The following is a 47,173-nucleotide window of genomic DNA, read 5'->3' as shown; positions in this document are numbered from 1 at the left end:
TTTACAGATATTGCCAATGAAACAGATTCAAGTTTGATAGTGAGCAATGCGACTTTAAGCGAGGACGGTTATCTTTACAGAGCGGTTGTTATGAATGATGGAGAATGTGCAATAAACAGCGATTCAGCGCTCTTAACCGTTTGCGATTTTTCAACAAATATAGATACTGTTTCGGCTTGTGATAGCTATGTTTGGACAGTTAACGGAGAAACCTACTCCCAATCAGGCACTTTTACGGAAGTTGTGGGCTGTGTAACCGAAGTTTTAGAACTGACTATCATAGAATCCTCTGCAGATACCACTGTAGTTACTGCCTGTGACAGCTATGTATGGAGTATTAACGGAGAAACTTATACAGAATCCGGTGAATTTACAGAAGAAATAAATTGCGTAACCCATGTTTTGCAACTTAGTATTTCAGAGTCAACTTTTGATACAGTAACTGTATCTAATTGTGGAAGTTTTATGTGGGAAGTTAACCAGCAAACATATACAGAATCCGGATTGTATACCGACACAATGAATTGTGATATTACCTTTTTGGATTTAACTATAGTGGAAATAGATACGTCTATAACCCTCACTTGGTTAACACTCATTAGTAACCAATCTGAGGCAACCTATCAGTGGCTGAACTGTGATGATAACTTTGCTCCGGTAAGTGGGGAAACTCAGCAATCATTCTTACCAATGGATAATGGAAATTATGCGGTTGAAATTACCAAAGATGGTTGTACAGAAGTATCAGAATGTATTCCATATATGCTAATCAGCACTAAGGATTTTGATATAAGTGAAAACCGCATTCTTATTTACCCAAATCCGGCAACGGCTAAGTTTTTTATTGATTTAAAGGAGATTCAATCTTCCGGAAAAATTAAAATATATAATAGTGTCGGGCAAGTAGTTTACCGTAAAAATATTACCGAACAAGCTCAGATGGAAGTTGATTTCAGTGGAAAATCAGGGGTGTTTTTTATTCAAATTGAATTGGCCGATGGGATTATTAGTCATCATAGGATAAAAATATTTTAATACCTTTTTTTAAAAGGCGCTATGGGGAAGTGAAAGAAAAACCAGTTCAGCTTTCATTACTGAACAACTAATCTTTTATGTAGCTTTTCACCGCCCATAATCAGTTGTAAAAAATAAACCCCTTTGGTGTACCCAATGTCAATTTCCTCTTTAACGACTTGATTTGCAAAAGTGAATAGGTTTTCGGAACGATAGACTTTCTGGCCTAAAGCATTGTAAACCTTTATTTGAAAATCTGTATTTTCTTCAAAATGAAGCTCAAGTATAAATTGACCTGTTGAGGGATTAGGATACAGATTTATAAACAAAGAGTCGTGCAGCACTTCTTCTATATCATAAATTATCATTGAATCAGGTATTTCAGGAATTGCACCTTCATTTATGCATTCTACATAATTTGGAAAGCTGTTTCTTAAATCCTCAACCACCGGCTTTACTTTTGCATCAAAATCAAAACAACCCCCTAAGTCTTCCTGATAGTGAGTGGTATATAACATCTTAATCTCCAGTGAGGCATTTTGAGGTAATGAAAATGGTCCGGTACTGGCAAAGCCTTTACGATCGCCCGGAGTAATATTCTCAGAGCACTCACTCCATTCTTGCGGGTTTGCCGGATTACCTGAAAACATATATTTTGTGGGTACGGTGCCGCCTATCCCGGGTGCACCTTCAGTAATAGGGGAACCATCAGTCCATAGGCCTAATAGAAAATTATAAAAATGTTCTTTTGTTGATGGTTGGGCATGTGGTGGGCTAAAAGATGAAGTATATAACCTAAAACTTGACATTGAGTGATTTAAAAAAGTGGCTGTTTGTACGGGAGGGTGCTGACCATAGCCCGGTGTTGAACAATCCGGATCTGTTTCTGTTGCGGAGTAACCATAAAAGGTATGTGTTGGAATATTTGAACCCATATAATCCGTATTAAAACACCCTATTTCAAAGTCAATAAAATTGCCAAAATAAAAGTCTTCATAATCCCGACCTGAGCGGTTGATAACTTTAAACTCTGTAATAATTGAATTGTATAATTCCGGGTCATCTGCATCGGAAAAAGCATAAGCTGAAACCTGTATGTCTGCTCCAACTTTATCTCCCGCTGACCAATTATTGTAATATAGGTACTCGTCATGCAAATAATCATTCACTACAAACCAATGCATTTGACAACCTTTAATTGCCGGATATTCGCCTAAGTGAGGCTCATAAATTCCATTGCCATTTAAATCTACAAAAGGAGCCGCTTCATTATCTACCAATAAAGGGTTTCCATTATTTCCAATTGCGTGTATATTTCCCTTACCCGGCCATTCAAAAATGAATGGATTCGGATTGTCAATTTGGCCATTTTGAAGAAAATCATTGATGTGATTGACTACATCTGTATGGCGAACCTGCCAAACTTTATCCCATAGATTAGATTCAGCGGGACTTAATATATTATTTTCGCTTCTTTGTCCGGGCCAGTATTGTCCGTTAATATTGTATACTTTTTGCGAAACATGCAGACTGTCTGTATTGGCATCTACACCGCCCATCCAAAAATTAGAAGTAAAAATTGTTGATGTTATGCTATCAGAGGGTGTAAAATAACCACCATCATAAATCGGAGAAAAAAGCAAACCATCGGTACATAAGCTTGCTTTTACATTTCCGGCATCTAAAAACATACAATTCGGTTTTCCGATATTCTCTTCTTCGCTTATTGGTTCCGGACAAGTTTGCATCCCATCCATAGACATTACAAAAAGTCCCTGAGGGCCACTAGAGTTGTTTTGACGAAAAGCAGAAATATAATACCTGCCATCATCGGTAATCTTTAAATCGTGTCTAAAAAATCTACTTTGAGCATCACCTAAAGGACCGGAAAGTGAATCATTTGGTAATGTAAGCTCATCAATCAACTGTCCATTTGCATCAAATTTCTGTAGTCCTAATCTAAATTGATTACCATGACCTGTTGAGGTTAGTCCGACAAATTGACCATTTTCAATAGCCTGTACATTTTGATAGGATGCACCCGGTCCTATTGTGAAGACAGTATCTCCGTCTAAATCAATTTTCAATAATCTGCCTAAACTTTGCAGTAAAATATGATTATCGCTTGTTTTATGAATAGAGCTAAGAAAATTAGCATTTTCATTATAATCAACTGACCACAGTGTATCTCCGTTATTATTTAATTTTAATAAATGCAAACTACCGCTTAATGTGGATTGGCGATCATAAGCAGACACTAGATAGCTTCCATCATCCAGTCCAACAATTCCAGTAAAGACAAAATCTTCATAATCATTTATAAAGACAAGATTCCCATCGCTTGTTAAGCGAATCAGACGGGTATGAGTAGCAAAACAAGAGTCCGGAAGTAAAGTGATGTCACAAATAGAAAATGCCCCTAAAATATCTCCATTGTCCAACTCTTTTACAAAAAGCTCTCCCCCTATATAGTTTTGGTTATCAAAATAAATAAACTCCCATTCATTAGAGGTAGAAATTCCCTGTTGATTATATTTCCGGAGAATAAGATTTTTATATTCAACGGTATCGCCGTTCTGTGCAACAAAATCTATCCCATTTAATTTTGTGGTTGCTGAGAAAAATGCACCATCTTCAGCAACAGATATGTTATTTCCTGTTACATTTGTTGTGTTGTTAGATATATATTTTTTAAAAACCAGATTCCCATATTCGTCAAAACTGTACAAATACCTGTTTTGATAACCATTCGAAAATGCGGAGCCCAATTCATAAACATAAAACCCGTTTGAATGCGGGAAAATCTTACTATATTTAAATGAATTAGTAAATCCGGAGATTATTGGGTAGAAATTCTGCCAACAGTTTTGAGAACATAAAGAGGTATTTGATAGTAGTATCAGTACAAATACCATTAAAAATTTGGTAAAAAGCTTAGTATAAAATAATCCCTTTCTCATTACTGAAAATTTTTCCTTTAATAAAAGCGAACAAGCCTTATAGAAACTTCTTATATTTTTTAACCTTATCTATCAGGCAACTGGCCTTAAATCCGGGATAAATGGTCTATTTTGGCAAGCTATAATCCCTATAATTAATTGAATAAATATACAAATTAAATTTTAACTTGTATGTAAAAAGTTTTTCTCTGCATAAAAATAGTTGATATTTCAGCTTTCTGCTTCTTCTGTTGATACAGTATTATATTACCGTTAAATAAATTATTCATCAGATGACTGCTCAACAACTTTACTTGTGCGACACAAAAGTTGGATATGAAAATATGGCCAAATTTTATTACTTTTGATTTATATACATATAAGAAACCCGCAAGCTTCCTTATATCAATTAGCAAACTTTATCTTATTTAACCGGATAAAATAAGGAGTAGGCCGGGTGGGAAGTGCTTGCGCAAGGCCCAAGAGCCCAAATTTCAAGAAGCCCAAGTCCCAAGGGAGAAGAATGGAAAATGGATAATGGAAAATGTGTGGGGGTATCTGACATCGGCTTTTAATCTGAATTATAAAATGATTATATTTGAATACTTAATTAAAACACAACTCATATGAAAAGTATAGTAGCCGTCTATTTAATGATAAGCCTTTTTTTTATGTGTAATGCGCAACAAATTACCTTCAGCAAAGCCATTGATGTTGGTGGTTTAGAAATTGGATGGAATGTATTTGCAACTGAAGATGGGTATTATATTTGTGGAAATACCTCTTTAGATACACCAGAATATCATATATTAACTGCTATTACCAAAACGAATCTTGAAGGAGAAGTTGAATGGGTAAATACGCATGGAAATCCGGATGTAAATTTATATCCCGGAAACAGTTCCTGGGAAATGAATGAACAGAATGAGTTTATTGTAGGTGGTAGTATTCAGTATAAAGACGGAAGTGCTAGTCAGGTATTTCTATCAAAATTTGATGCCTTAGGTGATACTGTTTTTATAAATACCATTGGAATACCGGGTTTTTGGACTATTGGTCAGGATGTTATAAAAACACATGATGGCGGATATGCTGCAATCGGAAGAACTAAGTCAGGGGGAGACAATGTTTTTCTGGTAAAAGTTGATAGTCTTGGTAACTTCATGTGGCAAAATATTTATGGAACAAATTTTACTTACAATGCCGGTGGATCTATTCAATTAGGCTCAAATGGCAATCTTTATTTAGGGTGTACTTATAATGAAGAAAAAGGTTGGCTGATAAAAATAGATTCTTTAGGGAATATCTTGTGGGACAAAATATTTGAAGATGAAAATTATTCTACAAGTTCTCTTTATAATATAATTGTCTTGGAAAATAATGATATTGTATTTAGTCAAATTGTTCGTCCGGGAAATACTGTTTTTGCCGGCCTTACCAGATTAAGAAGATTAACATCTGAAGGTGATTCTGTCTGGACAAAAATGCTTCCCTTTGACGAATATGAGGAACATGATGTGCGAAGTATAAGGGAACTGTCAAATGGGGATATCGTTATAGCCGGCACCTATAAAAACATGGATATGAGCCCGCAAATTTTAGGGGGTTGGATTGCCCGTATGGATGCAAACGGAAATATTCTCTGGACGAGGCGCTACAAATATGAAGAAAGCCCGCTGTATCCAATACATGCCTATTTTTATGATGTAAAGCCAACACCGGATAATGGATTTATCCTCACCGGTCATACTGTCTATAATGATCAGGACATCTGGTTAGTAAAACTTGACAGCATGGGTTGTCTGGAGCCGGGTTGCCATATAGATACATCAGATACAGTAGGGGTTATAGACATCTCACCGCAATATTTGCAGTCCAAAGTCTATCCGAATCCGTTTAGCGGGCAGGCTGTGATAGAAGTCGCATTAGACGGTCGTCCGGCTCATGATGCCATTTGCCGTATATATGACATACAGGGAAAAGTTGTTAAAGAACTAAAAACCAAGGCAGACAATCAGGAGACTTTAACGTATAGATTGGACAAACCCATGCTACAAGCGGGTATTTATTTTTACAAAGTAGTCAGTAAGCATGAGGTTATTGCCCGGGGGAAGTTGGTTAAGGAGTAGACAGGGTGGGAAGTGCTTGCGCAATGCCCAAGAGACCAAATTTCAAGAAGCCCAAGTCCCAAGAATTCAAAAATTCAAAGGCAGCAGTTTTATTAGCCCGCTCATAAAAAGGAAAACCTAAAAAACTTCCGTCATTATGAGCGCGACTACCGTAAATATTGGATTTTGTACATGCTCCTAAGTCGCGTGTAATAATCTCCTGAATAGAAAGAGTTAGAAATGGTTAATGGATAATTGAAAATTGATAATGTGGGGGGAGCTAACTACGGTTGTCATTTTGAATATAGAGAAAAGTCTCCCAATTAATCCGGAGATGCTTCCTGTCGTCAGCATGACAGTTAGGGTGAAGGGTTTGCTTATTTAATAAAAGGGTTAGAATGTATTTTTAATTTAAAAATTATGATGGAAAATGTTGTGAGAGCTCTCTCCGGTTGGCATCGCCGCAGCCTGAGCAACTTGTATTGAGCGGAGTCGAAACAAGTTAAAATTATAGTATCAAAAAGTATCTGTGGATAGCATCACTAAAGTGCAGGCATGTAAAACCTCTATTTGGTTTTCTGTAGCAGTCTTTTCTAATAAACGATTTTCTGCACCGGGATTAAAAATGATTCTTTTTGGCTTTAACTTTAAAATATCATCAAAATAAGCTTGCTGATTTTTGGCAGATAAATACATGCTTATCGTATGTATCTCCCTGTCAAAGGGTATTTTATCGTTAATTTCATGCTGATGAACATTCCCTTTTTTAGCTCCGACGGCCACTACCTCAATGCCGGCATTTAACAACCTTTCAATTGCCAGATAGCTATATCTGGAAGGGTTTTCTGAGGCTCCAAGTACAAGTGTCGTCTTTTTTTCTTCCAAAAGCTTTGGGGTTTATGGCATGTGAAACAAAAATATTAACATTCACCGAACAGCTTAAGACTATGTAAAGTTCGAATATACACAGAAATTCTTTTTTCGTCCTCGAAGTCTTTAATTGTTTCTAAATTTGTGGAGTACCACTACCAAAACCTTATGTTTGAAAAGCTTAAAAAAGGGGATAAAAAAACATTTGTCAAAAAAGTAAAGCCGGAAGATGTGGCTGCTTTTGAGTCAGGAAGAGTACATGATGTGTATGCCACTTTTGCACTTGCAAGAGATGCAGAATGGTGTTGCCGCTTATTTGTAATAGATTGCAAAAAGGAAGATGAGGAAGGTATAGGTACTAAATTGAATATTGAGCATTCGGCACCGGCATTTATAGGAGAAAGTGTTTCATTCACTGCCGAAGTTGATACCATAAAAGGGAATGAACTCATTTGTACATTTGAAGCTTATGTAGGAAAGCGTTTGATTGCAAAAGGTGTGCAGGGACAAAAAATTTTAAAAAAGCAAAAAATTAATCAACATTTTGAGCACTTGAAGGCGCAATAAACAATAAAATGGCTAATCAAAATATTAATATCAGGAATAAAAGGGCCGGCTTTGATTATGAACTGGTCGAAAAAATAACGGCAGGAATTATACTCACCGGCACTGAAATAAAGTCTGTAAGAGAGGGAAAGGCAACGATAAATGAAGCCTACTGCTATTTTGATAATAACGGAAACTTATGGATTAAGAACATGCATATTTCTGAATACAAGTTCGGGAACATACATAATCACGACCCCATCAGAGAGCGAAAACTTCTTTTAAAAAAGAAAGAATTGTCAAAATTTCATGATAAAGTAAAGGAAAAAGGCCTCACGGTTGTACCGGTGAAATTATTTCTTTCAGAAAGGGGGTGGGCAAAGCTTGTGGTGGCTTTAGCAAAAGGAAAAAAAGTACATGACAAGCGAAGTACTATAAAGGAAAGAGACATTAAAAAAGAAATGGATCGCGAAATGAAGCGATATTAAAATTGCTTTCCTTTTAGTAATGGAACAAAGCGAAAAGTATCAAATTCTTCTTTATCAAAATCCTCGGTATCTATTTTTGTAATTCTCAGCATTCGCTGAACATTTTCATTTTCATCTACCGGAATAACCATCATCCCGCCAATATCCAGCTGATCTAATAAGGGTTGAGGTATTTCAGGAGCTGCTGCAGTCACTAAAATTTTCTTAAAAGGGCTAAAAGCCGGCAGTCCGGCATATCCGTCTCCAAAAAATAGTTTTATATTGGAATATCCGATCTTGGGTAAAAGTTCGCGGGTATGTTCAAATAACTTTCTCTGCCTCTCAATAGTGTATACACGGGCATTCATTTCTGCTAATATACAGGCCTGATAACCGGAGCCGGTTCCTATTTCAAGTACTTTTTCATTGGGCTTAATCTGCAATAGCTGAGTTTGATATGCTACCGTAAAGGGTTGTGAAATCGTTTGTCCTTCTCCAATCGGAAATGCCTTATCCTCATAAGCACTTTCCATAAAGGCATTGTCAAAGAAATAATGTCTTGGCAAATTATTCATAGCTTCCAGCAGAGTCTCGTCGGTAATTCCTTTTTCTCTCAATTCTTTCAGCAGCCGTTTCCTCAATCCTTTATGTCTGTAACTGTCCGTATAAGCGCGCATTTCAAAAGTTTAGTGGCGTAAAGATAAGTTAACCTTTACTTAATTCAGTACCTAATTCGCTGAAAAAAAATTTAAAAAAGTAAAGAGGGTTTGCTCAAAATCAGGTTTACAAAGCATTTCGCATTTCAAATTTTAACCAAATGTAAAGCTGCATCTGCCGGGAAAAAGGCAGAAATAAATTTTAAATAAAACAGATTTGTGAGGAATAAAAAGAATATTCTAACTTTGCCCGCATAAAAATATATGATATGACAAAGATAAAGTTTGGTACAGACGGATGGCGGGCAATTATAGCAAAAGAATACACCATTGATAACCTGGCAAGAGTTGCTGAGGCAACTGCCGACTGGGTTTTGAAAAATAATAAAAAGAAGGAAATCGTACTGGGCTATGATTGCCGTTTTGGCGGAGTGATGTTTGCTGAGGCCTGTGCAAAAGTTTATTGCAGCAAGGGTATCAAAGTAAAAATGTCTGACGGCTTTGTTTCTACTCCCATGATTTCACTGGCAGCTAAAAAACTAAATACAGGATTGGGTATCATCATTACTGCCAGCCACAATCCTCCTTTGTATAACGGATATAAAATCAAATCTCCATTTGGCGGACCGGCTTTGCAGTCTGAAATTGACGAGGTAGAAGCACTGATACCCGAAAAAGCGGAAGTTCCTGATTTAAACCTTGAAGATTGTAAAAAGGACGGCCTCTTTGAATATGTTGATTTGGAGAAAATGTATATAGATGAATTAGTAGGAAATTTTGATTTTGAAATGATTAAAAAATCCGGATTAACGATTGCTTATGATGCTATGTATGGTTCAGGCCAAAATGTAATTCCGGCAGTATTACCGGATTCTGTTTTGCTAAACTGTGTGCATAATCCCTTATTTAACGGAGTTGCTCCCGAACCCTTAGCAAAAAACTTAACAGAACTTTCTGAGACAATTAAGCGCTCCGGAGATATAGATTTAGGCTTAGCTGTGGATGGAGATGCTGACAGAATTGCTTTGTTTGACAATCAGGGAAAATACGTTGATTCGCACCATGTAATTTTACTGTTGATTCATTATCTGGTAAAATACAAAAAGATGACCGGCAAAGTTGTTATTGCATTTTCTGTCAGTAATAAAGTAAAAAAACTTTGTGAGCACTACGGACTTGAGTATGAAGTGACAAAAATTGGATTTAAGCATATCTGCGAAATTATGATGAAGGAAGACACCTTAGTAGGTGGCGAAGAGTCCGGAGGAATAGCCGTAAAAGGACATATACCGGAAAGAGACGGCATCTGGGATGGAATAGTTTTATTGGAATTTATGGCTAAAACAGGGAAAACCCTGATTGACTTAATTGATGAAGTGTATAGCATTGTAGGTCCTTTCTCATATGAACGAAATGACTTAAGGCTTAAAGATTCCGAGAAACAATCAATCATTGATTTTTGCAAAAATGATAAGTATCAGGCTTTTGGAGAGTACAAAGTAGAGAAAATTGAAAAAACCGATGGCTTTAAGTTTTATCTCGGAAACGATCGCACAATTATGATTAGACCTTCCGGAACGGAGCCGGTCCTGAGAGTTTATGCAGAAGGTAAAGATGCAGAGGAAGTTCAGAAAATGCTAAAAGCGGTAAAAGCAACTATTTTAGATTAATGTTAATACGGGTATTCATACTTATTTTTACGTTAATTTCTCATGAGTTTTTTTCTTTTAAAACGCATGCCTACACTCCCGGTAATATAGAATTTGATGTTGAAATAGACTTCGCTGAAGAAGTCCCTGAATATTCCTTTTTGGAACGAGCCACAGAGTTGAACAGGGGCAGGCTTTGGGGTGTGAGTGGAGGACTTGTAGGTACCTGGGGCATTACACTTATCGGATTGAATGAATTGTGGTATAAGGACTATGAAAGAACTTCCTTTCAATTCTTTGATGATAGTCGTGAGTGGCTTCAAATGGACAAGGTAGGCCATGTTTATAATTCATATTATATGAGCAGGTTCGGTACAGGATTGTATCGCTGGACCGGATTAGAGGAGAAAAAAGCGATTTGGATTGGGGGACTGACAGGTACATTTTTGTTATCGGCAGTTGAGATTTTGGACGGATTTTCAGCTGAATGGGGTTTTTCTATTAGCGATTTTGGTGCTAATATGCTGGGCTCCGGAATTGTTATAGCTCAAGAGTTGGCCTGGCAGGAGCAAAGAATAAGCATCAAATTATCTGCTTTTCCTCAAAACTATCCGGATAAACTGACTGAGCGGGCAGAATATTTGTATGGCACGGGTTTACACGAAATGGTTTTAAAAGATTACAATGCCATTACAGGCTGGCTGTCTGTAAATCCGGCATCTTTTTTAAACGAAAAACCGGACTGGCTGCCTGCCTGGTTAAATATGGCTGTCGGGTATGGTGCAGGGGGCATGTACGGAGGTTTTGAAAATGTTTGGTGCGGACTGAATAACTCAGCAGATATTTCTGATTGCCCTCCGGAAATGATCATGGATTACAGTCATATCCCCCGGGTTCGAAAGTATTATTTATCGCCCGATATAGATTTCAGCAGAATAGAAACGAATTCAAAAGTATTGGATGTTTTGCTGGAAGTGCTTAATATCGTAAAACTACCGGCCCCGGCTTTGGAATATAACTCACAAGACAAGCTTCGCTGGCATTGGCTCTTTTTTTAAAAAAAAGTAAAGGCTATCCATTGGGAAATAAATCCAACAATGTAACCGCTTGCCAATTGAACAAGGGTGTGTTTGTTTAAAAAATATCTGGCAGTAGCGACAACAGCCCCCAAGAAAATTATCACAAAAATTAAAGCATTCAGATTATAAACGGAGAGCGGGTATACAAGTATTATCAATGCTAATAGATTTCCCATAGCAGCTGAATGGGCGCTGATTTTAAAAAATAAATTAAAGAAAAAGGTAGCAAAAACAGAGATTGTAGCTCCAAGCATTAGCTGAGAGGCTACAAAGTTGATGGGTAAACTTTTTATGGACATATAACACCAAAAATAAAACAGGCAAGCAGCTATATAGGGTAGTATTCTTTCCTCCCGGCTGTCTAATTCCGTGGAACTGACAAAACCAATTTGTTTCATTATCAGTATGGCGATAAATGGAAAAATGAAAGTATTTATCATTACTATCATAATCAATCTTGCCTGAAGTCCACCGGTATCATCTGAAAACAAAAAGGGGTTTATTGCAAACAACAACAACAATGCATATGTAGGCAAAAAGAAAGGATGAAAAACGATGCTTACAGCATTTGCTAAGTAGCGCATAAATACAATTTTATTTAAAGTTACAGACTTTTTCTCAAGCGAGCTACCGGAATATGCAGCTGCTCTCTGTATTTTGCTACGGTTCTACGCGCAATATTATACCCTTTTTCTTTCAACAATTCCATTAAGTTTTGATCTGAAAGGGGTTTTTTCTTGTTTTCCGCTTCAATCAGGTCGCTGAGGATTTTTTTCACTTCCCGGGTAGAAACTTCCTCTCCGTCATCAGTTTGTAATGATTCAGAAAAGAAGTATTTCAATTGAAAAATTCCAAATTCTGTTTGCACATATTTACTGTTTGCTACCCTTGAAACAGTAGAAATATCCATTTTGGTAATGTCAGCTATGTTTTTCAAAATCATGGGCTTTAATTTGGTTTCATCCCCGCTGATAAAGAATTCATATTGAAACTGCATAATTGCACGCATAGTAATTTCTAAAGTGTTTTTTCTTTGATTGATAGCATCTATAAACCACTTGGCTGAATCTATTTTTTGCTTTATAAACTGCACGGTATCTTTTTCAGACTTATTGCTTTTTTTCTTTACACTAAAATTCTCAAGCATTTCGCGGTAGCTTTTGTTAATCCTAAGCTCAGGCGAATTTCTTTGATTCAGTTGGAGAATAAGCTCCCCTGCCTGATTTGTAATTATAAAGTCCGGGGTTATGTATTGCTGGCTTTTCCCGGCGCTGTTAAAGGCACTTCCCGGCTTGGGATTTAGCTTGAGGATAATTTCTAAAGCATTTCTAAGCTCAGACTCAGAGATACTCATGCTTTTTTGAATTTTTTCGTAATGTTTTTTGGTAAAAGAATCAAAGTGATCTTCTATAATTCTTAGGGCAACCTCAAACTCACTGTCCTCTCTGTCAATTTTTTCAAGTTGTATTTGCAAACACTCCTGTAAATTTGTAGCGCCTACACCCGGAGGGTCCATTTGTTGAATTTTATCCAGCACTAAGCGAATTTCATTTTCTTCAACCATAACATTTTGAGAAAAAGCCAAATCGTCAGAAATCGCATCAATCTCTCTTCGTAAATAGCCGTCATCGTCTATGCTTCCAATAAGTTGTCTGGCAATTTTTTCTTCCTGCTCATTTAGGTTTAACATGCCAACCTGACTTTCCAAATGTTCATGAAAGGATTGAGAAACAGTAACGGGCATAGTTTTGTCCTCTTCATCATTGGTATAGTTGTAGTCGCGGGTTTTATAATCCGGGATATCGTCATCGATATAGTCTGAAAAATCAAACTCTTCTTTTTCATCGGTATTATTTTCTTCCTTATCACGACTCAGCTCATCAAAAGTGCTATCCTCCTCGTCATCATACTCATTTCCTTCATCAAGAGCAGGGTTTGTTTCAAGTTCCTCTTTTATACGTTGTTCAAGATGTATAGTAGGTATTTGTAACAGCTTCATCAACTGAATTTGCTGCGGGGATAATTTCTGTTGTAGCTTCTGTTGTAATTTTTGATTTAACATCTCTTTTCAATTATATTCTAACATTCCTCAATTAAGCAAAATTATAATTATTTTTGCAAACTTGAATCTAAGTAGACTTTTCATATTTAATTAATTTTAAAAAATTTTTTGTGGCACACGATTATATTAAAAGCTTAAAGGCAAAGATAGGAGAAGAAGTTGAGTTAAAAGGTTGGGTTTCAAACAAAAGAAGCAGCAAAGGCCTTGAATTTATAATTTTAAGAGACGGAAGTGGATTTGTGCAGGCGGTTGTCTCTGCTGAGGAGGTTACTGCAGAAGTTTTTGAAAATGCCAATAAGCTTACGTTGGAAAGTGCCGTATCCTTAAAGGGAAAGGTGGTAGCAGATGAACGCCAGGAAGGTGGTGTTGAATTACAGGTAAATCATTTGGAAATTTATCATATAGGGGAAGAATACCCGATTGCTAAGAAAGAGCATGGTATTGATTTTCTAATGGATAAAAGGCATTTGTGGTTGAGGTCAAGAAGGCAATGGGCAATTATGCGCATCCGGAACACCATTATACAGTCTGTACACGGTTTTTTTCAACAAAACGGATTCATTCAGATGGATGCGCCTTTATTTACCGGGAATGCCTGTGAAGGAACAAGTACATTGTTTGAAACCGATTTTTACGGAGATACGGCATACCTTTCTCAATCCGGTCAGCTGTATGGTGAAGCCATGGCGCTTGCACAAGGTAAAATTTATACTTTTGGTCCTACTTTCAGAGCCGAAAAATCGAAAACCAGACGTCATTTGTCAGAATTTTGGATGATAGAGCCCGAAATGGCATTTTATGATTTGAACATGAACATGGATTTGATTGAATCTTTTGTGAGACACGTGGTAACGGAAGTTCTTTCAAAATCAGAAGCTGAACTGGCTTTGATAGAAAGGGATACAGAAAGCCTGAAAAACGTAAAAAAAGAATTTCCCAGAATACCCTATGACGATGCCGTTAAAATTCTTCGTGGTGAGATGAAGGTTAAAGGATTAACTTCAATTGAAACGCTGGAAACGGATTTGAAAAACATCAATGAACAGATAGTGGCAATTAAAGCCGAGATTGCTGAGAGAGAAGAAAAAATAAAACAAGCCGGTATTAAAAAAGGTGAGCGCAACTTCAATTTAAACAAAATTGGAAAGCTGAAAGCAGAAGCAAAAGATTTGCAGGAGCGCTCACAAAACATTCCGCACTGGATTGAATCGGCACGTAATTTTCAGCATGGCAATGATTTCGGAGGCTCAGATGAAACGGTTTTAACCAGATTATTTGATGCGCCGGTGATGGTTTACAACTGGCCTAAAGCAATTAAAGCTTTTTACATGAAACAGGACGAAAACAATCCTGACCTGGTGAAAGGGGTTGACTTATTAGCTCCCGAAGGTTTCGGAGAAATCATTGGTGGTGGCGAAAGGGAAACGGATAAGGATTATCTCATTGAACAAATTCACAAGCATAAGCTGCCTTTAGAAGCATTTGAATGGTATCTGGATTTAAGACGTTACGGGTCGGTTCCTCATGCAGGTTTTGGTATGGGTCTTGAACGCTTTGTTGCCTGGATATGTGGATTGCATCACGTAAGAGAAACAATTCCATTTCCGAGAATGTATGGCAGACTGTTGCCTTAATTTTCAAACTTAGGATAAGCTCTTTTGCCTATTTTTTTCTCTAATTGAGTCAGGCAAGCATTAAATTGTTTTGGTAAGGGAGCATTGACACTAAAGTGCTCTCCGGTTTCCGGATGCAAAAATTCTATAGTATGAGCATGGAGTAAAAAACCATTTCCACTAATCGGTTTTTCTTCTTCGAACTTGCCTAAATTAAATTTTTTGTCATAATGCGAAAGAAAAACGGGCTTCCCGCCGTAGAGTTCATCACCTGCCAATGGATGTCCGTCATGAGCTGCGTGTATTCTAATTTGATGCCGTCTTCCTGTCAATGGTTTGCAAGCGCATAGAGTAAAATGTTGCCCAAAGGAGAATAAAGGAATAATTTCAGTATGTGCAAACTTCCCTTCTTTATCAATAAGTGTTTTCGTAGAGGTTTCTCTTAATGAAAGCTCAATTATTTTTGGTCTTTCCGGATATACTCCGGTAAGTAGAGCTTGATAGACCTTATTTACTTTGTGATTACTGAACTGGCTGTAAACTTTTTTGAAAATTTCTTTGTCTTTGGCAAAAACTAAACAGCCGGTCGTTTCTTTATCAATTCTATGGCAAAGGAATAAGTCACTTTTTTTCAGTTTCTGAAGAATGCCCAGCAAATGTGTTTCAGCGCTGTTTCCTCCGGCGACAGAAATGCCGGCCGGTTTGTTGAGAATTATGAGTGAATCATCTTCAAACAGTATTCGTTCTTTAATATCTTTCAGTGAAATCATACTGCGAAATTAAGTTTATTCTCTTAAAATTGTAGCAAATGTATGATTGCAAAAAAGATAAAAATTCATATACTTCCAAAAAATAAATAAAAATGAGCCAATTGCCAAAAGCAAGTTTAAAGCTTTTTCCCTGTACTATCGGAGGAGAAATTAATTATTCCATACCGGAGGGGGTTAAAATGGAAATCCTGGAATGCCGGAATTTTATTGTAGAAAATGAACGCACGGCACGTAGATTTCTAAAAGCACTTGACCGGAATTTTCCTTTGGAAGAAACCCAAATGAGTTTGTTAAATAAGCATAGCCGTGAACAAGAAATTCCATTGATGTTAAAAGCGCTTGAGCAGGGAAATGATGTGGGGATTTTATCTGAATCCGGTTGTCCTGCTGTTGGTGATCCGGGGGCTTTGGTGGTGGCAATGGCACATAAAAAAGGTTATCAGGTTAAGCCTTTTACAGGGCCCTCATCGTTTTTATTGGCTTTAATGGCTTCCGGTCTGAATGGTCAGCAATTTGCCTTTCACGGGTATCTGCCGGTTCAGGAAAATGAGAAAATAAAAAGCCTGAAATATTTGGAAAATGAATCAAAAGCTAAAAATCAAACGCAGTTGTTTATGGAAACGCCTTACAGGAACATTAAATTTTTAGCTTTCATTTTAAAAACATTAAACCCTTCAACTTTTTTATGTGTTGCCTCTAACTTGAGTTGTGAAGATGAGTATGTTAGAACTATGACAGTTCAAGACTGGAGAAAAACAGAATTGCCGGATATTCACAAAAAGCCAACTGTTTTTTTACTACAATCGTAAATCGAAAAAGCTAAAATGAAAAGAAAAAAATGTTGCTTATTTTGGAGTGGAGGAAAAGATAGTGCGCTTGCACTTGAATATTTGTTAAGGGATGAAAGTATTGAAGTTCAGTGTCTGGCGACAACTATAAATAGCGAAACGAACAGAGTCAGCATGCATGGAGTCAGGCTTGAGTTGATTGAAAAGCAGGCAGAACTCTGCGGAATAAAACTGGAAAAAATGATTTTGCCGGGTGAAGTCGATAATGCTATTTATGAGCAGGTTTTTTCAGACTTTTCAGAAAGTCTTTTGACTAAGGGTATTGAAGTAGTAGCATTTGGGGATATATTTTTACAGGATCTCAGAGATTATCGGGAAAAATTGTTTGAAGGTAGCGGTATGGAGATTTATTTCCCGCTTTGGAATAAACCAACCGGCGAACTATTAAAAGAATTTATAGACAAGCGTTTTGATGCTTTAGTCATCTGCACAAATAGCCAATTATTAGGAAAAGAATTTTTAGGTCAACATCTGAATGAAACTTTCAGGCAGCGTATACCTGAAAACGTGGATCCCTGCGGAGAAAATGGAGAATATCACAGTCTGGTTTTAAATGCGCCTTATTTTTCAAATGCGCTTGAGATTAAAAAAGGCAGAGCCGTTTTAAAAAAGTATAAAAACGACCCTGCCTATGCATTTTATTTCTTAGAGGTTAAACCTGCTTACTGAACGATGATTTTTTCCTGAAGAGTTTTACCGTCTTTCAACTGTATATGTAAAAAATATACTGAAGCCGGCCAGTCACGGGTTTGAATTTCAAGACTATTGCCTCCTGAAATTTCAGTATTTGAATATACATATTGCCCTTTCATGTTAATCAAATGGACAGAAGTAACATCATTTTCAATCCAGGAAATATTTAATTGATTTTGTACCGGATTAGGGTAAACATTTATGTTTGATGAAATAACTTCCTGCACGGAGATAGTGAAATAATTAAATTCATCAGAAACCAGAACACATCCGTCACTTGTAGTTATCACAACCTGATAAAGTCCAAATGCTTCTGCATCATAATCATCCTGATTTGCTCCGCTAATTGGCTCACCATCAAAATACCATTGTACGTCTGCGCCATCCGGATTATTCACGCTAAGAGTATTGCTGTTTTGGCTAATTTCCGGCTGTGGAGGCAAATTATGTATGTTGATAGTAGCCGAGGCATTATCTGTACAACCTTCTGCTGAAGTGCCGACAACTTCAAAGCCGGTAGATTGGTTTATAACAGCCTGCACTTCATTTCCGCTATCAGGAAAAACATCAGTGGTTGGTGTCCATGAATATGTAGCAGCGCCACCGGAACTTAAAACTACCGTATCGCCCGGGCAAACTACCGTTTGAGATGGTGTCAGGTTTACTTTTGGAGAAATATTTATCGTTATATCCTGCAAGCTTTCCATTCCTTCAACAGGAGGTTGGCTGCTATTTACACGAACTCTGTAAGAAGTTCCCGGAGGAATGCTTTCGGGAATTACACCCACGATAACGCCATCCGTTGTGCCTGTTTGCGTACCTAACACAAGAGGATTTGTAAAATCACCATTTGCATCTGAAAGTTCTGCCGTAAAGGTATTTCCCGGGTCTATATCGCCGGTTACTGTATAACTCACGGTAATCGTGTCTCCGGTACAATATGTTAAATTATCTGATTCTGCTTCAATAACTACAGGTGGAGCAGCCGGTACACCTGTAACCCTAACTTCATCTATACTGTGATAATGTGAAGGAGCCGGATCGCCCGCAGCGCCATCATTGAAACGAAAACCGATTCTCAGTTGCTGATGTCCGTCAAAAACTGCCAGCTGATGAGTTTCCTGTGTCCAGTTTGCCGGTGAGCCGGTTAAATCAGCGGCGACCAACCATGTTCCTCCACCGTCAGTACTATATATAAGAGAAAGTCCGTTAAGGCCACCGGTACGGTAAAAAGAAACAGTTACATCCTGATAGTTTTCAGTATTTATAGAAACCAAATTTCTGGCATCAATTGAATTTCCTCCAAGTCCGAGAAAGTAATTTGCATTGTTTATTCCGGAAGGAGCTGCTAAACTTGTATTAGCCGGATGTAAATAGTTTGTGTTTGGATTTTGAATGGTGGCAGGTTGAGAAGGAACATTGGGTATGTTTATAATTCCACTTATCTGTCCACCCTGATAAACACTGTTAATGACCCAAACATTACTGTTTGGAGTGCTTCCGGTAAGGTTCCAATTCGATGGATTATCAAACCCATCGTAAAATAAAGTGTCTGTTGATTGTGCCTGCAGGCATGTTAATGAAAAAACACTTAAAAATAAGATTGAAAAAGCTTTTCTAAGCATGGTATTTTGATTTTTAAAATTAATACCCAAATATAAACAAGAATACATAATTTAAAAGCTTAAGATTAAAATATTCTAACAGTTGCACTTTTACATTTAATTTTAGACGGTATACATAAAAAAAGATGTAAAATACTGATAAAGTTGTGTTAACTTATTATATTTATGTGTTTTTTACCTATAAATGAGTCTCTTATGATGGAGTTTAAAAATGTATTTTTTTCATTTTTGTTTGCCTCTATAGCATTGGTGATATTTAGTTTGCCATTAAATGGGCAGGTAATGATAAATGAATTTTCTTGTTCAAACTTTGACCAATACCAGGATAATTACGGCAGATATGAAGATTGGATAGAAATTTACAATGCATCTGCTACCCCTTATGATATAAGTGGGTATCATTTAAGTGACCGTATTAATAATCCAACAAAGTGGGAATTCCCACAGGGAGTTGTCGTTCCTGCAAATGGTCATTTAAGAGTTTGGGCTTCCCGAAAAGATGAATTTGCTGCCGGGCAGGTACATACAAACTTTAAGTTATCTCAGCGAAAGGCAAATCCGGAATTTATTGTTTTTGCAGACCCGTCAGGTAATATTCTTGAAAGCTATAATCTTCATAATCATATTACATTAACAAATCACTCCTACGGGCGAACTACAGATGGAGCTTCTACCTGGAGCGTATTTACCAACCCTACTTTTGGTTCTTCAAATAATAGTTCCGTAGCTTATGACCGCTATACAGAAATTCCGGAATTTGATGTGCAGGGTGGGTTTTACAATGGGCCGGTTACCGTAAACATAACTACTAATGAAACGAATGCAGTTATTCGTTATACAACAAACGGTACTGAACCGACACCAACCTCAGATATTTATAATGGTCCATTAACGATAAACTCTACAACTGTTGTTAAAGCACGTGTTTTTCATAATGACAATCAGATTTTACCGGGATTATATGAATTCAACACTTACTTTATTGATGTAAGCCATAGCGTTCCGGTAGTTTCAGTTTCAGGTACCGGGTTGTTGACTTTGTTTGGAGGCACTCAGATAAGACCACATGGAAGTGTTGAATACTTTGAAGATATGGAGTTCAAAACAAAGGTAACCGGTGAATTTAATAAGCATGGAAATGACAGCTGGTCTTATGGACAAAGAGGGGTGGATTTCATTTCAAGGGATGATTTCGGTTATGGAAATGCATTACATCACAAGATCTTTGCCGGAAAATCGAGAACAGAATTTCAGCGGGTTATGTGGAAGGCCGGAGCCAATGATAATTATCCCTTTGAATCGGGAGGGGCTCACATAAGGGATGCTTTTGTGCAAACTCTTTCACAAAGGGGAAACTTACACTTAGATGAACGAACTTATGAGCCTGCAATTTTATACGTTAACGGTCAGTATTGGGGAGTATATGAAACACGTGAAAAAATAGATGATAAAGACTTTACGGAGTATTACTACGGACAAAGAATGGAAGATGTTTATTACCTCAAAACCTGGGGAGGAACCTGGGCAAATTACGGTGGACAGGCAGCTTTTGACGACTGGAATTTAGTAAGAAACTTTGCTTTAAATAATGATTTATCAGTAGAGGCAAACTATAATTTTGTCAGGGCAAGAATAGATTTAAAAAGTTTTGCCGACCATAAAATCATCAACACCTATATAGTTGCAATGGACTGGTTAAACTGGAATACAAAATGGTGGAGAGGAACGAATCCATCGGGTGAGCAACTACGGTGGAGGTATACTTTATGGGATATGGATGCTGTTTTTGGGCATTACATAAATTATACCGGCATACCCAACACAAGCCCTACAGCTGACCCTTGTTTTGCTGAAGCATTACCAAATCCAGGCGGACAAGGACACTCCCTTATTTTGAATAAGCTTTTGGATGAAAGCGATGTTTTCAGACAGTATTATCTATCTCGATATGCAGATTTGATGAACACTATTTTTTCTTGTGATTATATGATTGACTTGCTGGATGAATTATTAGATAGAATAGAGCCGGAAATGCAAGGTCAATTTGATCGCTGGGGTGGAAACTATAATGGCTGGCAAAATAATGTAAACTCATTAAAGAGTTTTATACTGGCACGCTGTGATTATATGGCTCAGGGAATGGAAGATTGTTATGATATGGTTGGTCCATACGATGTTGTAGTAGACATTGAGCCTGCCGGAGCCGGGATTGTTAAATTTAATACATTAACATTGTTTCAGTTTCCTTATATGGCTTCCTATTTTGGAAATCTTGATAATTTGCTGGAAGCTTTACCTGCCGGGAACTATACTTTTGATTACTGGGAATTAAATAATAATATAGTTTTACCAAATGATACTACCGCAAATATTGTTTTAAACTTTACCGAGGGAGACACAATAATTGCACATTTTAAAGAAATCGTTCCTCCGGTTGATCCGGACCCAATCCCGGACCCCGATCCTGACCCGGACCCAATTCCTGATCCTGACCCGGACCCAATTCCGGACCCTGAACCAGACCCGGAGCCAATACCTGAAGTTCCTTTGGAAGTGCCATATACGAATATGACAGCCTTTCCAACAGTAACAAGTGATGTTTTAACTATTGCCTATCAGTTACCGGAGAATATGGAAGTTCAGATGAAGTTGTTTAATATTACCGGCCAATTAATGGCGGATTTACTGCCGGATAATATGGTACATGAATGGGGTATATATGACCTGGAATTCAATTTCCGTTCTTATGGATTAGCACCGGGTATGTATTTTATTTACTTCAAAACACCTGACTTCAGAAAAGTAACCAAAATTATTTATATGGATTAAATATCCATCTATATAATTAGATAAAGAAAACATAATACTCACGCTCATTTTGAGAGCGTGGGTGTTATATTTTTTTGTACAATAAGCTTGGGCAAAAAGTCAGACATAGTATCGGGGTTTTCAATACAAATAACATTTCACCTAAATCGCATATAATGTATTTAGATGAAATTTAAAATTTTTAGTACGCAATAAGATAACAAATCAAGGAAGGATTCCCCTGCGATATTTTTTGTAGACTTTTTTCCAAAAAAGTTAGAACGTTTTTAGTCACTAAGAGTGGCCAAGAGGTGTCTTTCAACTGTAGACTTCACAGGGAGAAAATGTACTGTTTTTAAATAAACAAGGGTTACAAAAGTATTTTTAATGCCTTACGATTTTTATACTTCAAGCATACCCTCACGTATCTTATATTGAAGTTTACAATGACGTTGTTGAGAGGCCGTAAGCACTCCCTTTTTCTTATAAAAACAATCAACACTAAACAGGGAAATTCATTTTTAACAATAAATGAACGCTAAAAGCTTATTTCTCTAAAATGCTAAAAAGTGAATGCCGGCATAAATCTTAAAGATTCCATGCATATAGTCTCTAATTAAAAGATCATAACCGGCCCCTTCAAGTTGAGTGAACTCATCGCCAAAAACAGAAACAACTAAACTCCTGCTAATTAAATTAGTTTCTACTCCAACATCTAATAAAATTATTTTGGCTAAAGGAAATTTCCTGCCATAAGAAAATTTAATGCCATAATCCCAAATCTGAGGGTACCTGTAAAACCCATAATTAGAGCTTTCAAAGATATCAGCATTGGGTGAGCCTTCCGGAGGATCAATTGTTGTTAATCTGGAGATATAAAACCCTAAACTTGTGTAAGAACCAATAGGAGAAATAGCTCCTCTTAAAGAGGTATTTGCATTGAACGAAAACGAATTCTTTCTATAATTTAAAAAATACCACTGCTCATCATCACTCTGGTTAGAGCCTATGGGTTTAAGTGTACCGGTAAAGCCCGCTCTGCTTCTTTCATATTGCAAACTTAATGACCGTCTTCTGCTAATAGAATATTCTAACTGAAAATTATGAAAGAAATTTACATCAAATCTAACTCGACCTTTTACTTTATTTTTTGACTCATTCAAAAAAATAGGGTTAGCAGCTCCTTTATATGCAATGGAAAAGTTCTTTCCTAAATAGCCGGGGGCGGAAGCCTCCGCATCATTTGCTAAATGCGTCAGAAAGAAAAAAAGAAGAATCCAAGAAATATTTTTCATACGTTTATTTTATTAATTTCTACTCATAAGATAGATGTTGTCATATATTTTAGACTTCAAAAAAACATTTGAGTCACTATAACCAAACTCTGTAACATATAAATGAGCTACATCTCCTGATTTAATATCGAAAACAATATTGAAATACAATGAGCTGATGGAAGGTGAAATTGTTTCTACTAATGCATAAGGTAAAAGCGGAGGAAGTAAACAACCGGAAAGTAATAAAGCTGAGTTAATCTGATGTCTTTCTCTTAATGTTATTAATCCTCTCCAGCTGAAATACTGCGTTCCATAAGTTTCAATCAATCCGTCTATTCTGTCTATATCTGCTGATAGGATTGGGACTTCAGTTGAGTTTGCAATTCTTGCTCCATACCAACTTTTCAAAAAGGCTATATCATTAAATTTATCAACGTCATCTTTGTCTAAGTTTGTAGTTCTCAAATGGTTTACTTCCACATTTAATGAGCGTGCAATTGAATTAACCTCTCTTTCTATAAATGATTCGCGTTGTTCTGCTCCTAAATAATCCATTTGCAAAGACCTTCTTGCGTCAATTCTAAAGTACATAGGGTCTAATTCTACTATTTTCTTAACTCCACTTGACTTATTCTCTACTAAACGGCTCTCATCTTTTTCTCCATCAATAGCTTCTTTTTCAATTTCTTTACTGAGAAGATATGCTCTTTCCAGTTTTAAGAAAAAATCCGGATCTTTACTATAGATGTCTGTAAACGCATATCTGTTGTAAGAATCTTCTCCTTCACTTATCCTCTCACTTCTCAATCTTCTAATTCTTTCATATTTTGACCGGTCTTCTTCCTGCTCCTCTTCCACTTCTGTTTCTTTTTCTTCTTCTGCCTTAATCTCCGGAGCCTCAGTTGAAAATGAACCGGCTGAAATATCATGATATACAAACAAATCTTCCATCAATTCTTCAGAATAAAGCTTAAACAGCTTTTCGTCAGGAAATTTCAAATGGCTTTCATAAATATTCGCCAGAGCAAAAATGTTTATATCTTCATCTCTCATCTGATTGAGCATATAATACATTTGGTGACTTTGCCCCTCTATACGATTGTGTCTCGGCAAGACATCTCTGGCTTTATTTCTGTTGATAAATTTTGAAATCGTATACAAACATTCTGCTTTTATCCGGTTCAAAAACAAATTATCCGGAAATTCATCTTCTAATAAATAAACATTGTATAAGGCTTTCATATAGTCCCCCTGCTTGGTGTAAGCATAGGTCTGCTCAAATCGGGCAATATTTTGAATATAGCGAAAATCCTCCTCGGGAAGTATAAAAGGCTTTCTGGCATTGGTGCCATTTTCCCTTTCCATTCTTTCAATAAGCCTGATAATAAGTGATTTTCTTTGGGCAGTACTTGGGTGTGTAGACTCTGTATCGTCATAAGCCTCTCTGTCAACCCGTATTTCATTTAGTTCGTCAGTTAAAAATGTGTTTGGAATGTTAGAAGCCCCGGAAACAATAAAAGAAGGATCAAAAACTTTTTCGTTAAACGGAAGGTATGAATAGTGTAATACATCGAAAACCTTTTCTGCTTCCCACAAATCATAATCAGTATTTCTTAAAAAATCCAAGCCTATTTCATCAGCTTCCATTTCCATATCTCTGGAAAAAGCATGTATGTCTAATAAATTATTTTGATTGCCCGGGTTCCTCAAGACACCTCTGCCACGATTTACTCCTTCAACTTTTTTGAAACGATTCATGGAGTGTTCTTTTTTATAATGGGTGATTTCATGCCCGATTATAAAGGCAAGCTGAGCTTCATTTTCAACCTGAGCCAGTAAGCCCATACATATTAAAACAAATCCGTCGCCACTGGCAAATGCATTAACAGTCGGATTTTTTACCACATAAACGGTTATCTCCTCCCTTAAATCAGGATTATCTTGTAATACAATATCTGTAACTCTGTTGACATACGAAGTCAGAGTGTCATTGAATAGTAATTGCCCATTTCTGAGCAAGCGATCGACCACAAAACTGGAAGATAATGCAAAACGCGCTTCGGCTCGCCTACTTCTTCTGTCTTCTGCATCAATTTCTTCCAAACGCTGTCGATATCTCTCGGAAGACCTGGTAATCAGATGTTCCGGTATAAAACCTGAACTTTCAATGGGTTGGTAATTTTGGAAAATATTATCTGCTTTCAGACAGTAATATCCCATCAAAAAAAATATAAATAAAACAATGAATTTATTCATGATTTGAAATTAAATTGGAGTTGATGCATCTAAATTAAAAAAAACATAATGCAAAAAACAAATTCTTAATTTTATTTTTTTGACATTTCTTTTAAACGCACATAAATTCCCTTATTTAATTCTGCTACTGTTTCGCCTTGTTCGTCTGTTATTTTACATGGTAATTCGACTATAGTCTTTCCGTCAGCTTCTACTCTTTTTTTCACAGCTGAAATTTCATCCTGACTCATACTAAATACTGCAGTTACCTTTCCCTTACCGGGTTTTTTAAAGTCTATATAGCCGGTTTTATCCCATACTATATAGTTTTCCCCAAGGTTCACCATTAAGATAAACATAAAAAAGGGGTCACACATTGAATAAAGTGATCCGCCAAAATGAGTACCTACCATATTTTTGTTCCACCACCTCAGTTTCATTTGCACAACCAGACGCGTGCAATCATCATTTATTTCTTTTAACCGTATTCCGGCACCAATATAAGGCGGGTAAAAGTTAATCAAGCGAATTAACCTCTTATACCTTTTTACACGTTTGTCCATTTACAATTTTTTAAATTCTTTTTGCGGAATACACCATTGGTTTTGAGGAAGCTTTTTGTGATGTTTTTTTGATTAAAAAAAATAAACCCTTACTATAAAAAATTAAGCACTTGTTTGCTGAATAAACTTTAGGATTTCATCAATAAGTTCACGGTTATTGGATAAACGAGGTACTTTATTTTGGCCGCCCAGCTTGCCTTTGGACTTGAGCCAATCATTAAATGTTCCTTCAGATAAGAAGTGCACTTTGGGCAACAAAAGTGCCATGTCTTTAAATCGTTTTGCTTCGTAATCAGAGTTTACCGTTTGTAAATGTTTATCCAAAATGCGTACAAATTCATCCTTATTTTCCGGGATTTTTTTAAATTCTATTAACCATTCATGGCTTCCGTTACTTCCTTCTGAAAAATATACCGGGGCAACAGTATAATCAGATACATTGCTTGAGGTTTGTTTGCATGTTTTTGCCAGTGCTTCATCGGTATTATCTACCATAACCTCTTCTCCAAAAGCATTTATAAAGTGTTTGGTACGACCGGTAATCTTAATTTTGAAAGGATTCAAATTTGTAAATTTAACGGTATCCCCAATCAGATATCGCCACAATCCACAATTGGAGGATAGCACTAAGGCATAGTTTACATCTTTTTCTACCTGATCGAGTGTATATGCTTTAGGTTTTTCATTCTTCAGTTCGCTCATAGGAACAAACTCATAAAAGATCCCATAGTCCAGCATCAGCAGCAAATCATTTTCATTCGGATCGTTTTGAATAGCGATAAAACCTTCGGAGGCATTATAGGTCTCCATATAATGCATATCTTTTGATGGAATTAACTGCTTAAACTGTTCCCTGTAAGGTGAGAAGCTGACTCCTCCATGGATATAAAGTTCCAGGTTCGGCCAAAGGTCCAGTAGATTGTCAATTTTATGCATTTCAAACAAACGATTGATGAGCACGATTGTCCAGGTCGGGACGCCTACTAAATGCGTTACATTTTGCTTAGAGGTTGTTTCAGCTATGAGCTGTATTTTTTCTTCCCAATCATCCATGAGGGCTATGGAAAGCTCCGGGGTACGTATCAAGGAAGCTAAAAAAGGCATGTTTTGCATCATCACAGCTGAAATATCTCCATATCTTGAGTTTTCATTCAACTGATTTATTTGATTGCTGCCACCCATAATCAGCCCTTTTCCGGTAAATAGTTTTGTGTCTTCATAATTATTGCAATACACAGCTATTAAGTCCTTGCCACCTTTGTAGTGGCAATCATCCAGCCCTTCTTTAGTAATAGGGATAAACTTACTTTTATCGCTTGTCGTTCCGGAAGATTTTGCAAACCAACTGATTTTTGAAGGCCATAAGACGTTTTCCTCCCCTTTCATGGTTCGCTCAATATAAACTTTTATACTTTCATAATCCCTGATGGGAACGGCTTCCTGAAAATCTTTTATGCTTTTTATTTTTTTAAACTTATGCTCCTTTCCGAATTCTGTATTCACCCCTTTTTGAATGAGATATTGGAAAACATCTGTTTGAGTTTCTACAGGATGCCTGGTAAAGCTTTCAATTTGTTCAATCCGATGTTTCACAAACCACGTCAACAAACTATTAAAAAGATGCATAAGTTTTTATTCTGAGTGTTATTAATTATCCCTTCTTTTTTTCTTTAGCTCAAAGTTTTTTCCTAAATAATACGTTCGTACCTGCTCATCAGCTGCCAGCTCTTCGGGCGTTCCGGCTTTTAAAATTTTACCTTCAAACAGGAGGTATGCTCTATCTGTTATAGATAGAGTTTCCTGCACATTATGATCTGTAATTAAAATTCCGATATTTCTAAATTTCAACTTCTCCACTACTTGCTGTATATCTTCTACTGCTATGGGATCAATTCCCGCAAAGGGCTCATCAAGTAAAATAAATTTAGGGTCTACAGCAAGCGCTCTGGCAATTTCTGTTCGTCTGCGTTCGCCTCCTGAAAGCACATCCCCCGGACTTTTGCGCACATGATTTAAACCAAATTCTTCGAGCAGGCTTTCCATTTTATCTCTTTGTTCCTTTTTGCTCAAATTAGTCATTTCAAGTACCGATGTGATGTTGTCTTCAACTGACATTTTTCGAAAAATAGACGCTTCCTGTGGCAAATAACCAACTCCCAGTCGGGCCCGTTTATACATTGGGAGCTTTTTGATATTTTGTCTGTCCAGATATACTTCCCCTTCATCCGGAGTTATGAGCCCCACTATCATGTAAAAACTGGTTGTTTTTCCGGCTCCATTCGGTCCCAGTAAGCCTACAATTTCGCCCTGTTTCACATTGACTGAAACATTATCAACTACTTTTCTGCCTTTATAGCTTTTTGCCAGGTTTTCAGCTCTTAATTCCATACGGCTAAACTGCTTTTTTTAAGATCTTTCAATTCCAGTTGCAGACTTTTCACACCCTGCCATTCGTTTTCTGATAAACAATAGCAAATATCATACATTTCTGTCTCGCCAAGATAACCTGCTTTTTCTGCTAAATTAAAGCCTATAGCCGGAATCGCCGCCGTTTTTTCTGCTTTAAAAGTGATTTTTAAATGGTGGTCGCCAACAATTCGGTAGTTGCCGTATTTATGAAGGGCTTTGCTCACAAAAATTGGCCGCATATTGCCCGGACCAAAAGGAGCAAACTGATTAATGGTTTGTAAAAACTTAGGGTTTATTCTTTGAAAGTCAAGCTCTGCATCAATTTTCACTCTCGGTATCAATTGCTCTTCAGTAATAGTTTCTGCTACAATTCTTTCAAATTCTTCCATAAAGGCTTGCAAATTTTCTTTTTTCAATGATAATCCGGCAGCATAAAAATGCCCCCCAAACTGCTCAAGATTCCCGGAAGCTTTTTTAATCGCATCATGTATATTAAAGCCTTCTATTGAACGGGCAGAAGCAGTTATCATATCGTTTGATTCCGTAAAGACTATTGTTGGCCTGTAGAAGCGCTCAACTAATCTGGATGCTACAATGCCGATAACTCCTTTGTGCCATTCCGGATGAAAAACAAGCGTAGTTTTTTTAGCGGGATATTCAGGGTCATTCAAAATTAACTGCGTTGCTGATTCTGTAATTTGTTTATCTAATTCTTTTCGGTTTGTATTTCTTTTATTCAAAATTTTTGCCTCGTCATTTGCCGTTTCTACATTTTTGGAAAGCAAAGTATAGACTGCATTTTTAGCATCTGCAATCCTGCCTGCTGCATTAATACGAGGACCTATCACAAATACTAAATCCATGATAGTGATTTCTTTTTTTATGCTGCCGGTCTTTAGTATTGCTTCTACGCCCTTTCGCGGACTTTCATTAATTTTTTGCAGTCCATAATAAGCTAAAACTCTGTTCTCGCCTGTAATGGGCACTATGTCGCAACCAATACTTATAGCCAGTAAGTCAAGATAATCACAAGGGTCTGGGAAAGCGGGATTGTTTGTTTTTGCTTTCAGTGCCTGAATGAGTTTAAAGCCAACTCCGCAACCGCTTAATTCTTTATAGGGATAGTTACAATCACTTTGTTTTGGATCCAGAACTGCATGAGCCGGGGGCAATTCCTCTCCGGGCAGGTGATGGTCACAGATTATAAAATCTACGCCCAGCTCTTTTGCATATTTAATTTTTTCAACGGCTTTTATTCCGCAATCTAATGCGATAACTAAATGAAAGCCTTCCCGGGAGGCAAACTCAATTCCGGCGGTAGAAATGCCATAACCTTCTTTATATCGGTTCGGAATATAAAAGTCCAGATTTTGAATAGCGTGGCTTAAAAAGTCGTACATAAGCGTCACGGCTGTGGTACCATCAACATCATAATCTCCGTAAACCAAAACTTTTTGATTTTGAGAAATAGCCTCCAAAATTCTGTCAACAGCTTTGTCCATGTCTTTCATCAGAAAAGGGTTGTGCAAATGACTGAGCTCAGGTCTGAAAAAGTCCTTTGCCGAGTCGAAAGTATATATATCCCGCTGTACCAGTAATGTACAAATCTCCTCACTTACTTTTAACTCATTTTTCAATGAAGCAACCTTCTCCTTGTCTGCCGGAGTTAAAATCCATTTTTTTTCCGGTAATTGCATGGTTCTGTTTTTTGAGCTGTGTAAATTTAATAATATTTACTTGGATGAAGCCTCTGTCAGGGTAAAATTACAATTTTTTTGAGGATAGGTTTGTATTCAGATTGCTGTATTTGCAGGAAATAAACACCGGCGGGCAATTCAGGTAAATACAGCTCTGTGGATCCATCCGGTGAAAGGGCTTTTTGACGAAAGACAGTTTTTCCATTTACATTTTTTAGCAAAATAATAAGCTCATGGGTATTTTCAGCGTTAAAGCTTACTGTTAATGGTGGATTTTTATAAGGATTCGGATAAATCAAAACTTCCGGTGAGGCTTTCTTAGTTTCAATAATGCTGCTTATATTATCTACAAATACGCTATCGGTAAATACACATTCATTATCATCTGTTACCGTGACGACATACATCCCTGACAAAAGCTGAGTAACAGATTGTGTTTGGCTGTTTGCTGCATCATTCCATTGAAATCCATAAGGAGCAACACCTCCGGATGCAATTGCTGTTGCCGTTCCGTTATTATATCCCCCAACGGAAGGGTTTGTTATAAAATTAAGTTCAAGCGGTTCCTGACCCGGAATCTCTGCAAAAAAAGCTTTTTCACAACCGGCAGTATCGCTTGCCCAGACGATATAACTTCCGGCTTCTAAATCATCTCTAAAAAAAGCAACACTACTATCCGGCCACAAAACACTCACATCATTATTACCTGAAGTCAATTCAAACAAAGCAGTTCCGTCAGAACTTCCGGAGCATAGAGTTGCAGTAGTGGCAATCGTTCCATCCATACAATCATTGCAATGTTCATGAATTATTCTCAGCATAGATTTATAGACATTCAGACGACCACCGGAAACCGTTCTTTCGGCTAGGTCCGGAATAATATCAACGCCTTTAATGATAGCATCCTTTACAATAAGCGCCATGCTGTCCGGTTTTTGCAGATAAGCTATAAAAAAGGAATCGCAAGCGGCTGATAAAAGAAGTGGAACAGCTCCGGCTAAATGCGGACTTGCCATAGAAGTGCCGGTTGAACTTCCGTAATTTTCAAATGGCCGGGTAGACAAAATTCCTGTTCCCGGAGCTCCAATATCAATAGTATTTGGCCCATATCCGGCTCCGGCATTCTTTTGATCCATGCGGTTGGTGTTGGTAACGCTAATTAACCAGGGTGAAGGGCAAGCTGTTGGCATATCTCCAAGTTCATCAATATTCGCTTCAAAATTAACCGTTGCTCCGGCATTTAAAATACCTAATTTCCCAAGGCTATCATACATGCTGCACCAAATCGGATAATCTAAGGGATTGCCGCCATCTATTCCAAAAGAGGCATTGGTTGAAACGATAAAAGCGCCGGCAGCACCATTGGTTTCATTATACAGCTTTCTCATCTCATACACATACCCATAGGCAGCAACGACCTGAGCCTCATTTCCTACATTTTGAACAACCACCGGTAATATCTTGGCATTCCAGCTGACACCGGCTACCCCGGTTAAGTTATTGCCAATTGCTCCGGCAATTCCGGCAACATGAGTACCGTGAGAGTTTGGAGGTATATTCCCATTTTCAGAGGCAGCATTCCAGCCGTTATAATCATCTATGTAACCGTTAGAATCAACATCTGTCCCTGTGCCTGGAATTTCATTCATGTTTGTGAAAATATTTAAGTCCGGATGGTTTAAATCCACGCCCCCGTCAATAATAGCAATAACCATAGTGTCTCCGGTAGGTGCAACGCCTCCGCTGCTGATTGACCAGGCTCTGGCAGCATCTATATCTGCCCCGGGAATACCACTTCCCTGTCCCGTATTTTTTAAATTCCACTGAGCATTAAATAATGTATCGTCCGGGATTAACTCTCTTATGTGAACATGGTGATTCCATTGTGCAAAAAGCACCGATTCTTTACGATTAAGCTTTGAGAGTAATTGATTTATATCGGTTTTACTTTCATCAAAGCCCAACAACCAAATAGGCATTGAAGGGACTAACTTTTGCTTTAGCTCCCAATTACTTTCCGGCATTTCTGCACTTAAAGTTTCCAGTAAAGGGTTTATGTTATCTGAGGTCAATTGAAGAATCACTTCTCCCTTATTTCGCCCTGAATTTGCATATAAAATTTCCGTACTCAGAAAAGTTACACTTAGCAAAAGGGTGCAGAAGACAGAAATTCTTTTTTGTAGACTCATTTTTTAAAACTTTTCAGCCATATAAGGATATCTTTCTTCATACAATTTCCGAACTTCATAATAGAGGTCGTTCTTGAGCTTCTTAAGATCTTTTTTGCTTAAAGCAGAAATAAAAAGACACTGATTAGGATTTAGTGTGTCCCATTTTGTTTTTATATTTTCTTTAATCTCGGTTTTTATATCGTCGTTCAGGTATTCATCAAAGTTTTTTTGCTCGTAAAGATCCATTTTGTTAAAAACCATCATTACCGTTTTGTCTTTGATGCCCAAAGAAAGTAAGGTTTCGTTTACGACTTTTATTTGGTCTTCATGAGCCGGATGAGAAATGTCTGCCACATGTATTAAAATATCGGATTCCCCGGCTTCATCCAAAGTGCTTTTAAAACTTTCAATTAAATGATGGGGCAATTTTCTTATAAATCCTACTGTATCAGAAAGTAAAAAGGGCATTCTCTCGATAACAATTTTACGAACAGTCGTGTCCAGTGTCGCAAAAAGTTTATTCTCGGCAAAAACTTCTGATTTACTCAAAGCATTCATTATCGTTGACTTACCGACATTTGTATATCCTACCAAAGCAACTCTTATCATTTGTTCACGTTGCTTTCTGCGTGTGAGGTTTTGTTTATCAATTTTAGAGAGCTTTTCCTTAAGCTTGGCTATTTTATCATTGACCACCCTTCTATCTGTTTCTATTTCCTTTTCACCGGGTCCTCTCAATCCAATACCCCCTTTTTGTCGCTCAAGGTGCGACCACATACCTCTTAGTCTGGGCAATAAATATTGTAACTGAGCCAGTTCAACCTGAGTTTTTGCCTGAGCTGTCCTTGCCCTCAGAGCAAAAATATCTAAAATTAAATGGCTTCTGTCAATGATTTTGCATTTGATTTCTCTTTCTAAATTTCTTAGCTGACTTCCATTTAGGTCGTCGTCAAAAATTAATATGTCTATTTCATTTTTTTCAATGTATGCTTTAATCTCTTCTAATTTCCCCTTGCCTACAAAAGTTCTTTTATCCGGATGTGGAAGTTTTTGTATAAAAGTTTTTTTTGTAACTGCTCCGGCGGTTTCAGCCAAAAAAGCAAGCTCATCTAAATATTCCGTCAATTGCTCTTCTGTTTGATGCTGATGAACCAAACCGACCAAAACTGCTTTTTCCTTTTCTGTATTTTGATTTTCTATCATATATTTTTTTATCTCACTAATACTACTGTACCTTTTTTCTCATAAACATCCCCGTTTTCTTTTACCAAACGGACAACATAGGCATATCCTCCAAGCGGCAAGTCACTTCCTGATGCCGTTCCATCCCAACCTACGTTAATGTTATTGGTTTGAAACAATACTTTTCCCCAACGGTCAAACACTTTAAATTCATAGCTTTGATGCCTGTTAAATGTTATAACAGGAACTAATCTGTTATTAGTTCCACCGGGAACAAATGCATTCGGCATGTAAATTATAGATTCCTGGTCAATACAAAAAATATTTGACCGCGACTCAAGATTTTCGGTAACAGCTATGTCCGCTATATCAAGGGTATACTCCGCTTTAACGACATAACAAAAGGCACCGCTTTCTGTTACATCATCTCCTTCCACCATTTCTGAAAAAGTCCTTTCCCCGGGAGCTGTTGTCCCAATTTGAACCGGCAAGGTGTTTTCCAGGCGGTAAACAACATATTGATTTATAACTGCATTTTCCATCTCAAAAGCATTCCAGTTCAAATTGTTCTGACTGTTGGCAGCCTCACCCTGAAGTCTTATCGTTCGTGCGAAACCGCTATTCAGTGTATTGTCACAATCATCCTGAACAGTTGTGGTATAATAATAACTGCTTTGGGAAGCATTAACCTCCGTATCAGTCAAAGTGCCGATTGGATCTAAAGGGGGAACTACTGTTTCTGTAAAAATCGGACTAAACCCGGTAGATTGGTCACTTCGGTTAACCGATATTGAATTAATATCTGCCTGTCCATCTTGATACCACTCAATCAGAACTTCATTATTTTCATTTACTGTTACATTTCTCATGTGTTGATAAGCAACCGGTCTGACTAGATCCAGATTTAAACAAACTTTATTAGAAGCTGAAATAAATCCATTCTGTGTATTTTCTGCCTCCACAAATACGCAAACCGAATCCCCTTCCACTAAACTCAGAGGAAGCGCAAACTCAGTGTTCGTAAGAGTTCCTCCTACATCATAATCAATATCATCAGAAGAATAGAGAACCCTATATTCTAAAAAAGTACTGTCCCAACCTTCATAGGGCGTCCAGTTAAGTGCAACATTCGTTTCACAAGTTTGAAAACCGGCCTCTAAATAAACAGTAGAGTGAAAACTGGGGTTGAATAATGACGTTTGGTTACATCCCAAGGTTGCTACTGTATAAGAAACTGACCCGCTATTCGGATCTGCTGTTGTGTCTATGAAATTATTATTAAACCTGCCGTCAACCGTATCGATTATATTGGCAAAACCTCCTCCTACATAGTAGTACACAATATAACCTTCCGTTTGAGTAGAGGGACTTACATCCCAGAAAAACTCAATTCCATCTTCTGTAACAGTTACATATTCTATTTCCGGGGTAATCAACTCCTCTTCCTGAATTGTATCTGACTGCAAAGAAACAAAGCCCGGACAGTCCCTCAGGGTTTCCATATAATAAAACCAGGTTAAAATAGTAGCATTGGCGTTCAGGTGCACATATTCTTCCTGTAAAGGATCAAAAATAGTGTCAATTACCAGATAGGGGCCGTTAATATTTGTTGCACCATATAAAACATACGCTTCAAAAGGGCCACAGTTGTCGGTTGGCAATTCCCAACTGATTGTTACATCTCCGGTGTTTTCATCTGTGGATACGCAAAGAATTTCGGGAGCCATTATGGTTTGTGCCGATAGTTGTTTTACTCCACCAATAAAACAAAAAACTACAGTAAAAAGCAGTAGAAGTCCTGCATTATAAAATTTCATAAAAAATTGTTGATACATATTAAAATTATAAATTTGTTTAGGCGCCGCTTATTACCGTGAAAAAACTATTTTTATCCAGATATTTCAGTGCCAGTTGCTGAATGTCCTCCGGTTCAATCTTTTTAATACGGTTAAAGTAACGATACAAAAAATCTTCGTCTAATCCAAACGTTTTAAACTGTCTTAACATTTCATATTGTCGCAATTTTCCGTCAAGCATAGACAATAAATTGCCTGATAAATATTGTTTAAGATTCCTTAGTTCTTCATTTGAGACCAATTCATGTTTCAATCTTTCCATCTCAAAAAAGACCTCCCCGATTGCTTTTTCACCACTACCTTTTTTTAATTCTGCCTGTATAACTAAACAACCGGAATGTTTATAATTTTGAATCTGTGCATAAATACCATAAGTAAGACCTTTTTTCTCTCTCAGGTTCATCATCAATCTTGAACCGAAATAGCCTCCCAACAAAGCAATCATAATGGAGTAATCAATATACTCCGGATCGCTTCTGAGAGGAGATCTATTCCCCATTGCCAGCGAAACCTGTTCTGCATCTTTAACAGGAATAAATATTTCTTTGTTTAAAGCAGGTTGTATGGGATGCATAAAGTTCTGTTTTTCGCCCTCTCCACTTTTAACGGATTGAATCAATTTTTCTATTTCGCCGAAATATTGTTCGTTAAAATTACCGACCCCCATTATCTGAAGATTTTCCCTGGTATAATTACTTTCAAAAAAGTCCAGCAAATCTTTTCTTTCTAAAGCATCTATAAATGCGGCCTCAGTATAAAAGCCATAGGGGTGTTCCGAGCCAAAAACGGAAGCAAAAAAATGTTTTTGAGCCAGATATTCCGTTTTTTTATTGTTCAACTTGAGTTGCTGTAGCCTATGTTTCTTATGTATATCCAATTCTGTTTGAGGGAAAGTGCTTTCTTTAAACAACTGACTTAAAATTCCGAGTAATTCCGGTAAATTTTCACTTAAACATCTGAGGGTTATCCAGGCATGGTCTTCCATGCAATTAAAAATGAGCTTTCCTCCACTGCAATCAATCGCTTCTGCAATTTGAGCGGATTTTTGACTAATGGTTCCTGATTTTGCTAATCTGGCACAGGTGGTTGCTATCAGTTTTTTATGCTCAAACCAACTTCCTGCATTTAGTTTTAAGGATAGCTTAACCGTTGGGTTATTTGTATCGTTTATATAACTGAAAACCGTATTTTCTGCTAAAACTTTTTCCTGTACTTCCTCATGAAATATCTTTTCAACTTCCTTTATTTGGGGCGCACTTCTTCTAAAATCTGTTTGCATTCCTAGTTTTTTGCTTTATAAAAAATCGTAGAGCTGTTTCTTTTATCAAAAACTTTTTCGGCCGTAGTTTTTATGTCTTGTGGCTTTATCTCTTTATAAATCTCCATTTCGCGGTTAATTCTCTCTGCGCTGTCGAGCATTTCAAAATAGGCTAACTGAAACGTTTTTTCAAACATGTTTTGATTATTAAAAGCCAGCTGGGTTCTTTTTTGATTATCTGCTTTTTTCACTTCTTTTTCACCGGGCCCGGCTGTTGCAATTTCTTCCAGCTCTTTGTTAATTTTCGCATCAGCCTCTTTAAAACTAATCCCATCGCTTAATCTGGCTTCAATAATTATTTGCCCGGGATCATTGGTTCCTGTTACGTATGCATCTATATGGCTAAAAATATTTTCTTGCTTAACTAAGCGCTCATGTAATCTGGCAGATTGCCCCTGAGATAATATATCAGTCAAAATATCACCGAAATAATACTCTTCTGAAAGCCTTTTATCCATATGAAAAGATTTAATTATCATATCTGCCGGAACTTCTCTTTCAACTTCCAAAAAACGGGCATTTTCCTGAACTGGCTCTGCCGGCAAATTCACTACGGGGCTTTCACTAGTATTTTTCAGGCTCCCAAACCACTTTTCTGCCATACGGATAACTTTATCAGTAATAAGTGGTGAAGAAATAGAAAGTATGGCATTTTGTGGCTGATAGAACTTATTGTAAAAGCTTTTCAGATCATTGACCGTAGCTTCTTCTATATGTTCTACACTAAGTCCGATAGTCGGCCATCTGTAAGGATGCTTTTTATATGCCAATTCACTGATAAGATGCCAAATATCTCCATAAGGTTGATTAATATAGCCTTCCTTAAACTCCTCAATAACGACTTGCTTTTGAACCAACACGCTTTCCTCTTTAAAACCTGCAAAGCGCATTCTGTCAGACTCTAACCAAAAGGCAGTTTCTATATTATCCGCCGGAAGATTTATGTAGTAATTTGTATAGTCACTCGTGGTAAAGGCATTATTATTTCCTCCGGCTTTTTGAACTATATAATCAAAGTCGTCGATATTTTCTGAACCACAAAACATTATATGTTCCAGTAAATGAGCATAACCGGTCTTTTGGGGATTTTCATGAGCTGAGCCTGCTTTATACAAAACATTCACTAAGGCCAGCGGTGAAGTCCTGTTTTCATGTATGATTAAAGTAAGTCCATTTTGTAGCCGGGTAGTTGTATATTTTATCATATTAATTTTAAAAAATTGTTTTTTTCTTGATTTGCTTGAAATAAAAGCCCTTAAATAAACGAGTTTTAAATCAGGTTCTCTTATTAAAAATTATGATTAACGTAAACATAGTTTTATTTTTATAACTTTGAGAATTCCTAAAAGGGCAAATTTACAATAATCCCGATTGGTCTTTTTATTTTAAAAAAATTATTAGCTTTTTATAATCATATTTTAAACCTATAAACCAAAAAAATGCAAGAAAATAATAACATCGTGCCGGTAGTTGACTTAAGTGAATACACAAACGGAACTCCTGAACAAAAAGCGGCTTTTGTAAAAAAGCTGGGAAATGCTTACGAAGATGTTGGCTTTGTCTCTGTTATAAATCATGGAATTGACAAAGCCCTCATTGATTCTTTTTATGATAAAGTGCAAAAGTTTTTTGCCCTGCCTACAGAAATTAAAAAGAAATACGAAGTTCCCGGACTTTCAGGCCAGAGAGGATATACCTCTTTTGGAAAAGAACATGCTAAGCATAGCAATGTAGCTGATTTAAAAGAATTCTGGCAGTTTGGACAGGAAATAGAAGGCGATGATGAAATTGGAAAAGATTATCCGTCGAACGTAGAGGTTGAAGAAATGCCTGATTTTAACAAAACCGGTATTACCCTTTATAAAAACTTTGAAAATGCCGGGAATAAGCTTTTGACTGCTATAGCTGAATACCTCAACCTGGAGGCTGATTATTTTGACGATAAAATATTCAATGGCAACAGCATTTTAAGAGCTATTCACTATCCACCAATAACTTCTGAGCCTGAATCGGCTATACGTGCAGAGCAACATGAAGATATAAACTTAATCACACTCTTGGTGGGTGCTTCTGCTGAAGGCTTGCAGCTATTAAATAAAAAAGGGGAATGGCAGGATGTTGTGGCTAAGCCGGGAGCGATTATCGTAAATGTGGGTGATATGTTGCAACGCCTTACCAATAATAAACTACGTTCAACTACTCACAGGGTAGTAAATCCTCCAAGAGAAAAGTGGCATACATCCAGATTTTCTATTCCATTCTTCTTGCATCCACGTTCTGAAATGCGCTTAGATTGCTTAGATAATTGTATAGATGCTTCCAATCCGAAAGCCTATGATCCAATTTCAGCAGGAGAATATCTGGACCAAAGACTAATTGAAATAGGACTTAAAAAATAAGTCTCTTATAGAACAGAACCCCAATACATGAGAAAACGTAATGCTGTTTTCCTCAGGGATGTTTTTATTCTTTCTCTGACTGCTTTTGGAGGCCCTCAGGGTCATTTGGCCATGATGCTTGAAAGGTTAGTTGAAAAAAGGAATTATCTTACTGAAAAAGAATTAGTGGAGCTGACTGCCCTTTGCCAATTGCTTCCGGGACCCACTTCTACTCAAACGATTACAGCAATTGGAATGAAAAGAGGAGGTCCGGGAATAGCATTGCTGACTTTGTTTTTTTGGTTTTTGCCGGCGGTTACTTTTATGACCTTAGTTTCCTTTTTTATAACCTATATTAAAGCAAACCAGTGGTCTTTGGACTTTCTGCAGTTTATATATCCGGTAGCGGTAGGTTTTGTTTCTTACGCAGCTTTTAAGATTACCAGCAAGGTTGTCAAAACGCAAATGGCCTGGTTTATAACTGCCATTTCAGTAATAGCAGCCCTTTTACTAAGCTCTCCATGGGTGTTTCCGGCAAGCTTAATCGTTGGAGGGGTCCTTACCAATATGACGAATAAGGAAAAAGGACAAAATAAGGAAACCCGATTACCGATTAAACCCAACTGGAATTATCTGAAAATTTTTGCCGGTATTTTTATACTTACCGGTGTAATAGCTCTTTTTACAAATTATAAACCGGTTGTTTTATTTGAAAACTTTTATCGTTTTGGCAGTTTGATTTTTGGGGGCGGACAGGTTTTAATACCGATGATGCTCGAGCAATTTGTGAATCACCGCGAGTATATGTCTGCCGAGGAGTTTATGACCGGCTACGGAATTACACAGGCTATGCCGGGTCCGGTTTTTTCCTTTGCTGCATTTGCCGGAGGTTTAGCGATGAATGACGGTAGTTGGAGCTGGCAATTATTGGGCTCTGTAATTGGAACTGTAGGTATATTTTTACCCGGAACTTTATTGATTTTCTTTACTTATCCACTTTGGAATTACCTGAAAACATTTACCGTAGTTGTGCGCTCGCTGGAAGGAATAAATGCAGCTGCTTCCGGATTGGTGATTTCTGCTGCCGTTCTGCTGTTTTTTGAATTGGAAACAAATTTTCTAAATGTTCTCCTAATTGCTCTTTCCTTTGTATTGCTGCAATTCACCCGCTTACCCGCACCTTTATTAATTGTGATGGCTTTGATAGGCGGGTTGATTTTGGAGTGGGGATTTTAGTTTTTTTACTTTTTACCGTCTTTTTCTCACAATTACAGAACCGGCATTCCCACCAAAACCTGCAGCATTAATCATTATACTTTCGATTGGCTTTGAAAGAATTTTATCATTGGTTAAATAAGATGGAAAAGAAGGTATAAAAACTTTTTGCAACATTAGAATTGCTAATTCCAAACTTATGGCTGCTGACGCTCCCAATAAATGACCGGTTTTCCATTTTGACGGTATCAAAAGTGGTTTTTCATTGCCAAAAATATGCTCTATTGCATTCATTTCAGCTCTATCGCCTTTAATGGTACCGGGAGCATGCAATAAAATGGCATCAGGTTTTTCTCCCTTTGGTAGTTTTTCCATCGCCATAAGCATGCTTTTTTTAAATGCCGTTCCACTATCCTGAATACCACTAAAATTCGGAGGCTCCTCGGAGGCGTAACCGACCGATAAAAGTTCCACAGGAGAACCTTCTACTTCAGATGGCTTTCTGTAAGTTAGTTTGAATAAAAAAGCCCCTTCTCCAAGTACCATAGTGTTTTCCAAAAACTCAAGCGGCCTGCAGGGATAAGGATTATTCAGTTGCTTAGAATAAATTTTCAGGGCATCCATTTGTGCCAGTGTAAAAGGAGTTAAGGGAGCCTCTGAGGCGCCGGCGATATAAACATCTGCCATTTCTGACTTCAGCCATGCCACTCCATTCGCTAATGATTGCATAGCTGTACTGCAAGTTACAGAATGACTAAAGATGAAAGCCTCTTTATCAAAAACTTTACGCACAAAGCCCGATATATTTCCCAAGGTTGTAAGTGGAGAAGTATAAGGCGGTAAAGAGTTTTTATCCTTGATGAATTGCCTGTATAACTTCTCAAAAACAGCCGTTGCCCCTCTGGATGAACCTATATTAATACACAGCTTGTCGGAAGTATGGCAGGATGCTTTTAGTTTTTCTGCTGCGTACATTGCCAAAACAGCTGTCCGATCGATGTTTTTAAGCGTCTTGTCACTATCTATATAGGCTGATATTGCTTTTTCAACTTCATCATTTAATGGTGCTACAGCATAGGTTTTGTCCGGAAAATTTTTGGAAATAATGCCGGTTTTATCTGTTAACCAATTCAGGTAAACACTTTCTTTGTCTTTGCCAAGGCAGGAAACGGATGAATAATCCTCTATAAATATCCCCTTCTCTTCATTCATACTTTTGCACTTATTATGCTGCAAAAATACAGTTTGCAAAGCTGAATTCAACCATTGAGAAAAGATAAATACTGTGAAGGCTTAAATTTCACCTTGTTTTTAATGCCCGGACTTAAGAAATTGAACGTCCGAAAATCACAGGAAATACAAATACAGGATTAACTAATTTTTAAAAAAATTTTAACTTTAGCATCATTAATCTTATGTTCACAAACAATTTATTTATCTAAATAGAAACTCATGGAATTTAAACGCCTTTTTGACGCTATTTATCACCAAAAAGAAAATTATCCACAGGATGATGCTTTAGTTTCTAAAATCGATGGAAAATGGGTGAAGCTCACTTCTGCTGATATAATCGACAAGGTAAATGAATTGAGTGTCGGCTTGTTAAAATACGGCATCCAAAAAGGCGATAAGATAGCTATGATTTCAAATAATCGCCCGGAATGGAATATTGTAGATTTAGCTATGCTGCAAATAGGTGCCGTGAATGTCCCTGTTTATCCGACAATTACGGAGTCTGACTATAAATTTATCTTTAATGATTCGGAAGTGAAAATGATTTTTGTTTCTGACGAAGACCTTTTTCAAAAAGCTGAAAACATAAAAAACGACATCCCCTCATTGAAAGGGATTTTTACTTTTGATAAAATTGAAGGTGCTGATCACTGGTCAAAACTATCAGAAATGGGCAAGAATGTTGACCTTTCAGAAGTAGAAAACATAAAATCAACTATAGCCTCTGAAGATTTGGCAACAATTATTTATACCTCCGGAACTACCGGTCTTCCAAAGGGGGTAATGCTTTCACATTACAATATAGTTAGCAATATAGAGTCAACCGGAAAATGTTTGCCGATAGAGTCTGCACACAGAGCACTCAGCTTTTTACCTTTATGTCACATTTTTGAAAGAATGGTTTTATACACCTATATCTACAAAGGTGTTTCCGTATATTATGCTGAAAATCTTGAAACGATAGCAGACAATTTAAAAGAAGTTAAGCCTCATTTTTTTACCAGTGTACCAAGACTTTTAGAAAAAGTTTACGACAAAATTGTTGCCAAGGGCAATGAATTGACAGGCATTAAAAAGAAACTTTTTTTCTGGGCACTTGAATTGGGTCTTGAGTTTGATGAAAAAGGAAACAACAGCAATATGTATAATTTCCAGTTAAATATTGCCCGAAAACTCATTTTTAGCAAATGGAAAGAAGCTTTGGGAGGGGAGATTATTGGAATTTGCAGTGGTGCAGCAGCGCTTCAGCCGAGGCTTGCCAGAGTTTTTAATGCTGCCGGCATACATGTTAGGGAGGGTTACGGACAAACGGAATCTTCTCCGGTAATCACTTTTAACCGTTTTGAAGAAGGAGATTATAATTTATCTACCGTGGGCGTTCCTATACCGGGAGTAGAAGTAAAAATCGACGAAGAAACCGGTGAAATTCTTGCCAGAGGACCTAATTTGATGATGGGCTATTACAAACGCCCTGACCTGACTGCGGAAACCATAGATAAAGATGGATGGTTGCACACAGGGGACAAAGGAGAGTGGATTGACGGAAAGTTTTTAAAAATAACGGACAGAATTAAAGAGTTGTTTAAAACTTCGGGAGGCAAATACGTTGCCCCTCAGGTGGTAGAAAATAAATTCAAAGAATCTATTTATATAGAGCAGATTATCGTTATCGGAGAAAATAAAAACTTTGTATCAGCCTTGATAGTACCCTCTTTCATAAATCTATCAAACTGGTGTATGAAAAATGGAGTCAATGCCAAATCACATAAAGAAATGGTAGAGCATGCAGATGTGATTTCTCTTTTTCAAACGGAAGTAGACCGCTTCAACCCTGAATTTGGGCGAGTCGAGCAAATTAAAAAGTTTGTTTTAATGCCGGAGGAATGGTCTGTTGAAGGCGGGGAACTCACGCCCACCATGAAGGTAAAACGAAAGGTGATTATGGAAAAATATGCCGATACAGTAGAAAATATTTACAAAAACCCTAATTAACAAAACTTTATATGAGACCTTTTGCAAAACTAAAGGCTTTTACTTTATAATCTTTTTCGCTTTGTGCACGTTGTTAGTTTCATAAAATAACGTTAATAAGTTTTTAAAAAATCAGCATGCAATTTTTATATCCTGCATTCCTTTGGGCTCTTTTGTTATTAGCAATACCCATTATCATACATTTGTTTAATTTTCGCAGATATAAAACGATATATTTTTCAAATACCCGTTTTTTAAAAGAAATAAAAGAAGATAAAGCTGCCCGCTCAAAAGTGAAGCATTTATTGGTTTTGTTTTCCAGATTAATGGCTGTTGCCTTTTTGGTTTTTGCCTTTGCCCAGCCTTTTTTACCGGAAGATGATACGGAAATCACTACCGGCTCAAATCACATCAGCATATATGTAGATAACTCTTTTAGCATGCAGGTAGAAGGAGTTGACAGACCACTATTTCAGGAAGCGGTTGCCGGTGCTGAGCAAATTGCTTTGGAATCCGGTCCTAATGACCGCTTTCAATTACTGACGAATGATTTTGAAGGGCGTCATCAGCGATTTGTAAGCAGAGATGAATTTTTAGAGTTGCTGGAAGAGGTTGAAATAACGCCTGTAAGCCGAACCTTGGGGCAGGTGTTAAACAGACAAGCAGATGCTTTTTCTGTTAGTGGTGCAGAAAGTTATAAAAGATTTATTCTATCAGATTTTCAGCGAAGTTTTGTGGAGGAAGTCTCAGACACTTCTCACAGGGTATATTTGATTCCCATTAAAAGTGAACAGGCTGCAAATATATTAATAGATACGGTATGGATGAATACTCCGGTAGTAAGGCCGGGAGAGGCAGCTGAAGTAATCGTAAGAATCAGACGCTATGGAGAAGGAGATAGCGGAAATAACCGACTAACGCTGTCTGTAAATGATGAAACAAAAGCGATTAGTGACTTTAGGATTGAAGGAAGCGGAACCCTGACAGATACTGTCTTCTTTACGGTGGAAGAAGCCGGCTGGCACAAAGCACGCTTATCGATTAATGACTATCCAATCGATTTTGACGATCATTATTACTTTAGCTTCAATGTAAAAGACCGAAGCAATGTACTGCTAATTTATGAAAACAACCCCGGTCGTTTTTTATCTCCTCTCTTTACTGCTGAGACTTATTTTCAGCTGGATAACCGTGGTGTCAGGCAACTCGATTATTCAACTATACAACAATATGATTTCATAGTGCTGGAACATTTAAACAGTGTTCCGACAGGTTTGTCCAATGCGCTGGAAACCTTTGTTAATGAAGGTGGGAATGTATTTTTATTTCCGGCCCGGGAAATTGACTTATCTGCTTACAATCAGTTTTTAAGACGTTTAGAGGCACGGCCTTTTCAGTCGATTTCTGAAAGTCGCAGAAATGTGAATGTTTTAAATACAGAAAGTGATATTTTCAGGCAGGTTTTTGAAAGTGTACCGGAGAATATCTCACTTCCAACGGCTCATAAGCACTACACTATTGGCCGGGCAGCGACAAACGAGATACCGGTTCTCGAATTTAGAAGAGGGGAGCCTTTCGTAAGTCAGTTCAGAAAAGGACTGGGGAATTTGTATGTATCGGCAGTACCTCTGCATCAGGAGTGGACTGATTTTCAGCAGCATGCAATTATAGTTCCGTTAATGATAAACGCAGCCCTTGGCAGCACAAACAGATATCCGACTTCTTACGTGATTGGAAAATCTAAAACAATAGATTTAGACGTTGGCTTAACGGATACTGAAAGGGCAATTCGTTTAAGTGGCAATGATTATGAAATAATTCCGGGTCAAATGCCTGCGGCTTCAAGAATACGCTTATATCTGGAAGAAGATCTCCCGGAAGCCGGATTTTATTCGTTGGATATCCCTGAGCAAAGTGAAAGTCCTGTTCTGGCATTTAACTACGACAGAAGTGAATCCGAAATGTCATTTGTCGATGCTGCAACGCTTAGAAATTATCTTCCGCAAACAAATTTTGAAATTCTTGAGGTTACTAAATTCGCTGAAATTCAAAAGGCGATGGTAAGCCTTAACTTTGGTAGTGATTTTTGGAAATGGTGTATTGCTATTGCTCTGCTTTTTCTTGCTTTTGAAATTTTACTATTACGCCTTTGGAAAAAGTAGAGAGGGGGGAGGAAAGAAGACCCAAGGGAAAGTAGGCAGCGGCAGTAGGCAGTAGGCAAGTGAAAGACCCAAGTCTCAAGGGAAGAAGTTGAAAGTAGAAAGTTTATAAAGTCTGAAAGGAATAAGGTAGCTGTTTATGTAAAAATTATGATGGAAAATATTCTTTGCAAGTCCCAAGAAGACCAAGACCCAAGAGACCAAATTCCAAGGAGTAAAAATTGATAATGGATAATGTGGGTAAAACTCTCTCCGGCTGGCATTCAATGTTCAAAGCCTATTTTCTTAAGTTATATTTTAATATTTTCAAGTCCGCTGACTTCGACTCCGCTCAGCCACCTGTCTACCCATTAATTAACAGGTTCAATGGAAATACGGAGATGCTACCTATCGTCAGCATGACAGGCAGGGGGAGGTTTTCTCCTATCCAAAATCACATTAAAGCCTAATGTCCGTGTCCATGCCCATGCCCGTGATCATGCAAATGGTGTTCAAAGCGATAGTCATGTATGTCATCGCAATGATAAATATGTTGATGTTGTTTTTGAGGCTGTCTGACTCTTTCCCCATTCGCTTTTGCTTCTAACATTCTTTTTGATAATCGATGCCTTTCATCTTCAATACTTTCTAATATATCCGGTAATCTTTCTCTATCATAAAGGAGTCTTCCGTCTACAAATGTTTTTTCAGCAACAGCATAAATAGACAAAGGATGATCAGACCATATAACAATATCTGCATCTTTCCCGGCTTTCAAACTGCCGGTTTGATTATCAACCTGAAGCAAGATTGCGGGGTTTAGTGTCACCATTTTTAATGCATCTTCTTCAGAAGCTCCACCATATTTCACTGTTTTTGCAGCTTCCTGATTTAACCTTCTTCCCATTTCTGCATCATCTGAGTTTATGGCAGTTATCACCCCCACTTCATTCATAATGGCCGCATTGTGAGCGATTGCATCAATAACTTCAAATTTAAATGACCACCAGTCTGCAAAACTGGAACCGCCGGCTCCATGCTCTTTCATTTTATCTGCTACTTTATACCCCTCTAAAATATGGGTAAAGATTCTAACTCTAAAGCCCAAATCCTCCGCAGCTTTCATTAGCATATTAATTTCAGATTGTACATAAGAGTGGCAGGATATAAATCGTTCTTCATTTAAAATTTCACTTAATGCTTCCAGCTCAAGGCTTCTTCTCGGAGGAGTTGTATTTGCTCTTTGTCTTCTGTTGAGGCTGTTAAAGTTGCTCCACTCCTCCTGATATTCTTTAGCTCTGGTGAAGGCATCATAATATACCTGCTCAACGCCCATTCTGGTTTGTGGAAATCTAATGGTATTTCTTTCTCCCCAGTTTGATTGTTTTACATTTTCTCCCAAAGCAAATTTAATATAGCCGGGTGCATTTTCTACTTTCATTTCTTCAGGTGTTGAGCCCCAGCGCATTTTTATCAATTGAGCTTGCCCGCCGATTGCATTTGCAGAACCGTGTAAAAGCTGAGCCATCGTAACTCCTCCTCCCAATTGGCGAAAGATATTTATATCCTCAGAATTTATTACATCTCCAATTCTTACTTCCGCAGTGCTCGACTGTGTCCATTCATTAACTCCGCGACTTATCGCAATGTGTGAATGTTCGTCTATTAATCCGGGTGTTACATGCTTTCCGCTTCCATTTATTGTAATGGCATTTGAAGGCGCTGAAATATTTTGACCAACGGAAACAATTTTCCCGTTTCGAATCAGTATATCTGCATTTTC

Annotated in this window: 35 protein-coding genes; 14 read left to right on the top strand and 21 right to left on the bottom strand. The window is 37.4% G+C overall.

What is annotated here, in order from left to right; translation table 11 throughout:
* The coding region (locus EA412_10745) for a T9SS C-terminal target domain-containing protein (GenBank protein TVR77625.1) at positions 1–1,035 on the top strand (1,035 nt) is incomplete at its 5' end.
* Between the two features lie 56 nt (positions 1,036–1,091).
* Here the strand turns inward: EA412_10745 and EA412_10740 are convergent.
* Both EA412_10740 and EA412_10735 read right to left on the bottom strand, forming a co-directional pair.
* A complete protein-coding gene (locus EA412_10740) occupies positions 1,092–3,974 on the bottom strand; it encodes a T9SS C-terminal target domain-containing protein (GenBank protein ID TVR77624.1) in 2,883 nt (960 codons plus the stop codon).
* Between the two features lie 155 nt (positions 3,975–4,129).
* Positions 4,130–4,369 (bottom strand): hypothetical protein, encoded by a 240-nt coding sequence (locus EA412_10735; protein ID TVR77623.1) that lies wholly within the window; start codon positions 4,367–4,369, stop codon positions 4,130–4,132.
* A 210-nt stretch (positions 4,370–4,579) separates the two neighbouring features.
* Between EA412_10735 and EA412_10730 the strand changes: the two genes are divergently transcribed.
* Positions 4,580–6,082 carry a T9SS C-terminal target domain-containing protein gene (locus EA412_10730; protein TVR77622.1) on the top strand — a complete coding sequence of 501 codons (1,503 nt, stop codon included), beginning with the start codon at positions 4,580–4,582 and terminating at the stop codon, positions 6,080–6,082.
* 495 nt (positions 6,083–6,577) lie between these two features.
* On the opposite strand, the gene EA412_10725 is transcribed toward EA412_10730, so the two are convergent.
* A complete protein-coding gene (locus tag EA412_10725) occupies positions 6,578–6,946 on the bottom strand; it encodes a CoA-binding protein (GenBank protein ID TVR77621.1) in 369 nt (122 codons plus the stop codon).
* Between the two features lie 153 nt (positions 6,947–7,099).
* Here EA412_10725 and EA412_10720 point away from each other — a divergent pair, with 153 nt between their 5' ends.
* Together EA412_10720 and smpB are read left to right on the top strand one after the other, a co-directional pair.
* Complete coding sequence (locus EA412_10720) at positions 7,100–7,498, top strand: hypothetical protein (GenBank protein TVR77620.1); 399 nt, start codon at positions 7,100–7,102, stop codon at positions 7,496–7,498.
* 8 nt (positions 7,499–7,506) lie between these two features.
* Positions 7,507–7,965 (top strand): SsrA-binding protein SmpB, encoded by a 459-nt coding sequence (gene smpB, locus EA412_10715; protein TVR77619.1) that lies wholly within the window; start codon positions 7,507–7,509, stop codon positions 7,963–7,965.
* Here smpB and EA412_10710 read toward each other — a convergent pair.
* Positions 7,962–8,621, bottom strand: a complete 660-nt coding sequence (locus tag EA412_10710; protein ID TVR77618.1) for a protein-L-isoaspartate(D-aspartate) O-methyltransferase — start codon at positions 8,619–8,621, stop codon at positions 7,962–7,964. The two genes, smpB and EA412_10710, sit on opposite strands and share 4 nt — an antisense overlap.
* A 248-nt stretch (positions 8,622–8,869) precedes the next feature.
* Here EA412_10710 and EA412_10705 point away from each other — a divergent pair, with 248 nt between their 5' ends.
* Positions 8,870–10,270, top strand: coding sequence for a phosphoglucomutase/phosphomannomutase family protein (locus tag EA412_10705; protein ID TVR77617.1), 1,401 nt, complete (start codon positions 8,870–8,872; stop codon positions 10,268–10,270).
* Positions 10,270–11,307, top strand: coding sequence for a DUF2279 domain-containing protein (locus EA412_10700; protein ID TVR77616.1), 1,038 nt, complete (start codon positions 10,270–10,272; stop codon positions 11,305–11,307). The genes EA412_10705 and EA412_10700 overlap by 1 nt, the downstream gene beginning before the upstream one ends.
* Here the strand turns inward: EA412_10700 and EA412_10695 are convergent.
* Positions 11,304–11,912 carry a hypothetical protein gene (locus tag EA412_10695; GenBank protein TVR77615.1) on the bottom strand — a complete coding sequence of 203 codons (609 nt, stop codon included), beginning with the start codon at positions 11,910–11,912 and terminating at the stop codon, positions 11,304–11,306. The genes EA412_10700 and EA412_10695 overlap by 4 nt on opposite strands.
* Positions 11,913–11,932: 20 nt before the next feature.
* The gene (rpoN, locus tag EA412_10690; protein TVR77614.1) at positions 11,933–13,390 is read right to left on the bottom strand and encodes an RNA polymerase sigma-54 factor; all 1,458 of its coding nucleotides are present in this window, start codon (positions 13,388–13,390) and stop codon (positions 11,933–11,935) included.
* A 110-nt stretch (positions 13,391–13,500) separates the two neighbouring features.
* On the opposite strand from rpoN, the gene EA412_10685 reads away from it, so the two are divergent.
* On the top strand, positions 13,501–15,024 hold the full coding sequence (locus tag EA412_10685; GenBank protein ID TVR77613.1) for an asparagine--tRNA ligase: 1,524 nt from the start codon (positions 13,501–13,503) through the stop codon (positions 15,022–15,024).
* Here the strand turns inward: EA412_10685 and EA412_10680 are convergent.
* A complete protein-coding gene (locus EA412_10680; protein TVR77612.1) occupies positions 15,021–15,773 on the bottom strand; it encodes an RluA family pseudouridine synthase in 753 nt (250 codons plus the stop codon). The genes EA412_10685 and EA412_10680 overlap by 4 nt on opposite strands.
* A gap of 92 nt (positions 15,774–15,865) precedes the next feature.
* Here EA412_10680 and EA412_10675 point away from each other — a divergent pair, with 92 nt between their 5' ends.
* Positions 15,866–16,582, top strand: coding sequence for an SAM-dependent methyltransferase (locus tag EA412_10675; GenBank protein TVR77611.1), 717 nt, complete (start codon positions 15,866–15,868; stop codon positions 16,580–16,582).
* 15 nt (positions 16,583–16,597) lie between these two features.
* On the top strand, positions 16,598–17,290 hold the full coding sequence (locus EA412_10670) for a diphthine--ammonia ligase (protein ID TVR77610.1): 693 nt from the start codon (positions 16,598–16,600) through the stop codon (positions 17,288–17,290).
* Here EA412_10670 and EA412_10665 read toward each other — a convergent pair.
* A complete protein-coding gene (locus EA412_10665) occupies positions 17,284–18,987 on the bottom strand; it encodes a T9SS C-terminal target domain-containing protein (protein TVR77609.1) in 1,704 nt (567 codons plus the stop codon). The genes EA412_10670 and EA412_10665 overlap by 7 nt on opposite strands.
* Positions 18,988–19,104: 117 nt before the next feature.
* Here EA412_10665 and EA412_10660 point away from each other — a divergent pair, with 117 nt between their 5' ends.
* Entirely contained in the window at positions 19,105–21,768 is a 2,664-nt protein-coding gene (locus tag EA412_10660; GenBank protein TVR77608.1) for a hypothetical protein, read from the top strand.
* 533 nt (positions 21,769–22,301) lie between these two features.
* On the opposite strand, the gene EA412_10655 is transcribed toward EA412_10660, so the two are convergent.
* From EA412_10655 to EA412_10605, 11 genes are all read right to left on the bottom strand, one after another.
* Positions 22,302–23,042 (bottom strand): hypothetical protein, encoded by a 741-nt coding sequence (locus tag EA412_10655; GenBank protein TVR77607.1) that lies wholly within the window; start codon positions 23,040–23,042, stop codon positions 22,302–22,304.
* A 12-nt stretch (positions 23,043–23,054) separates the two neighbouring features.
* A complete protein-coding gene (locus EA412_10650; protein TVR77606.1) occupies positions 23,055–25,280 on the bottom strand; it encodes a hypothetical protein in 2,226 nt (741 codons plus the stop codon).
* Between the two features lie 71 nt (positions 25,281–25,351).
* Positions 25,352–25,822 (bottom strand): DUF4442 domain-containing protein, encoded by a 471-nt coding sequence (locus EA412_10645; protein ID TVR77605.1) that lies wholly within the window; start codon positions 25,820–25,822, stop codon positions 25,352–25,354.
* Between the two features lie 102 nt (positions 25,823–25,924).
* Positions 25,925–27,448 (bottom strand): hypothetical protein, encoded by a 1,524-nt coding sequence (locus EA412_10640; protein ID TVR77604.1) that lies wholly within the window; start codon positions 27,446–27,448, stop codon positions 25,925–25,927.
* Between the two features lie 21 nt (positions 27,449–27,469).
* Entirely contained in the window at positions 27,470–28,210 is a 741-nt protein-coding gene (gene lptB, locus EA412_10635) for an LPS export ABC transporter ATP-binding protein (GenBank protein TVR77603.1), read from the bottom strand.
* Entirely contained in the window at positions 28,201–29,928 is a 1,728-nt protein-coding gene (gene recJ / locus EA412_10630) for a single-stranded-DNA-specific exonuclease RecJ (GenBank protein TVR77602.1), read from the bottom strand. Before recJ ends, lptB begins: the two co-directional genes overlap by 10 nt.
* 56 nt (positions 29,929–29,984) lie before the next feature.
* Positions 29,985–32,117: a T9SS C-terminal target domain-containing protein gene (locus EA412_10625; protein TVR77601.1), complete on the bottom strand. Its 2,133-nt coding sequence runs from the start codon at positions 32,115–32,117 to the stop codon at positions 29,985–29,987.
* A gap of 3 nt (positions 32,118–32,120) precedes the next feature.
* A complete protein-coding gene (hflX, locus tag EA412_10620) occupies positions 32,121–33,302 on the bottom strand; it encodes a GTPase HflX (GenBank protein TVR77600.1) in 1,182 nt (393 codons plus the stop codon).
* Positions 33,303–33,310: 8 nt separating this feature from the next.
* Positions 33,311–35,116, bottom strand: a complete 1,806-nt coding sequence (locus EA412_10615; protein TVR77599.1) for a hypothetical protein — start codon at positions 35,114–35,116, stop codon at positions 33,311–33,313.
* Between the two features lie 19 nt (positions 35,117–35,135).
* Positions 35,136–36,416, bottom strand: a complete 1,281-nt coding sequence (locus EA412_10610) for an insulinase family protein (protein TVR77598.1) — start codon at positions 36,414–36,416, stop codon at positions 35,136–35,138.
* A 2-nt stretch (positions 36,417–36,418) separates the two neighbouring features.
* Positions 36,419–37,660 carry an insulinase family protein gene (locus EA412_10605; GenBank protein ID TVR77597.1) on the bottom strand — a complete coding sequence of 414 codons (1,242 nt, stop codon included), beginning with the start codon at positions 37,658–37,660 and terminating at the stop codon, positions 36,419–36,421.
* Positions 37,661–37,894: 234 nt separating this feature from the next.
* Here EA412_10605 and EA412_10600 point away from each other — a divergent pair, with 234 nt between their 5' ends.
* Entirely contained in the window at positions 37,895–38,854 is a 960-nt protein-coding gene (locus EA412_10600) for an isopenicillin N synthase family oxygenase (protein ID TVR77596.1), read from the top strand.
* A 27-nt stretch (positions 38,855–38,881) separates the two neighbouring features.
* Positions 38,882–40,069, top strand: a complete 1,188-nt coding sequence (gene chrA, locus EA412_10595) for a chromate efflux transporter (protein ID TVR77595.1) — start codon at positions 38,882–38,884, stop codon at positions 40,067–40,069.
* A 12-nt stretch (positions 40,070–40,081) separates the two neighbouring features.
* Here chrA and EA412_10590 read toward each other — a convergent pair whose 3' ends face one another.
* The gene (locus EA412_10590; protein TVR77594.1) at positions 40,082–41,260 is read right to left on the bottom strand and encodes a beta-ketoacyl synthase; all 1,179 of its coding nucleotides are present in this window, start codon (positions 41,258–41,260) and stop codon (positions 40,082–40,084) included.
* Positions 41,261–41,500: 240 nt separating this feature from the next.
* Here EA412_10590 and EA412_10585 point away from each other — a divergent pair, with 240 nt between their 5' ends.
* The gene (locus EA412_10585) at positions 41,501–43,273 is read left to right on the top strand and encodes a long-chain fatty acid--CoA ligase (protein TVR77593.1); all 1,773 of its coding nucleotides are present in this window, start codon (positions 41,501–41,503) and stop codon (positions 43,271–43,273) included.
* Positions 43,274–43,389: 116 nt separating this feature from the next.
* Complete coding sequence (locus EA412_10580; protein ID TVR77592.1) at positions 43,390–45,414, top strand: hypothetical protein; 2,025 nt, start codon at positions 43,390–43,392, stop codon at positions 45,412–45,414.
* Between the two features lie 442 nt (positions 45,415–45,856).
* Here the strand turns inward: EA412_10580 and EA412_10575 are convergent.
* A partial coding sequence (locus EA412_10575; protein TVR77591.1) for an amidohydrolase occupies positions 45,857–47,173 on the bottom strand: 1,317 nt, incomplete at its 5' end.

It is taken from the genome of Chitinophagaceae bacterium, assembly GCA_007695095.1.
Lineage (GTDB): Bacteria > Bacteroidota > Bacteroidia > Chitinophagales > REEL01 > REEL01.
This window is presented reverse-complemented; position numbering and strand designations above follow the sequence as displayed.

What these genes read in the sequence shown, in the direction of transcription:
- EA412_10720 (TVR77620.1), top strand. Translation starts at nt 7,100, where the DNA reads ATGTTTGAAAAGCTTAAAAAAGGGGATAAAAAAACATTTGTCAAAAAA.
- EA412_10655 (TVR77607.1), bottom strand. Translation starts at nt 23,042, where the DNA reads ATGAAAAATATTTCTTGGATTCTTCTTTTTTTCTTTCTGACGCATTTA.
- EA412_10680 (TVR77612.1), bottom strand. Translation starts at nt 15,773, where the DNA reads ATGATTTCACTGAAAGATATTAAAGAACGAATACTGTTTGAAGATGAT.
- EA412_10605 (TVR77597.1), bottom strand. Translation starts at nt 37,660, where the DNA reads ATGATAAAATATACAACTACCCGGCTACAAAATGGACTTACTTTAATC.
- EA412_10675 (TVR77611.1), top strand. Translation starts at nt 15,866, where the DNA reads ATGAGCCAATTGCCAAAAGCAAGTTTAAAGCTTTTTCCCTGTACTATC.
- EA412_10670 (TVR77610.1), top strand. Translation starts at nt 16,598, where the DNA reads ATGAAAAGAAAAAAATGTTGCTTATTTTGGAGTGGAGGAAAAGATAGT.
- EA412_10625 (TVR77601.1), bottom strand. Translation starts at nt 32,117, where the DNA reads ATGAGTCTACAAAAAAGAATTTCTGTCTTCTGCACCCTTTTGCTAAGT.
- smpB (TVR77619.1), top strand. Translation starts at nt 7,507, where the DNA reads ATGGCTAATCAAAATATTAATATCAGGAATAAAAGGGCCGGCTTTGAT.
- EA412_10600 (TVR77596.1), top strand. Translation starts at nt 37,895, where the DNA reads ATGCAAGAAAATAATAACATCGTGCCGGTAGTTGACTTAAGTGAATAC.
- EA412_10665 (TVR77609.1), bottom strand. Translation starts at nt 18,987, where the DNA reads ATGTATTCTTGTTTATATTTGGGTATTAATTTTAAAAATCAAAATACC.
- EA412_10615 (TVR77599.1), bottom strand. Translation starts at nt 35,116, where the DNA reads ATGTATCAACAATTTTTTATGAAATTTTATAATGCAGGACTTCTACTG.
- EA412_10590 (TVR77594.1), bottom strand. Translation starts at nt 41,260, where the DNA reads ATGAATGAAGAGAAGGGGATATTTATAGAGGATTATTCATCCGTTTCC.
- EA412_10650 (TVR77606.1), bottom strand. Translation starts at nt 25,280, where the DNA reads ATGAATAAATTCATTGTTTTATTTATATTTTTTTTGATGGGATATTAC.
- EA412_10740 (TVR77624.1), bottom strand. Translation starts at nt 3,974, where the DNA reads ATGAGAAAGGGATTATTTTATACTAAGCTTTTTACCAAATTTTTAATG.
- recJ (TVR77602.1), bottom strand. Translation starts at nt 29,928, where the DNA reads ATGCAATTACCGGAAAAAAAATGGATTTTAACTCCGGCAGACAAGGAG.
- EA412_10610 (TVR77598.1), bottom strand. Translation starts at nt 36,416, where the DNA reads ATGCAAACAGATTTTAGAAGAAGTGCGCCCCAAATAAAGGAAGTTGAA.
- EA412_10580 (TVR77592.1), top strand. Translation starts at nt 43,390, where the DNA reads ATGCAATTTTTATATCCTGCATTCCTTTGGGCTCTTTTGTTATTAGCA.
- EA412_10700 (TVR77616.1), top strand. Translation starts at nt 10,270, where the DNA reads ATGTTAATACGGGTATTCATACTTATTTTTACGTTAATTTCTCATGAG.
- EA412_10645 (TVR77605.1), bottom strand. Translation starts at nt 25,822, where the DNA reads ATGGACAAACGTGTAAAAAGGTATAAGAGGTTAATTCGCTTGATTAAC.
- EA412_10695 (TVR77615.1), bottom strand. Translation starts at nt 11,912, where the DNA reads ATGCGCTACTTAGCAAATGCTGTAAGCATCGTTTTTCATCCTTTCTTT.
- EA412_10585 (TVR77593.1), top strand. Translation starts at nt 41,501, where the DNA reads ATGGAATTTAAACGCCTTTTTGACGCTATTTATCACCAAAAAGAAAAT.
- EA412_10640 (TVR77604.1), bottom strand. Translation starts at nt 27,448, where the DNA reads ATGCATCTTTTTAATAGTTTGTTGACGTGGTTTGTGAAACATCGGATT.
- chrA (TVR77595.1), top strand. Translation starts at nt 38,882, where the DNA reads ATGAGAAAACGTAATGCTGTTTTCCTCAGGGATGTTTTTATTCTTTCT.
- rpoN (TVR77614.1), bottom strand. Translation starts at nt 13,390, where the DNA reads ATGTTAAATCAAAAATTACAACAGAAGCTACAACAGAAATTATCCCCG.
- EA412_10660 (TVR77608.1), top strand. Translation starts at nt 19,105, where the DNA reads ATGTGTTTTTTACCTATAAATGAGTCTCTTATGATGGAGTTTAAAAAT.
- lptB (TVR77603.1), bottom strand. Translation starts at nt 28,210, where the DNA reads ATGGAATTAAGAGCTGAAAACCTGGCAAAAAGCTATAAAGGCAGAAAA.
- EA412_10710 (TVR77618.1), bottom strand. Translation starts at nt 8,621, where the DNA reads ATGCGCGCTTATACGGACAGTTACAGACATAAAGGATTGAGGAAACGG.
- EA412_10705 (TVR77617.1), top strand. Translation starts at nt 8,870, where the DNA reads ATGACAAAGATAAAGTTTGGTACAGACGGATGGCGGGCAATTATAGCA.
- hflX (TVR77600.1), bottom strand. Translation starts at nt 33,302, where the DNA reads ATGATAGAAAATCAAAATACAGAAAAGGAAAAAGCAGTTTTGGTCGGT.
- EA412_10730 (TVR77622.1), top strand. Translation starts at nt 4,580, where the DNA reads ATGAAAAGTATAGTAGCCGTCTATTTAATGATAAGCCTTTTTTTTATG.